The sequence below is a fragment of the Moraxella catarrhalis genome, from assembly GCF_001632285.1.
Taxonomy (GTDB): Bacteria; Pseudomonadota; Gammaproteobacteria; order Pseudomonadales; family Moraxellaceae; genus Moraxella; species Moraxella catarrhalis.
This window is the reverse complement of sequence record NZ_LWAH01000013.1, coordinates 404,190-457,892: the sequence shown is the minus strand read 5'-3', so window position 1 is coordinate 457,892 and position 53,703 is coordinate 404,190. Positions and strand designations below refer to the sequence as shown.

Annotated in this window: 51 protein-coding genes; 26 read left to right on the top strand and 25 right to left on the bottom strand. The window is 42.8% G+C overall.

Annotated elements, in window-relative coordinates:
• The 3 genes from A4U55_RS05245 to A4U55_RS05235 form a co-directional block, all read right to left on the bottom strand.
• A partial coding sequence (locus tag A4U55_RS05245; RefSeq protein ID WP_264753415.1) for an HAD-IIB family hydrolase occupies nt 1-696 on the bottom strand: 696 nt, incomplete at its 3' end.
• Nucleotides 629-823 (bottom strand): HAD family hydrolase, encoded by a 195-nt coding sequence (locus tag A4U55_RS09320; RefSeq protein ID WP_063454091.1) that lies wholly within the window; start codon nt 821-823, stop codon nt 629-631. The genes A4U55_RS05245 and A4U55_RS09320, both read right to left, overlap by 68 nt.
• Nucleotides 813-1,439, bottom strand: a complete 627-nt coding sequence (locus A4U55_RS05235; RefSeq protein ID WP_063454090.1) for a DedA family protein — start codon at nt 1,437-1,439, stop codon at nt 813-815. Before A4U55_RS05235 ends, A4U55_RS09320 begins: the two co-directional genes overlap by 11 nt.
• 366 nt (nt 1,440-1,805) lie before the next feature.
• On the opposite strand from A4U55_RS05235, the gene A4U55_RS05230 reads away from it, so the two are divergent.
• The 4 genes from A4U55_RS05230 to A4U55_RS05215 all read left to right on the top strand — a co-directional run bounded on the left by A4U55_RS05230 (nt 1,806) and on the right by A4U55_RS05215 (nt 6,208).
• Nucleotides 1,806-2,528 (top strand): cell division protein FtsQ/DivIB, encoded by a 723-nt coding sequence (locus A4U55_RS05230; protein WP_227513428.1) that lies wholly within the window; start codon nt 1,806-1,808, stop codon nt 2,526-2,528.
• A 68-nt stretch (nt 2,529-2,596) separates the two neighbouring features.
• Complete coding sequence (gene ftsA, locus A4U55_RS05225; RefSeq protein ID WP_063454088.1) at nt 2,597-3,895, top strand: cell division protein FtsA; 1,299 nt, start codon at nt 2,597-2,599, stop codon at nt 3,893-3,895.
• Nucleotides 3,896-4,096: 201 nt separating this feature from the next.
• A complete protein-coding gene (ftsZ, locus tag A4U55_RS05220) occupies nt 4,097-5,218 on the top strand; it encodes a cell division protein FtsZ (RefSeq protein ID WP_063454087.1) in 1,122 nt (373 codons plus the stop codon).
• A 45-nt stretch (nt 5,219-5,263) separates the two neighbouring features.
• Nucleotides 5,264-6,208 (top strand): PHP domain-containing protein, encoded by a 945-nt coding sequence (locus A4U55_RS05215; RefSeq protein WP_003658844.1) that lies wholly within the window; start codon nt 5,264-5,266, stop codon nt 6,206-6,208.
• A gap of 29 nt (nt 6,209-6,237) precedes the next feature.
• Here the strand turns inward: A4U55_RS05215 and A4U55_RS05210 are convergent, their stop codons facing one another.
• Entirely contained in the window at nt 6,238-7,134 is an 897-nt protein-coding gene (locus A4U55_RS05210; protein WP_003663592.1) for a regulatory protein RecX, read from the bottom strand.
• Nucleotides 7,135-7,179: 45 nt separating this feature from the next.
• Nucleotides 7,180-8,229, bottom strand: coding sequence for a recombinase RecA (recA, locus tag A4U55_RS05205; protein WP_003658848.1), 1,050 nt, complete (start codon nt 8,227-8,229; stop codon nt 7,180-7,182).
• A gap of 855 nt (nt 8,230-9,084) precedes the next feature.
• Between recA and A4U55_RS05195 the strand changes: the two genes are divergently transcribed.
• The 5 genes from A4U55_RS05195 to A4U55_RS05175 all read left to right on the top strand — a co-directional run bounded on the left by A4U55_RS05195 (nt 9,085) and on the right by A4U55_RS05175 (nt 13,889).
• Nucleotides 9,085-10,503 (top strand): FAD-binding oxidoreductase, encoded by a 1,419-nt coding sequence (locus A4U55_RS05195; protein WP_003658852.1) that lies wholly within the window; start codon nt 9,085-9,087, stop codon nt 10,501-10,503.
• A complete protein-coding gene (locus A4U55_RS05190; RefSeq protein ID WP_003657790.1) occupies nt 10,487-11,029 on the top strand; it encodes a pilus assembly FimT family protein in 543 nt (180 codons plus the stop codon). The genes A4U55_RS05195 and A4U55_RS05190 overlap by 17 nt, the downstream gene beginning before the upstream one ends.
• A gap of 81 nt (nt 11,030-11,110) precedes the next feature.
• On the top strand, nt 11,111-12,160 hold the full coding sequence (locus tag A4U55_RS05185; protein WP_003657791.1) for a 5'-nucleotidase: 1,050 nt from the start codon (nt 11,111-11,113) through the stop codon (nt 12,158-12,160).
• Between the two features lie 111 nt (nt 12,161-12,271).
• Nucleotides 12,272-13,111 (top strand): TatD family hydrolase, encoded by an 840-nt coding sequence (locus A4U55_RS05180; protein WP_003668334.1) that lies wholly within the window; start codon nt 12,272-12,274, stop codon nt 13,109-13,111.
• A complete protein-coding gene (locus tag A4U55_RS05175; RefSeq protein WP_003658855.1) occupies nt 13,104-13,889 on the top strand; it encodes a tRNA threonylcarbamoyladenosine dehydratase in 786 nt (261 codons plus the stop codon). Before A4U55_RS05180 ends, A4U55_RS05175 begins: the two co-directional genes overlap by 8 nt.
• Nucleotides 13,890-14,105: 216 nt before the next feature.
• Here A4U55_RS05175 and dapD read toward each other — a convergent pair whose 3' ends face one another.
• The 3 genes from dapD to lipA all read right to left on the bottom strand — a co-directional run bounded on the left by dapD (nt 14,106) and on the right by lipA (nt 17,220).
• Nucleotides 14,106-14,927, bottom strand: a complete 822-nt coding sequence (gene dapD / locus A4U55_RS05170) for a 2,3,4,5-tetrahydropyridine-2,6-dicarboxylate N-succinyltransferase (RefSeq protein WP_003657795.1) — start codon at nt 14,925-14,927, stop codon at nt 14,106-14,108.
• 131 nt (nt 14,928-15,058) lie between these two features.
• Nucleotides 15,059-15,997, bottom strand: a complete 939-nt coding sequence (locus tag A4U55_RS05165; RefSeq protein WP_003668336.1) for an alpha/beta fold hydrolase — start codon at nt 15,995-15,997, stop codon at nt 15,059-15,061.
• A gap of 158 nt (nt 15,998-16,155) precedes the next feature.
• The gene (lipA, locus tag A4U55_RS05160) at nt 16,156-17,220 is read right to left on the bottom strand and encodes a lipoyl synthase (RefSeq protein WP_003658860.1); all 1,065 of its coding nucleotides are present in this window, start codon (nt 17,218-17,220) and stop codon (nt 16,156-16,158) included.
• Between the two features lie 521 nt (nt 17,221-17,741).
• Here lipA and hemH point away from each other — a divergent pair.
• The 4 genes from hemH to A4U55_RS05140 all read left to right on the top strand — a co-directional run bounded on the left by hemH (nt 17,742) and on the right by A4U55_RS05140 (nt 20,549).
• Nucleotides 17,742-18,707: a ferrochelatase gene (gene hemH / locus A4U55_RS05155; protein ID WP_003671646.1), complete on the top strand. Its 966-nt coding sequence runs from the start codon at nt 17,742-17,744 to the stop codon at nt 18,705-18,707.
• A gap of 58 nt (nt 18,708-18,765) precedes the next feature.
• Complete coding sequence (locus A4U55_RS05150) at nt 18,766-18,966, top strand: hypothetical protein (protein ID WP_003671647.1); 201 nt, start codon at nt 18,766-18,768, stop codon at nt 18,964-18,966.
• Nucleotides 18,967-19,440: 474 nt separating this feature from the next.
• Nucleotides 19,441-19,746, top strand: coding sequence for a hypothetical protein (locus tag A4U55_RS09200; RefSeq protein WP_003672867.1), 306 nt, complete (start codon nt 19,441-19,443; stop codon nt 19,744-19,746).
• The gene (locus A4U55_RS05140; RefSeq protein WP_455906299.1) at nt 19,677-20,549 is read left to right on the top strand and encodes an AOC03_06830 family ribosome hibernation factor; all 873 of its coding nucleotides are present in this window, start codon (nt 19,677-19,679) and stop codon (nt 20,547-20,549) included. The genes A4U55_RS09200 and A4U55_RS05140 overlap by 70 nt, the downstream gene beginning before the upstream one ends.
• Nucleotides 20,550-20,796: 247 nt before the next feature.
• Here the strand turns inward: A4U55_RS05140 and A4U55_RS05135 are convergent, their stop codons facing one another.
• Complete coding sequence (locus tag A4U55_RS05135; protein WP_013107713.1) at nt 20,797-23,022, bottom strand: NADP-dependent isocitrate dehydrogenase; 2,226 nt, start codon at nt 23,020-23,022, stop codon at nt 20,797-20,799.
• A gap of 372 nt (nt 23,023-23,394) precedes the next feature.
• Here A4U55_RS05135 and tsaD point away from each other — a divergent pair, with 372 nt between their 5' ends.
• Together tsaD and A4U55_RS05125 are read left to right on the top strand one after the other, a co-directional pair.
• Complete coding sequence (tsaD, locus tag A4U55_RS05130) at nt 23,395-24,441, top strand: tRNA (adenosine(37)-N6)-threonylcarbamoyltransferase complex transferase subunit TsaD (protein WP_063454086.1); 1,047 nt, start codon at nt 23,395-23,397, stop codon at nt 24,439-24,441.
• Between the two features lie 353 nt (nt 24,442-24,794).
• Complete coding sequence (locus A4U55_RS05125; protein ID WP_063454085.1) at nt 24,795-26,687, top strand: YadA-like family protein; 1,893 nt, start codon at nt 24,795-24,797, stop codon at nt 26,685-26,687.
• A gap of 145 nt (nt 26,688-26,832) precedes the next feature.
• Here the strand turns inward: A4U55_RS05125 and A4U55_RS05120 are convergent, their stop codons facing one another.
• A complete protein-coding gene (locus tag A4U55_RS05120) occupies nt 26,833-27,720 on the bottom strand; it encodes a LysR family transcriptional regulator (RefSeq protein WP_063454084.1) in 888 nt (295 codons plus the stop codon).
• A gap of 257 nt (nt 27,721-27,977) precedes the next feature.
• Between A4U55_RS05120 and A4U55_RS05115 the strand changes: the two genes are divergently transcribed.
• Nucleotides 27,978-28,610 carry a DedA family protein gene (locus A4U55_RS05115; RefSeq protein WP_036335617.1) on the top strand — a complete coding sequence of 211 codons (633 nt, stop codon included), beginning with the start codon at nt 27,978-27,980 and terminating at the stop codon, nt 28,608-28,610.
• A gap of 63 nt (nt 28,611-28,673) precedes the next feature.
• On the opposite strand, the gene A4U55_RS05110 is transcribed toward A4U55_RS05115, so the two are convergent.
• Entirely contained in the window at nt 28,674-29,042 is a 369-nt protein-coding gene (locus tag A4U55_RS05110) for an outer membrane protein assembly factor BamE (RefSeq protein WP_063454083.1), read from the bottom strand.
• A 233-nt stretch (nt 29,043-29,275) separates the two neighbouring features.
• Here A4U55_RS05110 and fur point away from each other — a divergent pair, with 233 nt between their 5' ends.
• Nucleotides 29,276-29,716 carry a ferric iron uptake transcriptional regulator gene (fur, locus tag A4U55_RS05105; RefSeq protein ID WP_003657811.1) on the top strand — a complete coding sequence of 147 codons (441 nt, stop codon included), beginning with the start codon at nt 29,276-29,278 and terminating at the stop codon, nt 29,714-29,716.
• Nucleotides 29,717-29,895: 179 nt separating this feature from the next.
• On the opposite strand, the gene A4U55_RS05100 is transcribed toward fur, so the two are convergent.
• Nucleotides 29,896-30,945 carry a type IV pilus twitching motility protein PilT gene (locus A4U55_RS05100; protein ID WP_063454082.1) on the bottom strand — a complete coding sequence of 350 codons (1,050 nt, stop codon included), beginning with the start codon at nt 30,943-30,945 and terminating at the stop codon, nt 29,896-29,898.
• A gap of 287 nt (nt 30,946-31,232) precedes the next feature.
• On the opposite strand from A4U55_RS05100, the gene A4U55_RS05095 reads away from it, so the two are divergent.
• Nucleotides 31,233-31,943, top strand: coding sequence for a YggS family pyridoxal phosphate-dependent enzyme (locus A4U55_RS05095; protein WP_003658880.1), 711 nt, complete (start codon nt 31,233-31,235; stop codon nt 31,941-31,943).
• A 53-nt stretch (nt 31,944-31,996) separates the two neighbouring features.
• On the opposite strand, the gene A4U55_RS05090 is transcribed toward A4U55_RS05095, so the two are convergent.
• Nucleotides 31,997-33,688, bottom strand: a complete 1,692-nt coding sequence (locus A4U55_RS05090; protein WP_003663201.1) for an NAD+ synthase — start codon at nt 33,686-33,688, stop codon at nt 31,997-31,999.
• Nucleotides 33,689-33,936: 248 nt separating this feature from the next.
• Here A4U55_RS05090 and A4U55_RS05085 point away from each other — a divergent pair, with 248 nt between their 5' ends.
• On the top strand, nt 33,937-34,212 hold the full coding sequence (locus A4U55_RS05085) for a hypothetical protein (protein ID WP_049167078.1): 276 nt from the start codon (nt 33,937-33,939) through the stop codon (nt 34,210-34,212).
• 61 nt (nt 34,213-34,273) lie between these two features.
• Here A4U55_RS05085 and A4U55_RS05080 read toward each other — a convergent pair whose 3' ends face one another.
• Together A4U55_RS05080 and A4U55_RS05075 are read right to left on the bottom strand one after the other, a co-directional pair.
• Nucleotides 34,274-34,621, bottom strand: a complete 348-nt coding sequence (locus tag A4U55_RS05080) for a cell division protein ZapA (protein WP_003657819.1) — start codon at nt 34,619-34,621, stop codon at nt 34,274-34,276.
• A 35-nt stretch (nt 34,622-34,656) separates the two neighbouring features.
• Nucleotides 34,657-35,016, bottom strand: coding sequence for a hypothetical protein (locus A4U55_RS05075; protein ID WP_003657821.1), 360 nt, complete (start codon nt 35,014-35,016; stop codon nt 34,657-34,659).
• A gap of 293 nt (nt 35,017-35,309) precedes the next feature.
• Here A4U55_RS05075 and A4U55_RS05070 point away from each other — a divergent pair, with 293 nt between their 5' ends.
• Nucleotides 35,310-35,948 (top strand): UPF0149 family protein, encoded by a 639-nt coding sequence (locus A4U55_RS05070; RefSeq protein WP_003658887.1) that lies wholly within the window; start codon nt 35,310-35,312, stop codon nt 35,946-35,948.
• 14 nt (nt 35,949-35,962) lie between these two features.
• Nucleotides 35,963-36,934 (top strand): riboflavin biosynthesis protein RibF, encoded by a 972-nt coding sequence (gene ribF / locus A4U55_RS05065; protein ID WP_063454081.1) that lies wholly within the window; start codon nt 35,963-35,965, stop codon nt 36,932-36,934.
• A 113-nt stretch (nt 36,935-37,047) separates the two neighbouring features.
• On the opposite strand, the gene trmB is transcribed toward ribF, so the two are convergent.
• Nucleotides 37,048-37,878 carry a tRNA (guanosine(46)-N7)-methyltransferase TrmB gene (trmB, locus tag A4U55_RS05060; RefSeq protein WP_063454080.1) on the bottom strand — a complete coding sequence of 277 codons (831 nt, stop codon included), beginning with the start codon at nt 37,876-37,878 and terminating at the stop codon, nt 37,048-37,050.
• A 118-nt stretch (nt 37,879-37,996) separates the two neighbouring features.
• Here trmB and A4U55_RS05055 point away from each other — a divergent pair, with 118 nt between their 5' ends.
• Nucleotides 37,997-38,935: a DUF2628 domain-containing protein gene (locus A4U55_RS05055; RefSeq protein WP_063454079.1), complete on the top strand. Its 939-nt coding sequence runs from the start codon at nt 37,997-37,999 to the stop codon at nt 38,933-38,935.
• A gap of 49 nt (nt 38,936-38,984) precedes the next feature.
• Entirely contained in the window at nt 38,985-39,713 is a 729-nt protein-coding gene (locus A4U55_RS05050) for a TraX family protein (protein ID WP_063454095.1), read from the top strand.
• Nucleotides 39,714-39,731: 18 nt separating this feature from the next.
• Here A4U55_RS05050 and A4U55_RS05045 read toward each other — a convergent pair whose 3' ends face one another.
• The 7 genes from A4U55_RS05045 to gmk form a co-directional block, all read right to left on the bottom strand.
• Nucleotides 39,732-42,020: a primosomal protein N' gene (locus A4U55_RS05045; protein WP_063454078.1), complete on the bottom strand. Its 2,289-nt coding sequence runs from the start codon at nt 42,018-42,020 to the stop codon at nt 39,732-39,734.
• A gap of 10 nt (nt 42,021-42,030) precedes the next feature.
• Nucleotides 42,031-42,936 (bottom strand): Dyp-type peroxidase, encoded by a 906-nt coding sequence (locus tag A4U55_RS05040; protein WP_003657836.1) that lies wholly within the window; start codon nt 42,934-42,936, stop codon nt 42,031-42,033.
• 203 nt (nt 42,937-43,139) lie between these two features.
• Nucleotides 43,140-43,520: a RidA family protein gene (locus tag A4U55_RS05035; protein WP_003657838.1), complete on the bottom strand. Its 381-nt coding sequence runs from the start codon at nt 43,518-43,520 to the stop codon at nt 43,140-43,142.
• 28 nt (nt 43,521-43,548) lie between these two features.
• Nucleotides 43,549-43,728 (bottom strand): hypothetical protein, encoded by a 180-nt coding sequence (locus tag A4U55_RS05030; protein ID WP_003657840.1) that lies wholly within the window; start codon nt 43,726-43,728, stop codon nt 43,549-43,551.
• A gap of 95 nt (nt 43,729-43,823) precedes the next feature.
• Complete coding sequence (locus A4U55_RS05025; RefSeq protein ID WP_003662724.1) at nt 43,824-46,010, bottom strand: RelA/SpoT family protein; 2,187 nt, start codon at nt 46,008-46,010, stop codon at nt 43,824-43,826.
• A gap of 285 nt (nt 46,011-46,295) precedes the next feature.
• The gene (rpoZ, locus tag A4U55_RS05020; protein WP_003657843.1) at nt 46,296-46,568 is read right to left on the bottom strand and encodes a DNA-directed RNA polymerase subunit omega; all 273 of its coding nucleotides are present in this window, start codon (nt 46,566-46,568) and stop codon (nt 46,296-46,298) included.
• 87 nt (nt 46,569-46,655) lie between these two features.
• Complete coding sequence (gmk, locus tag A4U55_RS05015) at nt 46,656-47,285, bottom strand: guanylate kinase (RefSeq protein WP_003658903.1); 630 nt, start codon at nt 47,283-47,285, stop codon at nt 46,656-46,658.
• A 166-nt stretch (nt 47,286-47,451) separates the two neighbouring features.
• Here gmk and ispH point away from each other — a divergent pair, with 166 nt between their 5' ends.
• Together ispH and recJ are read left to right on the top strand one after the other, a co-directional pair.
• Nucleotides 47,452-48,393 (top strand): 4-hydroxy-3-methylbut-2-enyl diphosphate reductase, encoded by a 942-nt coding sequence (gene ispH, locus A4U55_RS05010; protein WP_063454077.1) that lies wholly within the window; start codon nt 47,452-47,454, stop codon nt 48,391-48,393.
• Nucleotides 48,393-50,162, top strand: a complete 1,770-nt coding sequence (gene recJ, locus A4U55_RS05005; protein ID WP_063454076.1) for a single-stranded-DNA-specific exonuclease RecJ — start codon at nt 48,393-48,395, stop codon at nt 50,160-50,162. The genes ispH and recJ overlap by 1 nt, the downstream gene beginning before the upstream one ends.
• A 38-nt stretch (nt 50,163-50,200) precedes the next feature.
• On the opposite strand, the gene A4U55_RS05000 is transcribed toward recJ, so the two are convergent.
• The gene (locus A4U55_RS05000) at nt 50,201-50,842 is read right to left on the bottom strand and encodes a trimeric intracellular cation channel family protein (protein WP_003658908.1); all 642 of its coding nucleotides are present in this window, start codon (nt 50,840-50,842) and stop codon (nt 50,201-50,203) included.
• 109 nt (nt 50,843-50,951) lie between these two features.
• Nucleotides 50,952-51,668: a 7-carboxy-7-deazaguanine synthase QueE gene (gene queE / locus A4U55_RS04995; protein ID WP_003662729.1), complete on the bottom strand. Its 717-nt coding sequence runs from the start codon at nt 51,666-51,668 to the stop codon at nt 50,952-50,954.
• Nucleotides 51,669-52,154: 486 nt separating this feature from the next.
• Between queE and A4U55_RS04990 the strand changes: the two genes are divergently transcribed.
• Complete coding sequence (locus A4U55_RS04990) at nt 52,155-53,531, top strand: diaminobutyrate--2-oxoglutarate transaminase (protein WP_003658912.1); 1,377 nt, start codon at nt 52,155-52,157, stop codon at nt 53,529-53,531.
• The last annotated feature ends 172 nt before the right edge of the window (nt 53,532-53,703 follow it).

Sequence of the window (53,703 nt, the reverse complement as noted above, 5' to 3'; positions counted from 1 at the left end):
GGGTTTTGTTTGGGGGTTGATTAAGTCCAGTTTAGCGCTTTTAAAATTTTTTTCAATGCCATCTTGATCATGGCGTGGGCAAATAATATGAGCATGTTGTTTTAACATGGGATGTGCGTTACCCATAGCGATGGCTGTTCCCACCAACTTAAACATTTCCATATCATTTAAGTCATCTCCAAAAGCTACCGCCCCTGATTTGGAGATATTTAGCTGATTTAATAGTCTTGCTATTGAGCGTGCTTTTGAACTTTGATAATCCAATACATCTACAGCGTACCGATGCCAACGAGTTGTTTTAATGTCAGGTGGTAGAATGATTTTCTCGGCTTCATGATCTTCATAAAATGCTAAGATTTGATAAATGGGTTGATAAAAATCAAAAGTTTCTTTATTAGCTGGTTGTGGTGTGATGTCCAATGCACCTAAAGCAGTTTTCAAATTGTGATTCTGATTGAAACAAAAGATTTCAGCCCTTGTCATAAATGCAGTGGCAATGTTATGATGCTCAAATACTTCTAATATCTTTTTAGCTTGCTGATATTGCAATGGAAAATCGAATAATTTTTTACCAGCGAATTCATTGTATTGACCATTCATGGTTAATAGGTAGTCAATACCAACCTCATCAATCAGCTTGCGTACTTCGATGGGTATAATCCCAAGTGCGACCTGTGGCAATTGCAAGCAGTACACCTTGATTTTTTAGAGCGAGTAAAGCAGGTTTGACACTCTGCAGGATGCGTTGTTCGTCTTTGATATGTAAAGTATCATCAATATCAAGGAAAATAATTTTAGGTAAAGAATAAGACTTACTTAGCATGAGTACCCCAAAATTTTTTGATGCGTTTATAACTGACAAATAAAATAATAAGCCCAGCACCTATGATGATATAATGGCTGATGGTACTGACATAGTTGGCTACTTTATGGTAGTTAGCTCCTAATACAAAGCCTGCGTATGCCAAAATCGCACTCCAAATTAAGGAACCCAATCCAGTTAATATCAAAAAAGGCAATAAGGGCATGTGTGCCATACCTGCTGGAATGGATATCAGTGAGCGTATCGCAGGGATCATTCGTCCAAAAAATATGACAGATTTACCGTGCCGATCGAACCATTTTTGGGCATTGCTTACATCATTGGCGGTAATCAAAAAATACTTACCATAGCGATTTGTCAAATGTATCAAACGCGCTTTGTCTAGCTTTGTACCGATATAATATAAAGGTAGGGCACCAATGATTGAGCCAATTGTGCCAGCAATGATGACGGCAAATAAATTTATCTGACCTGTGGCTGCAGCAAATCCAGCAGCGGGCATAATAAGCTCTGATGGGATGGGTGGAAATATATTTTCTAAAAACATCATTAAACTGACACCAACCAAATCTAGCTTGTCCATGATGACCAAAACCCACTCACTCACTTGTTCCATAGTACTCGTTCACAAATATTAAAATATTTAAATTTTAACATTTTTTCCATGATGATGTTGTTGGGTTGTGCAATAAAGGGTTGCTTGATTTGTGTGTATTCTTTGCTTATTTGCTTTTTTGTAAAAAATTGTAACTATATGTAATATCATGAGATTTTTAGGATATTTTTGAATTTATTACTTTCACTTATCGATAAAATGCGTTAACATACGCTAATTTATCTCAATATGACTCTATCAACGATCGTATATATTCAAAAGCATTATCGCCACCAAAAATCTGATCGTCATAATTGTCTATAAGGCATTAATAGAATATTCAAAAATTCATTGATGATAAAAATTTAATAATCAATGGCGTAATTTGTGACTAAAATCTCTATGAAGACAATGACTGTAAAGCCATGGCATTCTGCATTGATGATAATTGTATTGATTGCAATTTTTGGGTTGTTGACCAACTACTTATTAAATAATGAAACAGTTAAACCCATTGTTATAGAACTAAATCAGCTAACCAAATCACAGTTTGGTGCACTGCAGCAGGCTATTGAACCGATTGGTAAAGTACAATTTTTTGGGGCAGATTTGGTAAAAATCCACCAAACTATCAGCCAGCTGACTTGGGTGGAATCTGCTAATGTGCGGCGTGATTGGAATAATGGCGTGGTTGTTTCGGTCATTGCACGCAAACCTATTGCTAACTTTGGTAGTGATAGATTGCTTGATGCCGATGGCGTCGTGTATGAGCCTGCCGAAAGCAGTCAGCTGATGAATCCTAATTTGGTTAATTTGCATGGGCAAGATACCGAATCTCAGCAGATTATGCAAAAGCTTAAGCGGATCAATACTTGGTATGCGCCTTTAGATGTTCAGGTTCAGGATTTGATTTTGACGCCTCGTCAAACTTGGATTATACGATTTAATAATGGCATGCGTATCATGGTTGATCATGAAGATGCAGAGCAAAAATTGTACAATTTAGCCATACAGTTGCAAAGTGCTTTGGCAAATGATTTTGGACGCATTGACTCTGTGGATCTTAGATATAAGAATGGTTTTGCAATCGCTTGGCGTAACCAAGCTTAATATTTTATTGATAAATTGATGCTCATTGACCAATTTGGGCATTTTTTGAAGTGGTTTAAGGAAATCGTGTGACTCTTCAAGCGGTAATACATATTAGCTCTACGGCTGTCTGTACAGTGGTTGGGTATTTTGAAACCAAAGGTTTGGAAAAACACCTTAGGGTTTCGGCTGTCGGCTTGGCGCACACAGATGCTTTTTTTGGTGGTCGCGTTGATCATCGTGAATATCTTTTATCGGCAATTCATAAATCTGTTCGTGAGGCCAGCGATATGGCGGGTTTACAAATCATTTCACCCGTCTTGTGCATGGCATCTGCCATGATGAATATGCAGAATATGAGTAATGAGGTTAATATCGATACAGCTGATCGTATGGTAACCCCAGAGCATATTCGTCAAGCAACTCAAGCGATGTCTGATCAAATCATAAGCCAAGACCGTGCACCGTTTCAGATGAATCGCCAATTGATTTTTTTAGAAGATTATCATGTCCAAGATGCCAAAGGGTTGATGACGGATAAAATTTGTGTGGCAAGTCATGTAATTGATATGCCAACCAATCAGTTAAAACAGATGATCAGCTTGGTTGAACAAGATGATTTGCAGGTTGCATCATGTCTGTTTGATGGGATTGCTGGTGCTGAATACGCCTTATCTGAGGATGAAAAACAAGCGGGGGTTTGTTTTATTGATATTGGTGCGGGCATGACTAAGGTGTGTATCTATAAAGATGGTATTTTGATTTATAGCCATTGCTTGGATATGGGCGGTGTGACCGTGGATATGGACATTGCCAAAGAGTGCGGTATTTTACTTGCAGACGCGGACAGCTTTAAGAGACAAGAAGGAACATTGAATCGTCATAAATATTCGTCAGGTGCTGTGGTGACCTATAAACGACATACCAAACACGAAAAAACCATGCTCAGACGAGAGCTAAATCAGGTCATAGAGGCACGCTATCGCAAGCTATTTGATAAAGTCATTGATGAAATTGATGCATCTTTATTGGTTAGTTTGGATGCTGGAATTGTCTTGGCAGGCGGTGGTTCGTCTATGGATGGATTACTTGATTTTACAAGAAACCATATCGGCATGAAAGTACGGCTAATTACGAATAATCCAAGGGTGAAATTGGATCCTGAGCGTCTATCTGACGATAATATTAAGCTACTTAATAAGCACCTGTGCGATAATACGCTACATACTGCGATCGGTGCACTTTTATTTATGGGTAGCACTCAATATGCTCGTGATCAGCAGACCCAAGAAGCTGATGAACTGGATGATTCTTGGATGACTGAGCGTGTGAGTATGATCAGCCAGCTTTTTGGACAATTTACTGCGTGGATTAAGCGAGTTTTTTAAAGTTTTAGACCGATATGATCAATCAATTAATTGCAATATTGGTCTAAATTTAACACAAAAACCTCTAGGCTTTTTCTAGGCTTTTTTAGTGAAATTTACTAATACCAGCTTGCACAGCTTGCCAAAAGTACTGATTGTGCGTACAATGGTGCTATACTTTTATTGAAAACAATTTTTTGGAGTTAGGTTATGAAATACGGAATGGCTGATGAATTTCAACCAGAAGCCAATGGTCAAGCACGAATCATTGTCTTTGGTGTTGGCGGCGGTGGCGGTAATGCTGTTGAGCATATGGTTCGCCAAAATGTTTTGGGCATTACTTTTGTTTGTGCCAATACTGACTTACAAGCACTAAATAAATTATCAGCACCAAATAAAATCCAAATCGGTGCGGACGCAACTCGCGGCTTGGGTGCTGGCGCTAACCCTGAAGTTGGTCGTAATGCCGCTGAGAGCAATGAAGATGAAATCCGTGCCATGCTCGAGGGTTATAATATGGCATTCATCACCGCAGGTATGGGCGGTGGTACAGGTACAGGTGCAGCCCCTGTGGTTGCTCGCATTGCAAAAGAAATGGGCATTTTGACGGTTGCAGTTGTCACAACACCGTTTAGTTTTGAGGGCAAACGCCGAGCTGCTGCTGCTCGTAACGGCATTGATGCTTTGACCCAACATGTAGACTCAATCATTACCATTCCTAATGATAAGCTGACTCAAGCATATCGCAATTTGACGATGGTAGATGCTTTTAAAAAGGCGGATGATGTTTTATTACATGCGGTAAATGGTTTGACTGAAACCATCGTAAACCCAGGTATGATTAACATCGACTTTGAGGATGTGCGTACTGCAATGAGTGCCAAAGGTCATGCGATGATGGGTATCGGCCGTGCTAGCGGTACTAATCGTGCCTCTGAAGCGATGGAAAAAGCCATTCGCTCTCCTTTACTTGATGATCTCAATCTAAGAAATGCCCAAGGCTTGATTATTAATATCATCGGTTCTGGTGTGAGTATGGATGAGGTGATGTCTATCGTTGCCATTGGTGAGGGCATGATGGATGAAGATGCACATGTATTTTATGGTTTGGTAGAAGATCCTGATATGGAAGATGAGATTCATGTGACGGTCGTTGCGACAGGTCTGACGGTTAATGAGCGGGCAGTACCAGTCAAATTATCAGGAAATAAGCAAGAAACATTAAGAACGCATACAAGTGCATTGGCAGAAGAAAATCAGCAAGCCTCCATTCCACGCCAAGGTGTACCAAAGCCGATCAGTGTTGGTACTTTTTTGCAAAGAGAGCAACAAAAAAATAGTTGATTTATGATAGAACCAAAGTCCTGCCCATATGGCGGGGCTTTTTTAATGTTAATGATGCCAGTTGATGATGAATTGGGAATTTGGATTATGAAAAAAATAGACCTGCACATGCACAGTACTTGCTCTGATGGTACTAATACACCAACAGAATTGATTAAAAAAGTCGCTTTGGCAGGCATTCAGATGGCGGCATTAACCGATCATGATACAATCAAAGGATTGGATGAAGCCAAACAGACTGCTAAAATGGTCGGCGTGGAGCTGATTCGAGGGGTAGAAGTCAGTTGCACCCATACCTTATCTGGGGGCTATGGTAAGCATCAAGAAATTGATAAAATTATCCATGTTGTTGCACTGAATTTTTCGGATACACTCAAGATGAATGAAGCACTGCAATCACTACAAGACAGCCGACATCTGCGTGGACGACGAATGACCCAAAAACTTGCCAGTTTATTGATGAATCATCCTGATGAAGAGCCTGTACTTTTTGAGCATTTGTGGCAAAAGGTGCTAGTCAAAGCAGATGGTAATGCTCGTGCTGTTGGGCGTGCACACATTGGTCAAGTTTTGTATGAATTGGGCTATGTGTCTAGTGTGCAGGCTGCCTTTGATAAATATTTAGCAGACAATAAACCAGCTTATGTACCCATACAAACCATCAGCATGGCAGATACGATTGCACTTATTCATGAGTGTGACGGCTTGGCTGTGCTTGCTCATCCAACACGATATAAACTATCTGCAACACGCACGCAAAGGCTCATCAGTGATTTTGCTCAATATGGTGGCGATGGCTGTGAATTGCCAAATCATGAGCCATTAAGTTGTATTGAGATGGTTGGCCGTACAATTGCTAAACATGGTTTGGCAATATCACTTGGTAGCGATTTTCATGGCGACACGATGCCATGGCGAAAGCTTGGCTCAACGGCAGTGAAGAGCGATAACCAAATAGGCATCTGGGAGCGGTTTGGTGAAATATACTGATAGATTATGATGACCATCTATTATAGGCTTTAAGCTTCTTGAAAATCCGCTAAAGATAATTTCAGTGCCTCAAGGCAAACCCAAAACTCAAAACCTCGATACTGCAAGAATCTCAGCTGCTTGGCTTTATCCTTGGGTGTTGTTGGGATAGTATCTCCATATTTGCGTGTACGCACCTCAACAGCCAGCTTAAGCCAATTGACCGTCTCTGATTCATCACAAGTAAGAATAGTGCCATCGGTCAATGAGTCTGCTCCAGCTTGCTGGATCAGTTGGTCAATGCTATCAACACTCTCAGGCAAGTTGACTTTGGCAGACTTTAAAACTTGTAGAATGTGGTTTTTTCCACGACCTTTTCGGATACTTTCACGAACGAGCATCATAGCAAAGCGTTCATCTGATTGATAGCCTTTGTGAGCAAATTCTTGTAACAAATCCTCCACCGCTTGAGGTTCGCAGCCTTTGGCAAGCAGTTTTTTTTGTAATTCATGCTGTGACATTTCTCGCCGTGATAAATAATAAAACGCAAGCCAGCGTAAATAATTGGTTGCCTTGTCAGTTTGTATTAATGGTTCAATGGCAACATCACTAAGGCTGTCAGCAAGTTTTTTAGGCATGGCAATAGAATCTTGACCGCCTTGAGCATGTTTTAATAATTCGCCAATTTGGGATTTGGATAAAGATTTGGGTTTTTGGTTTTTTAGGGCTTTTGGTGGTTGTGTTTTATCTGTGGGCGTATGACTGATTGGGGCTGTGTCATGACTTGATGCGGTCACTAAAGATTTTGGTTGGCTTGGTTTTTTTAAGGTATTATTTTTTGGCAAACGGTTAAGCTTTGGCGGCTTGGTTGTGGTGAGTTGATAAAAATTGGTTTCATCAAGTACCTGGATTTGATGATTATCAGCAGAAACAGGCGATTCGCCCATTTCTGCTAGAACTTCGGATAAGGTCTTGATTGTCATGATGAGTGATTAGAAATTATCATCTTCTAAATGCTCTTCAGGCTCATCTGATTCTACGATGGGTGTGACTGTGGCTAATTTACTCTCACGAACTTTGGCTTCGATTTCGCTGGCAATGGCAGGATTTTCTTGCAGATATTTGACCGTATTGGCTTTACCTTGACCAATTTTACCATCACCATAACTGTACCAAGCACCTGACTTACCAACAGCACCAATATCAACACCCAAATCGATCACCTCGCCTAGGCGGTTAATGCCCTCACCGTACATAATTTGAAATTCGGTTTGGCGAAATGGCGGTGCCATCTTATTTTTGATGACTTTGACGCGTGTTTCTGAACCAATAATCTCATCGCCATCTTTGACAGAGCCAATGCGTCGAATATCAAGACGCACAGAGGCATAGAATTTTAGGGCATTACCACCTGTGGTCGTTTCTGGACTGCCAAACATGACGCCAATTTTCATACGGATTTGGTTAATAAAAATCACCATGCAATTTGAACGCTTGGCGTTGCCAGTAATTTTACGCAGTGCTTGGCTCATCAAGCGTGCTTGCAGACCCATGTGGCTGTCGCCCATTTCACCTTCAATTTCAGCTTTTGGAGTCAAAGCAGCCACCGAGTCTACGACAATCAGATCAATGGCACCTGAGCGTACGAGCATATCGGCAATCTCAAGTGCCTGTTCGCCATTGTCAGGCTGCGAGACAAGCAAATCATCAATATTGACGCCAAGCTTTTTGGCATAAATCGGATCAAGTGCATGTTCAGCATCAATAAAGGCACAAGTACCGCCTTGCTTTTGGCACTCGGCAATGGTTTGTAAGGTCAGTGTGGTTTTACCAGAGCTTTCAGGCCCAAAAATCTCAATAATTCGACCTTTTGGCAAGCCACCGATACCCAATGCAATATCAAGCCCAAGCGAACCTGTTGAGACCACATCCACATCAAGCTTGGCTGTTTCATCACCCAAATGCATGATGGTATTTTTACCAAACTGTTTTTCAATTTGAGCCAAGGCGGCTTTGAGTGCTTTTTCTTTATTTTCGTCCATAGATATTCCTAGAATTAATATGATTGCCCTGTTGCAATTTCGCTGAAAAAATTACGCTGACAAGCTTGACAATCATGTTACTAAATTTATCGCTAATTATAGCATAACTGCCTTTTTTATGGTGGTTTATCCTAAAAATATTTTGTGTGTCAGTTGTGTCATTTTAAATGAATTGTTTAACAATCATGGTTGTGAGCTTGGGGGTTTATTTTAATTAAACTTTCGATAAAAAAGCGACCGCAAAAATATTTTTTATCCAAAATTTGACCTGATAAAAAACCATCTGCCATCTTATCCATGAAATATGTCAAATCATTGTGAAACATCAAAGCCAGCACATCAATACAAACAATGTGCCTGATTTTTGTGATTGTGATTTTATCTATCATATCATGTGTATAAGCCATTGATTGATATTATAAAAATATCTAAAATTGGCATTGTTCAAATTTTAATCAATTCCTATAAAGGCATTGTAAATACATGCTTATCGCTGCAATCTATCAAGTATTTTTGAAAGTTATCCACAGCTTTTGTGGAAAAGTTTTTTGGGTTTATGAAGGTCAGATTTGGCAGACTTGGAAAATTTTTGGGGATTTGATAAACAACTTATCGTCATATTTATTAAGAAAATTTTTAGAATATTGTTTGACAAGTCGATAAGTTTCACAAGTTTTTATCAGTATTATTGGGCTGATTTTAAGGGATTAATGTGGTTCAATTTTATCCATTCAACCAAAAATTGAACCAAATGAACTGGTCTTATAAAATTAAAAATGTGGTACAATGATTGTAAATTTTTGATAACAATTAAGAGCATTTGATAAGACACGCTTGCAACATGGGATGGACTCGATGACGCAGATAAGATTTTCAGAAGCAATAAGCAAACTTCAATCACGATTTGGTGATCAGCTTTCAACCAATATGACCACCCGTGAGCAGCACGCACATACGACGACTTGGCTGCTTAATCAGCCTGCTGATGCGGTCTTGACTGCCAAGCATAAGTACGATGTGGCAGATGCGATCAAGATTTGTTATGAACACCATATGCCTGTTATCGCATTTGGTATCGGCTCATCATTGGAGGGTCAGCTAAATGCACCGTATGGCGGACTTTGTATTGATATGTCGCAGATGGATGAAATTGTTGCGATTAATGAAGAGGATCTGACGGCGACCGTGCAAGCAGGCATGACCAGAGAAGTACTCAATGACTATTTGCGTGCAACAGGGTTATTCTTTCCGCTTGACCCTGGAGCGAATGCAACCATTGGTGGTATGGTCGCTACTCGAGCATCAGGCACAAATGCTGTTCGCTATGGGACAATGAAAGAGGTGGTTTTGTCGCTGGAGGTGGTATTACCAACGGGTGAAATCATCAAAACAGGCACACGAGCCAAAAAGTCATCGGCTGGTTATGATTTGACGCGTTTGATTGTTGGTTCTGAAGGGACGCTTGGCATTGTCACAGAGGTGACGGTTAAGCTATTTGGGCAACCTGAAGTGATTGGGAGTGGTACTTGTCATTTTCCAAGCATTGATACGGCTTGTCAGGCGACCATTGCCACCATTCAGATGTGTTTGCCAATTGCTCGTATTGAGCTGCTTGACCCGATTCAGATTCGTGCATGTAATCAGTATTCAGGCTTATCATTGCCCGAAAAAGCCACCTTATTTGTAGAATTTCATGGTACTAAGCAGAGCGTGGCAGAGCAGGCGACTTTATTTGAGCAAATCATCGAAGACTTTGGCGGCAGTGATTTTGAGTGGGGCAGTGATGAAGCAGTACGCAAAAAACTGTGGAGTGCTCGCCATCATGCGTATTATGCTGCCTGTGCGCTTAGACCGACGGCGCGTGGACTGTCAACCGATGCATGTGTGCCAATTTCTCGACTGGCAGAATGTGTGACACAAACCCAAGCCGATATCCAAAAGTCAGGTATGCTTGCACCAATTGTCGGTCATGTGGGTGATGGTAATTTTCATGTGCTACTGCTTGTTGATACAAACAATGATGAAGAGCGACAAAAGGCTGAAGAAATCCTTGAGCGTTTGGCGGTGCGTGCAATTGAAATGGGCGGTACTTGCACAGGTGAGCATGGGATCGGACAAGGCAAGCGTAAATATATGCAAAAAGAACATGGTGCTGCCATCGGTGTCATGCAGGCGATTAAGCAAGCCATTGACCCTCGAGGCATCATGAATCCTGGTAAGATTTGGTTTGACCTTGGCGATAATACTATATCCACCAATGAATCAAAGGCCTAACACTCAGCAAGGTTTCACACTGATTGAGACATTGGTTGTTCTTAGTATCTTGGTAATCATTGGCATGATTGCTATACCAGCCTATGACTCGCTCATGCGTCGTTATGAGTCTCAAATGGTGGGTCGGTATGTTCAAGAAGCACTCCGACGAGCCAAGATTGAGTCGGCTTTGCACCAAAAAGATGTCATCATTTGCCCAATTAACACCTTGGGTGTGTGCGATAGATTTGGGCAGTCTGGTTTGATGGTGTTTATTGACAAAAATAAAAACAATCGCAAAGATGACAGTGATGCTTTGGTGTTAAAAGAATCATTTGAGCTAAAATATGGCATGTTATCAATGACTGTGGCACTACATCGGCATTATATTAAGTTCATGGGCGATAATGCAAAGCCTCGTGGATACATGGGTAATGTGCGTTATTGTTCGCTTAATGGCGATGCTGCATTGAGTCACCAAACAACGATTAATATGCATGGTTTGAGCAGAATCGAAAATGGTGATGTTACCAAGCTCGGCTGCTAGCTTAAGACATACAATCATTCATCAACTCCCAAACAAAGCTGTGCTAAAATGGCAGAGAAATAGTAACCAAGAAGGCAATTTATGGCGGTCGATTTTTCAAATACCCTAATTGTCGCAATTTCGGCGACAGCTTTGTTTGATTTGGCAAAAAATGAAGCCAAGCTGGCTGAATTGGTTGCCAAAGATAAAGATACCGCCGCGCGTAAATTTCAAGCATACCAGCAGGTGCGTGAAAATGAGATCTTAGATAAAGGCTCAGGCTATCCTTTGATTGAAGCACTGCTCAATCTTAATAAACATCAGCCACCGATGGAATATCACATTGAGTCGCCCTATGTTGAGGTGGTGATTGTCTCCAAATCATCACCTGATATTGGCATTCAAGTGCTTAATTCGATTCGTGCCTATGGTCTTGGGATTACTCGCTCGGCATTTATTTCAGGTGATTTGGTTGCAGATTATATCAAGGATTTTAATGTTGATTTGTTTTTGACGACCAATCATAAAGACGCTCAGCAAGTTGTAGATGCCAAAATTTGTGCGTGTGCGGTACTTGATGCAACACCGATCAGTATTGATAAGCTCGACAGTCATCAGCTTCGCATTGCTTTTGATGGCGATGCAGTATTGTTTGATGATTCAGGCGAGCTGGTTTTTAAGCAAGAAGGTTTGTATGCTTTTCATGCACGAGAAACCGAAATGGCAGATTTGCCGATTGAAAAAGGGCCGTATGCTGATTTTTTGATCAAATTATCCAAATTACAAGCCAAATTACCCAACCAATCGACCGATGCGCCACACAATCCAATTCGCATCGCACTGGTAACAGCACGCAATGCACCTGCTGATATGCGTGCCATCAAAACCCTAAGGCAGTGGGGTGTCACGGTGGATATGGCATTTTTTTTGGGTGGTCTTGATAAGACCAATGTGCTAAAAACATTTGCACCGCATATCTTTTTTGATGATTCGATCAAGCATATTGATGCTGCACGCTCAGTTGTACCATCAGCACTTGTGCCTTATCATTCTGAATCTCAGCTAAATATTCTAGCACCTCAAGCAATCCCTGATATGGAAGATCGGGCATTTACTCCCATTAAACCCAAAAAACCCAAGACATCGTCATGACACAGTCATATCAACATCTTTTAATTAAGCTTGCCATCATCGCTACGATGACTATGTTACTACGACAAAGTACTAAGCCTACTACTAATAAGACAATTTTACCAAAATATTATGATAAATCTGATTGATACACATACGCATTTTGATATCCCAGAATACGATGATAAGCGCGTGCAATTTACCCAAAACGCTGATAAAAATGGCGTACGGCATTTGCTATTAATTGGCTATTTGGCAAAATATTTTGAACGCATGGTTTTGGTCAATCAAGCCATTAATGCACTCAAACACGCACCAAGATCACATTTGGCTTTTGGACTGCATCCGTTGTATATCAATGAACAGCATGATGATGATTTGGGTATTTTAGAAGATTATCTTAATAATTATCCGACCATCGCTATGGGTGAAATTGGGTTGGATACTTATGCTAAGCCACTAAAACAACCCGACATTTTTCAAAAACAAAAACGATTTTTTGTTGAGCAAATTCAGCTTGCCAAAGCGTATGACTTGCCCATTTTGCTACACATCCGTAAAAATCATGCCGATGTTTTAAAAATTTTGGCTGAGCAAAATTATCATGCTCATGACAGGGGTGGCATTGCCCATAGTTTTAGCGGCGGAGAACAAGAGGCATTGGCTTTTGTAAAACACGGATTTAAGCTTGGTATTACAGGTCAGATTACCAATCCAAATGCCAAAAAGTTGCGTCGGTCTGTGAAAGCGGTTTTTGATAAGTATGGTATTGAGGCGTTTGTGATTGAGACGGATTGTCCTGATATGATGCCGTTGCCTTGCTCGCATTTGGGACAATTTAATGAACCTGCTCACTTGCATTGTGTGCTAGATGAGCTGTCTGAATTATTTAATTATGATAAACAATTATTAGCAAATCAGCTTTGGAAAAATAGCTGTGATGCACTGCGTATGGATTGGAGATATGACTGATACGATACAAATGGATTATGACCGCCGCTTTATGGGGGTAAGTACACTGTATGGGCAACAAAATCATGATAAATTTGCCAAAGCCATTGTTTATGTCATTGGTGTGGGCGGTGTGGGTTCGTGGGTGGCCGAGGGTTTGGCACGAACAGCAATTGGGCAAATTGTCTTGGTTGATATGGATGTCTTGGTCGAAAGTAATATCAATCGCCAATTGCCCGCACTAAGCCAAACACTGGGCGAAAATAAAATTGAAGTGATGGCAGAACGCCTGCGTGGCATTAACCCAAGGGTACAACTTGACTGTATTGATGAGTTTTTGACGGTCGATAATATCAAGACCATCTTACCCAATCGTGCTCGTGTGGCAGCATTAAAAGCTGAAGGTAGGGCGGTCATCGTGCTAGATTGTGTGGATGATATGTCTGCTAAGCTTGCCATTGCCTTACATTGTCGGTTTAATAAAATTAAATGCGTCATTGCAGGCGGTGCAGGTGCAAAAATTGACCCAACCAGAATTGGTGTGGCTGATTTAAGGGATACTACTCAAGATCCGCTATTGGCCAGATTACGCTCAAAATTGCGAGAAAAAGGCATCGGCACTAGCCATAAAGAAAAGTTTGGGTTACGCTGTGTATATTCTGATGAGCCACCAAAGCTAACCAATAACCTTTGCCAAACCCATCTAAATTGTGGGGGATTTGGCTCTGCTGTGGTAATCACTGCAACTGTGGGTATGCTGATGGTTGGTGAAGCACTAAAAATCATCAGTACTCACTAAACAATGCTAAAAAGATACTAAGTGTTATCATCAAAGCAGACGCTGATAATCAAATAAAATCAGCCAAGCGTTATTTTTAAGGTCAAATCCATGGCGTTGGCTGATATAGTATTGACCATAATCAGTCATAAATAATCAGCTATAATAAGTGTATCACGCCTAAGTTATGTTGGTTTTGATTAAAACCAACATAACAATCACTGGATAAAACCAAAGTTACTCGGTGCGTAATAAGTCATTTAGGCTGGTTTTGGCTCGTGTTTGGGCGTCCACCTTTTTGACGATGATGGCGGCATATAGACTATATTTTCCACAGGGGCTTGGCAAATTGCCTGGTACCACAACCGAACCTGCTGGCACACGGCCATAAAAAATCTCACCTGTTTCACGGTCATAAATGCGTGTGGATTGACCGATGTACACGCCCATGGAGATGACCGAACCTTCCTCAACGATGACCCCCTCAACAATCTCAGAGCGAGCACCGATAAAGCAGTTATCTTCGATGATGGTAGGGTTTGCTTGCAGTGGCTCTAACACACCGCCAATACCCACACCGCCTGATAGATGAACATTTTTGCCAATTTGGGCACATGAGCCAACGGTTGCCCAAGTGTCTACCATCGTCCCCTCATCCACATAAGCACCGATGTTGGTATAAGATGGCATGAGTATCACATCTTTGGCGATGAATGAACCTTTGCGAGCGACCGCAGGGGGAACGACACGCACGCCTGCATTTTTGAAATCTTCTTCTGTCCAGCCATTAAATTTGGTGTCCACTTTGTCATAAAAACCCAATTCACCTGCATTCATGGGTTTGTTGTCATTGATTTTAAAGGACAATAATACCGCTTTTTTGACCCATTGGTGAACAACCCACTCGCCATCAATTTTTTGGGCAACACGCAAAGAGCCATTATCCAACGCTTCAATCACCTCATCAACAGCCGCACGAATTTCTGGGCTGACGGTTTGGGCGGTGAAATTGGCACGGTCATCAAAAGCCGTTTCAATGATAGTTGCAAGTGTTGACATAATCACTCCTCAAAAATTCATCATAAATGGTTTGCTTATTTTAGCATATTTAAAGCACAAAAAACGCTTAAGCCGACATTTATGGGTTAAATTAGGGGTTAAAATCAGTCATTGAAATACATGATGACCGACTAAACTCTTAGATGACGCTCAATCCAAGCTAAGATGTCCACAAAGACTTTTTGTGCTTGTTTTTCATGCAGTGGCTCATGACGCATATTAGGATAAAGTTGAACACTGACCGAGCAGTTGGCATGTATCAGTTTTTCTTGTAGTGTTTGAATGTCTTGACCCATATTGCCTACGGGGTCATTATTGCCACTGATTAATAAAATTGGGTAATTGCTTGGCATATTGGTATACCAATCAGGACGCATGGCACGCTGCATCAAAGCAAATAAAGTCATCCAGCCATTATTGGTAAAGGCAAATCCTGTCAGCGGATCTGTTTCAAAGGCTCTGACGGCATCAATATTTTCACTAAGCCAAGCAAATGGTGAGGCACTGATGGGCGAGCGAAGCTGGGAGAGTAAAACATGATTCATCAGATGAGCAGCCTTTTGGTTCACCTGTTTGGCAAACAGCTGATTTAATAGCCCAAAGCTCACCAAACTCATGCGATTGAGCAGTCCAAAACTGTCTGCTGTCCCCATGAGTATCACGCCATCAAAGCGTGTACTGTGATGGGTCAGTACCGTTCGCACAATGAATGACCCCATCGAATGCCCCATGATATAATGGGAAACTGGGCGGGAGGTGAGCGTGCGTGCCTTGTCTTTTAATTTATCCGCCATGATGATGACATCTTTACACAGGGTTTGGACGGGGTGTTTTTCGTCAAAAAAACCAAGCTCGTATTTGTCCTTGACTGTCTGCCCATGCCCAAGCTGGTCATAAGTTGCCACAAGTACACCATTATCTGCCAAAAACCTTGCAAAATCAGCATAACGACCGCCATGCTCACTCATGCCATGCACGATAAGCAAAGTGGCTTTTATTTCACCTTGTGGCACAAAAAACGCATGATGCAGGCGGTGGATTTGGTTGGATGATAGGATAATTTGGGTCATGGTGATGTTGGCTATACTAAATTGGTGATTGATGAGTTTTTGGCTTTTGACTTATTTTGACTTATAACATGATTTGTTTGACAAAAATTGTAAAAAAGCTGCCATCTCATCTTTAAAGCATGGATAAAAATTGGCATTAAACCCCAATTTTATGACAATCAAAAACACCCAACTTTTTCGCCACGCTCTGCCTTTGCCAATTTCTCTTCGGCAAGGACTTTTGAGCTACGCACAGGCGGCGGGCAATCTTCACCATAATACTGACGGTCGGCAAAGTAGCTTGAACGCACCATCGGATTTGCCCAAATGTTAAAAAAGCCCAGCTTTTTGCCATATTCGGTATAACGGGCGAACTCATCAGGATGTACATATCTGTCCACAGGAGCGTGGTTTTTACTGGGGGCAAGGTATTGCCCAATGGTGATGATGTCCACATCATGGGCTTTTAGGTCGTCAAGCAAGGCATAAACCTCATCTTCGGTCTCGCCAAGCCCAACCATAAATCCACATTTGGTGGCGACATCAGGTCGGCGTGCTTTGTATTGTTTTAATAAGCTCAAAGAATGCTCATAGTCTGAGCCTGGGCGAAATGCCTTATAAAGGCGTGGCACGGTCTCAATATTATGATTAAAAACATCAGGGGCGGTTTGGGTTAATAAATCCAGTGCAACCTGTTCACGCCCACGAAAGTCAGGCACCAAAATCTCAATCAAGCAATTTGGACTAAGGGCTTTTGATTCGTTAATGACATCCACAAAATGCCCAGCACCGCCGTCTTTTAGGTCGTCTCTGTCCACGCTTGTGATGACGGCATATTTTAGCCCAAGCCCGAGTATCGTCTCGGCGGTGTGTTTTGGCTCATCTTTGTCCAGTGGGTTTGGGCGTCCGTGTGCCACTTCACAAAATGGGCAACGGCGTGTACAAATATCCCCCATAATCATAAAAGTGGCGGTACCGTCCCCAAAACACTGGGGCAGATTGGGGCAGGCAGCTTCTTCGCAGACGGTGTAGAGCTTTTGTTTGCGAAGCGTGCCTTTGATGCGTTCCACCTCGGCAGGACTGGATAATTTAACACGAATCCAGTCGGGCTTTTTGGGGGCTTCAACAGTGGGAATGACCTTGATGGGAATGCGAGCGACTTTGTCATAGCCACGCAATTTTTCGCCTTGTACGGCTTTTTTGGGGGTAGGTTTTGGGCTTGGGGTATAGGTTTGGACGGTCATGGTTTGCCTAATGATTAATGATATCTATTGTTATGGTTCGGTTGTTGGTGCGTATTTGGTGCTTTTATTGACCCAATTTTGATATCTATTTTGGGGATAATACTTGTATGATATGCCTATTATACGCCAAATTCAGGTACTTGTTAAGCGTAAAGTTAAATCGCACCCAGGCTCGTTAATGAGTCTGGTTGACCATAAATTCAAGCAGAGTCATTTTAAACCAGTATTTAAACCAGTATTTTAAAAAGATATCTTAAATAAATATGCCAAAACAGGTATTTCAACCAATATTTTAAACATCTGTGATATATTCATTCAATCACGGTTTTTAAAATGTATCAAGATTTTTTGTGTTAAAGGTGATAAAATCAAGCAGTATGATGACTTAAATTAGCATGTTTAATTATCAGAGTTTTCATTGGGCGGTTTTGATTGAGTGATTAAATGCTCAAAACACTCAAAACACTCAAAACGCTTGCTTTGAAGACTTATCCTTGATTGATGAATGGTATCTTTGATTTATGAAAAAAACCGCCATTATTTTAGTGAATCTGGGCACACCAGACGCCCCAACGCCCAAATCGGTACGCCGCTATTTAAAAGAATTTTTAAGCGACACTCGTGTGATTGAAATCCCCAAATTAATCTGGCAGGTGATTTTAACTGGTTTTGTGCTAACCACCAGACCTAAGCGTGTGGCACATGCTTATGCCAGCATTTGGATGGATGATGGCTCACCATTATTGGTCATACTCAAAAATCAAGCCAAAGATTTGCAGGATTTATTAAGCCAGCAAGGCATAAAAACCCCTGTTTATCCTGCAACCACTTATGGCAATCCTTCGATTAAATCGGTGATAGAGGATTTGCTGGCCGACGGGGTATCATCTTTGATTGTATTGCCACTGTTTCCGCAATATTCTGCCACATCAACCGCCGCTGCCTTTGATAAGATTGCCAAACTGTTATTGCACAAAAGACAGCTGCCTGAGCTTCATTTCATCACAGAATATCACAATCACCCGACATATATTGAGGCATTGGCACAGTCTGTTGAGCGTTATTGGGCGGTGCATGGGCGTGCCGATAAGCTTTTGATGAGCTTTCATGGCATTCCTAAGCCATATGCCGATAAGGGCGATCCGTACCCTGAACAATGTCGTACAACCGCCGTTCTTTTGGCAGATCGCTTGGGGCTGTCTATCAATGAGTGGGCGATGAGTTTTCAGTCTCGTTTTGGTGCCCAAGAGTGGCTAAAGCCATATACCGATGAGCTGCTTGGTGAATGGGGAGCGGCCAGACTTTCGGTACAAGTCATCAGCCCAGCATTTTCAGCCGATTGCCTTGAGACACTTGAGGAGCTTGCGGTTGAAAATAAAGGCAATTTTTTGCAAGCAGGTGGGTGGGCGTATGACTATATTCCAGCCCTAAACACCGATGAGCTGCATATTCAAATGATGGCGGAACTTGTCAAACAATATATATAAAGTATCTTATATATCAAGCATCTATCATACTAGGCTAAAGATTGGATTGGAGTATAAAATGAGCAAAAATAAAACCCCCGATTATGTATTGCGTGCAAACGCAAATTATCGAAAAAAGCACACAACAACTAAATCATTGCAACTTCATAATGAAAAAGATGCTGACATCATTCAAGCGTTGCAGAATGAAACTAAATCTTTTAACGCTTTTATTAAAGACATACTGCGTAATCATTATAATATTAATAAAAATCAATAACTTATAAACTTTTTGGATATTTTCATAATATAATGCTTGATTATGCCCTACAGTTAGGGCTTATTAAAAACATAAGCAAGGGTATTGGGCAATTGCAACAAACCAAAAAGGGTTTCAAAATATCTAATCAAATCTTAATATAAACAAGCGGTAGGTTCTACCGTGTTAGTCTATGGAGTTGATGTAAGTCCAAGTTTAAATGAATAAGGTAAACAACATTGAAGTAGAAATTAAACGCTAAATTTGCCTTTGGGTAGGTTTAGATAGGTTTTAAGGAACAGGATTAGATAACATAAAATAACGCACCGATGGTAAAAATCTCACAAAACCAAGCAGGCTTGACTTTGAATTGATTTTAAAAAGTTATTATACTAAAAATTATCTGATATTAAGATAGTTTATGGATATATTTGGTTTAATTTGTTTAGTTTAATTTGTTTAATCTAAGCTTTTATCAAATAGAAGAACATCATAATGAAAGCAACACTAAAACAGCTCAAACAAACCCAAGCCAATCCTGCGGTAAGTATTTTTGTCAAAACGCACCGCACTCACCCTGAAAATGAACAAGATGCCATTGCTCTAAAAAATCAGCTCAAAGTTGCCGAAGACCGTATTACCGAAGAGCATGATAAACGCACCGCTGATGCCATCTTGGTGAATATTACCGCTCAGACAGATGAGCTTGACCACAACGATAATCTAGTACGCTGGCAATTTTTGCAACTGAGTCAGAAGCGACCGTACTTCGTCTGCCTTTTGATGCCAAAGAGCGTGTGATTTTGGGGAATAAGTTCGCTACTCGTGATTTGATGCGTGATTTGTCAGAGGCGGTGAATTATTATGTGCTGGTTGTTACCAGCGAAAACGCTCGCCTATTGGTTGGCACGAACGGCACTTTGATTAAAGAAGTGGTGGGCGACAGTCCACGCCAAGAAGTCCATGATGAGTTGGCATTCCCCATCAAAAATACCACATTACCAACAGGCAGTAAATCAGACCGTACAGGCTCATCAGACGACCACAGCTATCTCAAAGAGTTTATGAATCGTGTGGATAAAAGCTTACAGCGTATCTACAACGCATCGCCATTACCTGTCATTTTGGTGGGTGATTCACGCACTTTGGGCTTTTATGAGCAAGTGTGCGATAATTCATCAATCATTTTGGGTAAGGTTGATAACCTGCCACATCTTAAAGATGGCAATGCCCAAGAGATCATCGATGGCGTTCAAAAGCTGGTTGAAAATCAGCGTAAAACTCGTTACGAAACTGCCCAAGGTGAACTTGAAAAAGCTCGTAACGAAAAAATGGTTCGCACAGACCTACAACAAATCTATCGTTCTGCCGTTGAGGGTAATGCGGTTACCTTACTTGTTCGCCAAGGTTATAGCGTACCTGCAACCATCGATGAACAAAACGCAACTTTATTGGTTGCCGAAGATGCAACCGATGATGGCGTAAATGATGATGCCGTTGCCGAAATCATCGAATTGGTTGATCATAATGGCGGTGAGGTCGTCTTTGTACCTCGTGAGCAAATGAACGAAAAAGAGCCTATTGCTTTGATGACTCGTTACTAATCGATGACCGATTGGCTAAGTTTGCCAAACTGCTTAAAAATCCCCATGTGAAAAATCCCCATGTGATATGGGGATTTTTTAATGCCATCATAATCTATTGAATCTATTGAATCTATTGAATCTATTGAATCTATTGAATCTATTGAATCTATTGAATCTATTTAATCTATTTAATCTATGACTATTAATCTAATAAACCCAAAAAAATATCCCAAAACTGGGATATTTTTTTGATGATGGCGAATGCTTAGTGAAGCTGTGCTAGGATTTGCTCAAGCGTTTGGCTTGGACGCATTGCCGCTGCAGTCTTGGCAAAATCAGGGGCATAATAGCCACCGATATCAACAGATTGCCCTTGAACTTGATTAAGCTCGGCGACGATGGTGTCTTCATTATCGCTTAGGGCTTTGGCGATGGGGGCAAATTTATCCGCCATGGCGGTATCGCTGTTTTGGGCTGCCAGCGCTTGTGACCAATACATGGCTAAATAAAAATGACTGCCACGATTGTCAAGCTCGCCGACTTTGCGTTTTGGTGATTTGTCATTGAGTAGCAGTTTTTCGGTTGCACGGTCAAGCGTTTCTGCTAGGACTTGTGCTTTGGCGTTGTTCGTGGTCTGTGCCAAATGCTCAAATGACACCGCCAACGCCAAAAATTCGCCCAAGCTGTCCCAACGCAAATGATTTTCTTCGTTAAACTGCTGTACATGCTTGGGTGCTGAGCCACCAGCACCCGTTTCAAACATACCGCCACCATTCATCAAAGGTACAATAGATAGCATCTTAGCAGAAGTACCAAGCTCTAGGATTGGGAATAGGTCGGTATTATAATCACGCAACACATTACCCGTTACCGAAATGGTGTCTAGACCTTGTTTCATACGCTCAAGACTTGCCAAGCACGCATCGGCAGGCGGTAGAATTTGGATATCTAAGCCATCGGTATCCAAATCGCCCAAATAGTGATGAACTTTTTTGATTAGCTCAGCATCGTGGGCACGGTTTTTATCCAGCCAAAAAATGGCAGGCGTGCCACTTAGGCGAGCACGATTCACCGCCAAGCTTACCCAATCTTTGACAGCGGCATCTTTGGTTTGGCAAGCACGCCAAATATCGCCTGCTTCTACGGTATGAGAGCTAAGCACCGTGCCATGATCATCAATCAGCTCAACTGTACCATCATGCTCAATCTCAAAAGTCTTATCATGCGAGCCGTATTCTTCTGCCTTTTGTGCCATCAGCCCCACATTAGGGACACTGCCCATCGTGGTTGGGTCAAACGCACCATGCTCACGACAAAAATCGATCACCGCTTGATATACATGGGCGTAGCTGCTATCAGGAATGACGGCCTTGGTGTCTTTGGCGTTGCCATTTTTATCCCACATACGACCTGAATTACGAATCATCGCAGGCATGGACGCATCGACGATCACATCGCTTGGTACATGTAAGTTGGTGATGCCTTTATCGCTGTCTACCATGGCGATATCTGGATTGGTTGCATAGGCTTGTGCGATGGCATCTGTGACACCTTTGCGTGTATCAGCGTCTAATTTATCAAGATTTGCCAAAAGATGGCCAAAGCCGTTATTTACATTAATGCCAGCTTCTGCCAGCTTATCGCCATATTGCTCAAACACAGGGGCAAAGAACACACGCACCGCATGACCAAAGATGATGGGGTCAGACACTTTCATCATCGTAGCTTTCATGTGTAGGGAAAATAGCACATCTTTTTGTTTGGCGTCTTGGACTTGCTCTTTTAAAAAGCTTAGCAAGGCTTTTTTGCTCATCATGGTCGCATCGATGATCTCACCTGCTTTTAGTGCCAGAGGCTTGCGAAGCTGGCTTTGGTTGCCTTGGGTGTCTGTAAATATAAAAGAAACTGTTGTGGCATCCGCCACAGTTTTGGATTGCTCGTTAGCAAAAAAATCACCGCCATTCATCGTTGCCACATGTGATTGGCTGTCTTTACTCCATTGCCCCATGCTGTGCGGATATTTTTTGGCGAAGTTTTTGACCGCTTTTGGGGCGCGTCTGTCAGAGTTGCCCTCACGCAAAACAGGATTGACCGCACTGCCTTTGATTTTATCGTAGCGTTTTTGAATGTCTTTTTCTTGGTCGGTTTGGGGGTTGGTTGGATAGTCTGGCAGCTGATAGCCTTTCGCCTGAAGCTCTTTGATGGCAGCCAGCAGCTGGGGCATGGATGCCGAAATATTGGGCAGTTTAATGATATTGGCCTTAGGCTGGGTGACCAGTTCGGCAAGTTGGGCTAGAGCATCAGGGGTTTGCTGCTCTTGGGTGAGATACTCTGGAAAAGCCGCCAAAATGCGACCTGCCAAAGAGATATCACTGGTCACAAAATCCACGCCAGCGGTTGCACCAAACGCACGAATGATGGGAAGTAGCGAATGCGTGGCAAGGGCTGGGGCTTCATCGGTATGGGTGTAGATAATGGTAGATTTATTCATATAAACTCCTTGAATGTCAACATAAGATTTGGTTACAATCGTCGGTATTATGCCATACTTTGCTTGTTTTGCCTACTTTACAAAAACAAAAGTGGCGTATTCATGATAAAAGATGATAATATTATCAGATAATTTTAATAGTTTGGATAAAAATACGGTTGTGTATCAAGTTTGTTTGAATAATTCACTTAAATGATAAAAATCATATGATAACTACACTATGTTAATGACAATAGTGTCATGACAATAGTGTCATGACAATGCTCACAGCCGTGTTTTTTGTGGCGTCTGCCGATAGGTGCGATAGCCGATATGTGCTATAATAGTAAGTCATATAAATAGTCAGTAAATAATGATCATTGAGAATGCGTCATGAAAGTATTGGGATTGGAGACATCTTGTGATGAAACAGGGCTTGCCATCTATGATAGTACGATGAATGGTGGCAGGGGCGGCGTGCTGTCTCAGGTTTTATATAGCCAAATTAATCTACATGCCACCTATGGCGGTGTCGTGCCTGAGCTTGCCAGTCGAGACCACATTCGTAAGCTTGTGCCGTTATTTAATGAGATGTTGGATCGGGCAAATATCACCAAATCCGACATTGATGCGGTGGCGTATACCAAAGGGCCCGGGCTGATTGGGGCATTGATGACAGGGGCATTATTTGGGCGGACGCTGGCGTATGGGCTGGGCGTGCCAGCGGTTGGGGTGCATCATATGGAGGGACATCTGTTAGCACCGCTATTAGCCAGTGATGACCCCCCAAGCTTTCCGTTTGTGTGCCTGCTGGTGTCGGGCGGTCATACCATGCTGGTGCGTGCCGATGGTGTGGGCGTGTATCAGATATTGGGCGAGTCCATCGATGATGCGGTGGGTGAATGCTTTGATAAAACGGCAAAAATGCTCAAACTGCCCTATCCTGGTGGCCCAAATATCGAAAAATTAGCCAAAAACGGCAACCCACACGCCTATGAACTGCCAAGACCGATGCAGCATAAAGGGCTGGATTTTTCGTTCAGTGGCATGAAAACCGCCATTCATAATCTCATCAAAGACACACCAAACGCCCAAAGCGACCCTGCCACACGAGCAGACATCGCCGCAAGCTTTGAGTATGCGGTGGTGGATACTTTGGTCAAAAAATGCACCAAGGCACTACAGATGACAGGCATTCGCCAGCTGGTGGTCGCAGGGGGCGTCTCTGCCAATCAGACACTACGCCGCACCCTGACCGAGACGCTCCGCCAAATCGATGCGTCGGTGTACTATGCCCCGACCGAGCTATGCACGGATAATGGTGCGATGATCGCCTATGCTGGCTTTTGTCGGCTAAGCTGTGGACAGTCGGATGACTTGGCGGTTCGCTGCATTCCCCGATGGGATATGACAACGCTTGGCGTATCGGCTCATAGATAGCCACATCAATCATACCAACCAAATCATACCAACGATATTGGTATATACCAAATTGATACATGCCAAAAATACCATATTGAAAGTAGGGTTTGGGTATTATTTATGTAACTTATATCTAATTTGGTGTTGATACTTTGATAAAGCCTTGCTATACTGTAACCTAAATGGATATGATAGAGATTTTTCCATTTATGCCAGCAAAAGAGATAGATAGATAGATAAAACTCTGTCTTTTATCTGTCCGCTGATGCTTTCTGCCTGCTACCGATGATATCATTTATCTGCTTTTTAGGCATCAGTTATTTCACCGTGATGACTGATGTGATGACTTAACCACCAAAAGAGAGTGCTAAATGAAAACCATGAAACTTCTCCCTCTAAAAATCGCTGTAACCAGTGCCATGATTATTGGCTTGGGTGCGGCATCTACTGCGAATGCGCAGGCTAAAAATGATATAACTTTAGAGGATTTACCATATTTAATAAAAAAGATTGACCAAAATGAATTGGAAGCAGATATCGGAGATATTACTGCTCTTGAAAAGTATCTAGCACTTAGCCAGTATGGCAATATTTTAGCTCTAGAAGAGCTCAACAAGGCTCTAGAAGAGCTCGACGAGGATGTTGGATGGAATCAGAATGATATTGCAAACTTGGAAGATGATGTTGAAACGCTCACCAAAAATCAAAATGCTTTGGCTGAACAAGGTGAGGCAATTAAAGAAGATCTTCAAGGGCTTGCAGATTTTGTAGAAGGGCAAGAGGGTAAAATTCTACAAAATGAAACTTCAATTAAAAAAAATACTCAGAGAAACCTTGTCAATGGGTTTGAGATTGAGAAAAATAAAGATGCTATTGCTAAAAACAATGAGTCTATCGAAGATCTTTATGATTTTGGTCATGAGGTTGCAGAAAGTATAGGCGAGATACATGCTCATAATGAAGCGCAAAATGAAACTCTTAAAGGCTTGATAACAAACAGTATTGAGAATACTAATAATATTACCAAAAACAAAGCTGACATCCAAGCACTTGAAAACAATGTCGTAGAAGAACTATTCAATCTAAGCGGTCGCCTAATTGATCAAAAAGCAGATATTGATAATAACATCAACAATATCTATGAGCTGGCACAACAGCAAGATCAGCATAGCTCTGATATCAAAACACTTAAAAAAAATGTCGAAGAAGGTTTGTTGGAGCTAAGCGGTCACCTAATTGATCAAAAAACAGATATTGCTCAAAACCAAGCTAACATCCAAGATCTGGCCACTTACAACGAGCTACAAGACCAGTATGCTCAAAAGCAAACCGAAGCGATTGACGCTCTAAATAAAGCAAGCTCTGAGAATACACAAAACATCGAAGATCTGGCCGCTTACAACGAGCTACAAGATGCCTATGCCAAACAGCAAACCGAAGCAATTGACGCTCTAAATAAAGCAAGCTCTGAGAATACACAAAACATCGAAGATCTGGCCGCTTACAACGAGCTACAAGATGCCTATGCCAAACAGCAAACCGAAGCCATTGACGCTCTAAATAAAGCAAGCTCTGAGAATACACAAAACATTGCTAAAAACCAAGCGGATATTGCTAATAACATCAACAATATCTATGAGCTGGCACAACAGCAAGATCAGCATAGCTCTGATATCAAAACCTTGGCAAAAGCAAGTGCTGCCAATACTGATCGTATTGCTAAAAACAAAGCCGATGCTGATGCAAGTTTTGAAACGCTCACCAAAAATCAAAATACTTTGATTGAAAAAGATAAAGAGCATGACAAATTAATTACTGCAAACAAAACTGCGATTGATGCCAATAAAGCATCTGCGGATACCAAGTTTGCAGCGACAGCAGACGCCATTACCAAAAATGGAAATGCTATCACTAAAAACGCAAAATCTATCACTGATTTGGGCACTAAAGTGGATGGTTTTGACAGTCGTGTAACTGCATTAGACACCAAAGTCAATGCCTTTGATGGTCGTATCACAGCTTTAGACAGTAAAGTTGAAAACGGTATGGCTGCCCAAGCTGCCCTAAGTGGTCTATTCCAGCCTTATAGCGTTGGTAAGTTTAATGCGACCGCTGCACTTGGTGGCTATGGCTCAAAATCTGCGGTTGCTATCGGTGCTGGCTATCGTGTGAATCCAAATCTGGCGTTTAAAGCTGGTGCGGCGATTAATACCAGTGGTAATAAAAAAGGCTCTTATAACATCGGTGTGAATTACGAGTTCTAATTGTCTATCATCACCAAAAAAAGCAGTCAGTTTACTGGCTGCTTTTTTATGGGTTTTTGTGGCTTTTGGTTGTGAGTGATGGATAAAAGCTCATCAAGCGATTGATGAATATCAATAAATGATTGGTAAATATCAATAAAGCGGTTTAGGGTTTTTGGATATCTTTTAATAAGTTTAAAAACCCCTGCATAAAATAAAGCTGGGCATCAGAGCTGCGAGTAGCGGCATACAGCTGGCAATGCACGCCTGTGCCTAGGGGGCGTGAGATCACCCAGCCTTTGCGTTCGTATTCTAGGACAACCCAATCAGGCAGAGCGGCAACGCCATGTTCGGAGGCGACCAGCTGAATGAGCATGGCGGTCAGCTCAGTTGTGCGGATGTTGGCAGGTGTTACCCCATTGGGCGTCAAAAATTGGGCAATGATGTCCAAATGGCTTTCTTCAACAGGATAGGCGATCAGCGTTTGGTCGCATAAATCTTGGGGGGTGATGACTGATTGGCTTGCCAAAGGGTGGGTTGGTGCGACCACCAATCGGCTTTCATAAGTAAATAGCGGTAAATAGTCAATGTCATCAATGGGCAAATCGCTTGAGGTGATGAGTAAATCAATCTCGCCATCTACCAGCATTTGGTGCGGCTCAGGGTCAAACCCTGTTGAAAAATCAAGCTCAACATCAGCATATTGCCCACGATAGGTGTTTAAAATCGGCATCAGCCAATCAAAACAGCTATGGCATTCGCTCGCCAAACGCAGCCTACCTGCTTGACCATGTGCGAGGCGTTTAATGTCGGATTGGGTGCGTGCCACCTGTGGTAAAATACGCTCTGCCAACTCAAGTACCATCAAGCCTGCTGGGGTGAAGCTGATGGGGCGAGTACGCCGATTGACCATCGTAATGTCATAATAGTTTTCAAGCTCTTTGAGCTGATGACTGATGGCTGAGGCCGTTAGGTTCATCTCATCGGCGGTGGTGGCAAGCGACCCATGGCGTTTTAGGGCGTGCATCATCTGTAGGTGGCGAATCTCTAGCATAATAAAGCCATTTGTTGGTATTGTTTACATTGACATGAAATTTGAAATTGTATATGAGCAACATTTTATCATAATATCAAACAACATTCATGCTGTCTTAATAACCAATATGATGGCTTTAGTTTTTGGGATATTGATCTGTATTTGTGTATCGAATATCTGAGCAATCCAAAATTTATTAAGAGTGTTTTTTTGATAACATAGGCATATTTTGAATAAAAAGTTTGAATAAAAAGTGGGGAATTATGGGCATGATGATGCAGCTGATGGACTTTATTTTGACCATTGATCAGCATTTGGCAATATTTTTACAAGATTATGGCATGTGGATTTATGGCATCTTATTTTTGATTATTTTTGTTGAAACTGGGCTTGTGGTGATGCCGTTTTTACCTGGAGATAGTCTGTTATTTGCTGCAGGTGCGTTGGCCGCTGTGACAGGTGCGATAAATCCGATCTTATTGATCATACTGCTGTCTTTGGCGGCGGTGTTGGGCGATACACTCAATTATCACATCGGTAAATATATCGGACCTAAAGTATTTGTCACAAATTCCCGCTGGATCAATCATCAGCACTTGGTTAATACACAAAAATTTTTTGCAACGCATGGCAAAAAGACGATTATTCTTGCACGCTTTATCCCGTTTGCTCGTACCTTTGCACCATTTGTGGCAGGCGCGGGCAGTATGCATTATCGCTATTTTTTAAGCTATAATATCATCGGTGGGTGTTTATGGATTATGTCATTTGTGCTACTGGGTTATTTTTTTGGGAATCAGCCTGCCATTAAAGATAATTTTACTTATGTGATTTTTGGTATTATTATTTTTAGCATCTTGCCAGTTATTTTTAGTTTTATTAAACAAAAACTTAATAAAGCCGCTTAGCGGATGTATAAGCGGCTTATGTATAGTTAATACGGCTGTATGGTTCATACGACCACACCAGTATTAATGGCGAGTATCAGGCAAGCTGTCACGACCGTCAATGCGTGTCACGATGCCTTGGTTATTAAAATGAATGCTCAAGTATTGCGATGCGTTTTTAATGTCGGATTTTTTTTGGCGTTTGCCATCCGTGCCTGCGGTATGGTCATAAATATAATCCCAGCGGTTTGGTGCTAGGGTGTCACGCAAGGCAGGCGAGCCAAGTAAATATAGCACTTGGTTGGCATTCATGCCCACTTGTATTTGATTGGCTTGGGCGGCAGATAGTGGCGTACCTTGAGGTAAGTCGATGGTATACACCCGAAAGGTACTGCAGCCAGTCAAAGCAAGCACCAAGCCTAAGCCGATAGCTTTGTAAGTCATCTTTTGCATTATGATTCCCATATGGTGATGAAATGTGATCATATTAAACCAAAGACTTATCATTATGCAAGTATCTTTTGCGATTTGGGCGGTTTTGATGATGATAAGTTTTGATGATTGGATAAATCAATCATAAGCTTTTGGCATATGGTGATGATTTTGGGGTGCAAGCAGGGCGATTTTATGATACATTATTAATTAATTTATATGATTGAATATCATCAAGTTAGGATGGATAATATATGGCTTTTACAAATAAAGATTTGCGTAAAGCTGGCTTAAAGGTTACTTTGCCTCGTATCAAAATATTAGAACTGCTTGAAAATGCTGAGCATCATCATATGAGTGCTGAAGATGTCTATCGTGCATTAGCAGCACAGGGCGAAGATGTGGGTTTGGCAACGGTGTATCGTGTTTTGACCCAGTTTGAGCAAGCAGGCATCGTTGAGCGACATAATTTTGAGAATAATTTATCGGTCTTTGAGATTGTCCAAGATGAACATCACGACCATCTGGTCTGTGATGTGTGCGGTAAGATTGTTGAATTTCATAATTCAGTCATCGAAGAAGAGCAGTTTAAGGTTGCCAAAGCGCATAATTTTAAGCTATCAGGGCATTCGCTGATACTATACGGCGTATGTGATAGCCCAGAGTGCCTAAAATCAAGCGATGAAACCCAATAAATCTGAGTGCAGCTCTGTTAAGTGCAATTCTGTTAAGTGCAGCTCTGTTAAGTGTAACTCTATTAACATCCGTTGCATGTCCATCAAATCCACCCAAAGGTCAAAAAATCCAAAAGCTCAGCAGTTGGGCGGCGTATCTTAAGCCATTGATTATCATAATTTGGGTGGCAGATTATGGGTTATCGCAGCATATTGATTTGTTCGTTGGCAGTGGCTGGCGTAATTTTGCCTGTTTCAGCCAAGCGTGATAAAGATTGCGTCAAATCAATCATACCTTGGGTCAAACTGGTCTGAATGACAGAAGGCAGCTGAGAAATTTTATTTTCACGAATCAAATGGGCAACCGCAGGCGTATGCGTGAGAATCTCAAACGCTGCCACACGACCACCGCCTTGGGCAGGCAATAGCCGTTGGGCGACCACTGCCTTTAGTGAGTCGGCAAGCATCGTGCGAATCATGTGTTTTTCGCCAGCATCAAACACCTCAATGATACGGTCAATGCTCTTTGGGGCGTTGACCGTGTGCAAGGTTGCCAGCACCAAATGCCCAGTTTCGGCAGCTGTCAGTGCCAAGCGAATGGTCTCAAGATCACGAAGTTCGCCAACTAAGATCACATCAGGATCTTCACGCAACGCTGAGCGTAGGGCATTTTGAAAGCTTCGGGTATCTTTACCGACTTGCCTTTGATTAATCAGCGAAAGCTTGGAGCTATGCTCATATTCAATAGGGTCTTCAATGGTGATAATGTGCTTTTTTTGGTGTTGGTTGATGTGGTCGATAAAACTGGCAAGTGTCGTTGATTTGCCTGAGCCTGTTGCTCCTGTGATGAGTACCAAGCCTGCCTGAAGCTTGGCTATTTTTAGCATACTATCATAAATATATTCATCATAGCTTAACTGTTGTAGGCTGGGAATGTGTGTTTTTATCACCCGAAAAACAGCCGCCGCACCGTGTGCCTGAAAAAATACATTCACCCGAAAGCGAGCGATACCATCAAGCGAAAGTACAAAATCATGTTCAAGATTGTGTTGCCATTGATGATAATCTGTGTCATCCATCACAGGGCGTAGCATCTGCATGATACCATCTGTATCAATGGGCGTGATGTCCATGGGCAAAAGATTGCCATCAATACGCAGCATAATGGGCTGTTGGGCGGATAAATGTAAATCTGAAGCGTTTTTTTGATGGGCAAATCTTAATAACTCTATCAAATCAGGCGTATTCATGGCATACTCCAAATGCAGCCACAATAAAGCGGCGACCGCAGTTAAGTGGTGGTTTAAACGGTGTTACTTCAAACTGTGTTACAATACCAGTTAGGCGATATTGAATGACTCATGTTAATAATGCATGACCAGCCAAGCGGTTAAGTGATGCCCAATGACCAAGCTATTGGGATAATCGCTTGGTTGTAATGATAAATGACTGGGTAACAGCCGCCTAGGTTTTATTAATTTTTTATTAATCCAAAATCAAACATTAGCCAATTTTAAACCCTAAAAGAAGGTGCGTAATGGACGCTATGATAACCATTGATGATAATCAGTTGCTGACCAATTACCGCTTGATTAAGCAGGCACTTAATACCGCCAATGATCAAGCTGTGCAGATGAATCCAACTCATCGTCCTGCCAAACTGATTGCAGTTTCTAAAACCAAGCCTGTTGCGATGATACAAACCTTATTTCATCAGGGTCAACAGGATTTTGGTGAAAATTATCTGCAAGAAGCACTGGGCAAAATCAGTCAATTATCACAATTACCCATCATTTGGCATTATATTGGTAGCATTCAGCGTAACAAAACCCGAGATATTGCCAAGCACTTTGATTGGGTGCATACCTTAGAGCGTGAAATCATTGCCCAGCGTCTCAATGAGCAGCGTGCAGGCATGCAGCCGCTTAATGTGTTGATACAAATCAATATTGATGATGAAAGCAGTAAATCAGGCTGTAAACCAACCGAACTGCCCACGCTCATAGAACAAATCATCAACTACAAAAACCTAAACTTGCGTGGCGTGATGGTCATTCCAAGTCAGCAAACCGTAGATGCGTTTGCCCGCACAAAAGTACTATTTGATGCGATGGCAAGGCGTTTTGACTTGCCAAACTGGGATACCATCAGCATGGGCATGAGTGGCGATATGACACAGGCGGTAGCACACGGTTCAACCATGGTGCGTGTGGGAACAGCGATTTTTGGTGAGCGAGACCATCGGTAGTTTGCCATCATAAATGATACAAAACGCTCACTGATGTAAGCGTTTTGTATCATTTAGCCTTTGATTGACCAGCCATTTACCAATGGGTAACGGCGTTCACGACCAAACGATTTTTTGGTAATTTTAGTGCCGATAGCACCTTGTCTGCGTTTGTACTCAGCACGATCCACCATGCCTAGGATTTTTTCGACAGTTTTTGGTTCAAATCCTGCCGCCACAATTGCCTTATAGCCCAAATCGTCATCAATATACATTTTTAGGATGCTATCAAGCGTCTCATAATCGCCTAGACTGTCTTGGTCTTTTTGGTTGGGACGCAGCTCAGCACTGGGCGGGCGAGTGATCACTCGTTCAGGGATAACAGGATTATCCTCCAAGCGATTGCGATAGTTCGCCAAGCGATAGACATCGGTTTTATACACATCTTTTAGGACATCAAATCCGCCCACCATATCACCATAAAGTGTTGAGTAGCCAACGGCATTTTCAGACTTATTGCCTGTTGAGATGACCATATGCCCAAATTTATTAGACAGTGCCATCAAGATCGTGCCACGAGCGCGCGCTTGTAAGTTTTCTTCGGTGACATCAGGCTCGCTATTGGCAAGCAGTGGTGCCAAGGCTGAGCGTAAGCCTGCCACAGCATCATGAATGGGGCAGACAGTATAAGACACATTTAAGCGTGCTGCTTGGGCTTCGGCATCTTCTAGGCTGATTTGAGCGGTGTATTCATACGGCATCATCACGGCATACACCCGATCACAACCCAACGCATCAACCGCAATACAAAGGGTGAGTGCACTGTCAATACCGCCTGATAGGCCAACAATCACCCCTTTAAAGCCTGAGCGATTGACATAATCTCTTAGGCCCACGACCAAAGCTTGATACATCTCAGACTCTTCAGACAGTACCAAAGGTGCTTTAGCTTGTGTATCAAAGGTTTTGTTTTGGGTGTCAAACCGTGCCATCAAAAGCTGATTTAAGAATCTCACGCCTTCGTGTGCCACACGGCCATCTGATTGTGTGATTAAAGAGCCACCATCAAAGACAATGTCATCTTGGGCGCCAACGGTATTGACATAAATGATGGGCAAATGATGGGTGGAGGAGTGTCGGGTTAACAGTGATTTGCGGGCGGTTTGTTTACCAATTTCAAAAGGTGACGCATTGATGACGATGACCAAATCAGCCCCTGCTTGTTTCAGTGCCTGAATGGGTTCATCATGCCAAATGTCCTCACAAATCAAAAGACCAATCGTTACGCCTTTATAATCAAACAAGACTTGATTAAGACCTTTTTGGAAATATCGCTGTTCATCAAAGATGCCGTAGTTTGGTAGGCATTGCTTATGATAAAATCCTTTTTGGCTACCATCTTGTAAGATGGCGGCCGAATTGAATGTGCCATGATGATCAATGTGCGGATAACCCAAAATCACGACGATGCCTTCGATTTCGGCAAGTTTTGCCATCGCTTCACGCACCCGTTCACCCAATGTTGGGCGTAATAGTAAATCTTCGGGCGGATAACCTACCAAAGCAAGCTCAGGAAAGATAACGATATCTGCACCACGAGCTTTGGCGTCTAGGGTTAAAGCGTGCATTTTTTTGACATTACCTGCGATGTCCCCCACCCAAAAATTGGTCTGAATGATCGCAAAAGTCATTTGACCTGTCGTGGTATCTGCGGTATGAAAACTGGTTTGTGTGCTATCGGTAGCATCGGTTTTGGCTTTTGGCATTTGTAATATCCTTGAAATTTGTGAGCATTGGGCATCATACCAAGTGCGTTTAAATTGATGTCATAAAAAATGCAATGACCTCACTGTCGTCGCAAATTTCATAAACAAATTTTGTAAAAGTGGCAAATACGCCAAACATTCTGGCTTATCAAAATCGTTGACAAACCTGCAAATAGTATAGCATAAACCCCCAAACTTTGTGGTATAGTAATCTTAGGTTTCTAAAAATTAGTGGTGAATTGGCGTTTATGTTTGCTTTTATTTTAAATATTATCATCATCAGTGTGGTCATGTGGCTGTTTTTGAAATTTATGTATCCTAAGCCACCCAAAGCGTTCTTCCCCAAAGAAGGCGATGATGCAAGCGTGCGGCATTGCCACTACTGTGGGCATGCGTTGGCAACCTATCGTGGTATTTTATTGAACGAAAATCAGCCTAATGAACGGTTTTTTTGTAATGCTGACCATCTCAAATCTTATGCCGATACTCATCCAAAAGAAAATTTACCAATGATTAACGATTGATAGCTTTTGGGTTAACATCAAAAACGGTAGTTTTTATGCTACCGTTTTTGATGCGTTTGACTCAAAGCATCGAGCGTGCTTGTTGATTGATTTTATCTATCATGGCGGCGACTTTGGCTTTTTCGTCATCGGTCTTGGTGATTTGAGTTTTTAGGGCTTGTACTTCATCATACAGCTCCAAACAAACCAGCACCAAAAACTCTTCATTGGTCGGTGTTTTGTGTTTGATTTCACGGCGTAGATCACGGATTTTGTGGTTGATGTATTCAGCCCCATGCTCTAGGTTTTTAATTTCGTCGACTGGGCAGACAATCCGATGCGGCGTACCTGCGATACTGATATCAATTGGGCGAAATTCTTCTTTGGCGATGATGGCCGATGATGGTGAATTTTGGGTGTCTTGACTCATAATGATTCCTTAACAAAACTGTTGAATGAACGCATCTAGTTGGAGCGATCGATTTTTGACAGCCAATCACGAATCACCTCAGCGCGTGAGATGGCCAAGGCGTTTTTGTCTTTTAAATCTTGATTTTGGGTGATTAACGCTCGATTGGCTTGATAAAGCTCATCAACTTGCTGTTCTAGGGCATTTTGGGTTTGTTGCAGGTCATCCACACGGTTATTATGATGATCAATATCAACCAATGCCTGATTAAGCTTGGCTTGTAGTGTTTCGATTTGTTTGGCACTATCGTCATTGGCGATGCGTTGTTTGAGATTGGCAAGTTCGGTTGCGGTAACCGCATATTGCTTTTTCATGGCGATGATCGTCTGCTCTAAGGCTTGTAATTGAGCTAACATAAGATATCCTAAGTTGATCAAACAAAATTTAGCTAAGCTTATCTTAGCATGGCTTTGGATTGTGTTGTCAAATTTTTTGTAAAAATTACATAAAAGTTGGTCATTATGATATTAAAAAGTTTTTAGATATCATCATGGTTTAATCAAAACACGCGCATAAACTGGCATGTCTGTGTTATAATACTCTGTTTTTTTGAGCGATTATTTAAAGGTAAATTTTAACAATTTTTGACAAAGGTTTGATGAGCCTTAAGGGTTAACTGATGTCAACAACACACGAATAAAGGCAAACTATGGCAACAGATTATTTATCAGGTTGGGATGATTGGGTGTCAGCATTTGGTGACTGGACAGACATATCGATCAGTGAGTTGCATGGTATTATGACTGGCATCATGACTGTGTGTCATGCACCCGATAACGATGGTTGGGTGCGTTTATTAGAAGAAATGAGCTTTGGGATACCTAGTGAATCGGCACTTGAGCTGTTGACTGACTATGCCGAAGATGTCAGCTTTGCACTCAAAGATAAAGATGACGCATATGGCTATGAACCCTTAGTACCTGATGATGAGCATGAGTTGTATGAGCGTGTTTTGGCACTCAAAGACTGGGCGGGCGGTTATATCACTGGCATCGGTGTGGCGGGTGTGACATTAAGTGCAGATGAAAACGAGCTGATTGGTACTTTGATGGAGATTGCCGCCATTCGCTTGGATGATGAAGAAAGTCTAGAGGGCGGTGAGGAGATGTGGCTACAGTTATTTGAGTTTGCTCGCATGGTGCCTGTCAGCTTGGCTGTTCGTCAGCGTCAAGATGTCAAAAACTTGGCATTATTAAAAGGTCTGCCGCCTGAAGCGAAGACAGCCAATGAGCTTGCATCAGAAAAGTTGGCGGTGCCAGTCATTGATGTGATGGCAAGCAAGCAATAGGCGATATATTTTTCATGCAAATCATTTTTTTAGACAGCCATCATTTACCGACACTGCCACCACTTGCCTTGACCATCGGTAATTATGACGGCGTTCATTTGGGTCATCAAGCGTTATTGTCAGTACTGGCTGATGATGCCAAAGCGATGGGTTTGTTACCTGCGGTGATGGTATTTGAGCCACAGCCTAGAGAATATTTTTCGCCTGATAATCCACCAGCTCGATTGACCAATTTGACCGAAAAAGCAGAGCAAATCACGCAATTGGGCGTTCAATATCTGATTGTGGCAAGTTTTGATGATGCGTTTCGTTCATTATCAGCGGCGGCGTTTGTTGATCTTTTGCACAGCTTAAATGTGAGCCATCTTGTGCTTGGTGATGATTTTCGTTTTGGTCAAGATCGTGTTGGCGACAAAGCATTTTTGCAAGCTGCAGGATTTAGCGTAGATAATTTGCCCAGCATCACCCAAAATGGCGTACGCATCAGCTCATCTTTGGTGCGTCAAGCTTTGGCGGTCGGTGATTTAAACGCTGCCAAATCTATGTTGGGTCGCTCTTATGGCATAACTGGCGTGGTCGAGCATGGCGATAAGATTGGGCGAACATTGGATTTTCCAACAGCAAATGTGTCTTTGGGGCGTCTAAAGCCTGCACTACATGGCATTTTTGCTGCCGATGTCATCGCCTATCAAAATGGCGTGCGTTTGGATTGGGCATCGCTGGGTCAAGGTGGTGTGATGGGTCTAAAACAGGGCAGTTTATTTGGTGCCGTTAGCATTGGATTACGCCCCAGTGTGGGCGGTAAACAGTGGCGACTTGAGGTGCATTTACCTGATTTTAACGGTGAGCTATATGGCGTGACGCTTTGGGTGGTGTTTACGCATTTTTTGCATGGTGAACGGCATTATGATGGTGTTGATGCTCTAAAGGCAGGCATTACCAACGATGTGGTGGCTTTGCTTGCGTGGCGAGATGATCAAGGGTAGCGTTCTTTATTGAATAAAACATATGCAATAACGCACCCAATACCACCACAGTCATCAGCATAAAGCAGCCAAAACTTAGCTGCTTGATTGATATCGTTTGATTGCCCCACTTTTTAGGTTTTTAGATAAATCAAATCCCAAACGCCATGACCATGGGTGATGCCACGCTTTTCAAATTTGGTCAAAGGGCGAAAGTCAGGGCGTGGCGTAAAGTTACCCTTTTCACAACTGTTGACAAATTCAGGCATACCATCTAGCACCTCAAGCATCCAAAACGCATAATGCTCCCAGTCGGTTGCCGCATGAAACTTACCCCCAGATTTTAGCACACGAGCGACTTTTGCCATGCGGTCATGCGTCACAAAGCGGCGTTTATAATGTCGTTTTTTTTGCCAAGGGTCAGGAAAATACAACTGAACGGTGTCCAAATGTTGCGGGGGTAGATTATCCAGTAACGCCACAGCATCACCATTGATGATTTTTAGGTTGTGAAGTTTTGCTTCATCTGCCAACGCCACCAAACGCCCAATACCAGGTTCATGAACTTCAACGCCAACAAAATTGGTTTCAGGGGCATTTTTAGCCATCTCAAACAAGCTATCGCCCATGCCAAAGCCAATTTCAAGCACCAAAGACGCATCACTGCCATTGGGCGTATCTGTAAATAAAACTCGTAAATCTCTGATTGCTGAGATATCGCCAAGCTTGCCAAGCTCATCGGTTGGATTGACATAAAGATACCGAAAATGAGTGTCTAATAAGGCCTGTTCATGATATTGGCTCATGTGTGAGCGACGCTTCATAAAGGTATTAATTTTACGAAACTGCTCAGGTGTTTGTGCCAATTTGGCAAGGCGGGTGCTGATTTCGTCTTTGTCAATGGCTTGTAGAGATTGAGCGTCTGCCAAGACATTTTGGGCATCTTGGGGTGTTGAATTTGTCATAAAAGGGCGTACAATAGCTAATATTAAAAACGGTCATTATAAAGAATAACTGACCCAACCACAAGCTAACAGCTTGGTTTTTTAGTCGCTGTTCATCGCATTTAACCAAAGAGTTGCCATGTTTCGCCTACCTTTTTTAGAAGATACAACGCCACCACCATTTTATCAAAGTCATTTGAGTGATGATGAACGCACCCGATTGGATCGATGGTTTATTGGTCATCGCTCCCAAGCGTACTATTTGAGACGATTTGCTGAGTTTGATCGAGTGGGTCGGTTACACGCAAAATGGCATTGGGCGGCATTTTTTATGACATTTGGCTGGCTGCTGTATCGTAAGCGTTACTTAGATTGCGTGGTGTATTGTGTGGCAGGCTGGTCATTTATTAAGGTTAATATTGTCATTATCTTGGCAGTGGCAGAATATGTATTGATTGGATTTTTGGCAGATGGCATGCAGTGGCCTGTGCGTATTTTGATTGGTCTTGCGGTTTGGGTATTTTGGTCGGGCATGGTCGCACGCTGGGCGGATGCGTATTATTATCGCACGGCTCGCCGAGAAATTGCAGATGCTCTAGAGCTATACCCTCGAGATGAAGCTGCACAAAAACAGCATCTTAGGCGTGAAGGTGGTGTAAGCTTGCTTGGTTTGTCGGTGGCATTTGCGATGTTTGGGCTAATTTTATCAATCATTGTTGGGCAGTTTGTACCGATGTATATCAAACAAGCTGAGCAAAAGCTTTTGTTTGATGTCTATAGCGAAGCCAATGCGGTGGTTAAGCGTGTGGATGTGATTATGGCGAACACAGGTCAATGCCCAGTCAATTTACCTGTCACCAGCACACATCATCGTGCTGATATCCAAGTGGTGACACAAGCAGATGGTATTAATACCAAATGTGCTGTCGTTGCGACCGTTTTAAAGGCATCTTATCCACTTAGCTATCTAAAAGGGCGAACTTTGACAATATACAGTACGCCTACCCAACATGGATTGGTATGGCGATGCCAAACCTCTTTATCAAAAAAACAAACCCCCAAACGGTGTATTGGCTAATCATTAACCTTGTATGACCAAGATCAAATCAGTGAACAATGAACCGAATATGGCAGATGATACCGCTACCAATCAGCTGCAGCTGACAACTTTTCACCTAAAACTCATCACGCTTATCGCCATGCTCATTGACCACATCGGTTGGGTGTTTGTGGCAACTTACAGCATGACCGCTGAGATCATGCACACGGTGGGGCGTTTGGTTGCACCGATGATAGCGTATTTTTTGGTGATGGGGCTATGTCATACGCAGAATCAATGGGCGTACTTGGGGCGTCTTTTGGCTTTTGCTGTTCTCTCGCAGCCGATTTTTATGGCGTTTCAATATGTCATTGGCAGTGTCGATATTGTCACACAAGTGCTTTGGGGTAATGTACTGTTTAGCTTAGCTGCCAGTTTGGCGGCATTAATGATCTGGCAGATGAGCGTACCTATGACGCTTCGGGTGCTTGGTGTGCTGGCGATGGCGATGATTGCAGAGATTGGGGAGTATGGGGCGGCGATGGTGATGTGGGTGATGGTGTTTGAAATTTTTAAACATGACAAACTCTTACAACTTACCGCTTATGCCCTAAGCGCCCCTTTGGCACATTATTTGATTTATGGGTGGGCGTTGACGGTCGGTCTTGGGTGGATGAATGTGGGTATGTTTTTTGCGTTACCACTGATTTATTATCACACAGGCCAGCAGGGGTGCAGGCTGGGTGGCCGATATTTTTTCTATCTTTTTTATCCCATACATTTATTGATGCTTGTTTGTTTGGCCCAGACTGTCTGATTGTACAAAATTTTGTAATCACCAGCCCATTGGGTCAATGTCGATACTCATGCGTACCGCTTTACTGCTTGGTAGTGACTGTACTGATGGCCACCATGTCTGCAAAAATTCATGCAAGGGCGGGCGAGTTTTTGCCAAGATGAGCATCTGTACCTGATAGCGGTTATTTTTTTTGGTCATGGGTGCATCGATGGGTGCATTGATGGCAAAAGGGTGATTGGCTGGTATCAATCCTTTGGCAGCGATGATGGCGTCTTTTGCTTGCTGATGGTGTAAACTTTCGGCACGAATGAGTACGGCATGGCTAAAAGGTGGTAATCCCAACTGCGATCGTTCGTGTAATAGTTCGTGGGCAAAGGCGTGATAACCTTGACGCACAAGCTGAGTGAGTAGGGCGTTATCAGGCTGCAAGGTTTGGATTAGGACTTTGCCTGGCTTTTTGGCACGACCTGCTCGACCTGCGACCTGTATGATACGCTGTGCGGTGTGCTCAGGCGAGCGAAAATCAGCCGATAAAAATCCCAAATCAGCATTGGCAATGACCACAAGCGTAACATTTTCAAAATGATGACCTTTGGCAATCATTTGTGTCCCCACCAAAATGGCAGGTCTGTTAGTATTGATATTTTTGGTCATCTGAGTCCATGCATCTTTTTTTTGCATGGTATCTTTATCGATCTGATAAATCGGATAGGTTGTGTGGCTGACTTGTGGATTGGCAAATAATGCGTGTAGTTGCTCAACTAGGCGGGTCGTGCCTGCACCAAAACTGTCCATATTAGGGCTGTGGCATTCAGGGCAGGTTGTCGGTATGGACGCACGATAGCCGCAGTGATGGCAGCGTAGTTCACCATGCATGGGCTGTACGCTTTTTTTGTGAACGGTCAAATGTGCATCGCAATTGGGGCAATTGGCTTGATGACCACAACTTCGGCAAATTAAAATCGGTGCATAACCTCGACGATTTAAGAAAACAAGCACCTGTTCACCTTTGGCCAAGCAATGACGCATCGCCTGAATTGTCTTGGGTACAAAAGCGGTATCGCTGATTGTCCCATCGAGATGCTGAGCATGAGAGCGACCCAATCGCATATCCACCAAATGCATACGAACCGCCTGAGCACCGCCTGCACGATTTTTTAGGGTGAGTGGTGTTAATTTGCCATCTTGGATGAGTTTGAGCTGCTCAAGACTTGGCGTGGCAGTTCCTAAAATGATTGGAATCTTGGCAAATAAAGCACGCATCATCGCCACATCGCAGGCATGATAGCGAAGATGATCTTGTTGCTTATATGACGCATCGTGCGCTTCATCAATAATGATCATGCCAAGATTTGCAAAAGGATATAAGATACCTGAGCGTGTACCGATGATGATTTGTGCGTGACCCAAACGACACGCCTGCCAACCTTGAAGGCGTTCGGTGTCATTCATCTTGGAGTGTAACACGCAGATATTGGCATGAAAGCGTGAGGCAAATCTGCCCTTGGTTTGGGGCGTTAGCCCAATTTCAGGTACGAGTATCAGCACCTGTTTGCCTTGGTCTAGCACATGGTGCATGGCTTGTAGATAAACTTCCGTTTTACCCGAACCTGTCACGCCATCCAACAAAAACCCTTGATACTGCCCCAAATCACTGGCGGTCTTAATGGCATCCAAGGCAATCTGTTGTTCGTCATTGGCATCAAGCTTAGGTTCTTTGAGTTGTACTGGTGGTGGCTGTTTGTTGGGCGGTATATGCTCATCAGTGATGACAAGACCTTTATTGATAAGACCATCAAGTGCAGAGCGTGTTGCACCGATTTGGCGAAGTTTGTCAGTCCCAAGACCTGCTGGATATGCCATCAGATGTGTTAAAATTTGTCGTTGTTTTTTGGCAGTTTTTGGCAACTGATCGATGGCCGTATCATCACAGATGGCCTTGTAATATCGCTGCTTGGCGTATATGGGCTTGCCTTGGTTGATGAGTGTCGGCAGCATCACACAATAGACATCGCCTAAGGGGTGATGATAATAAGAAGACAGCCAGCTCGCCAGTTTGAGCAATTCATCATCAATGATAGCGTCATCATCAATCAATTGTTTGATAGGTCTAAGCTTATGAGGTGCGATAAGACTGTCGGATGCGTCAATCAGTCCAATGACAACACCAATCAGCCGCCTAGCCCCAAAATAAACCAGCACTCTGGCACCGATTTTGGGCAAGGGCAGATGACTGGGGCATAAATAATCAAAAAAATCAGCCACAGGTACTGCCAGTGCCACTTGGGCAACTAATTTTGGCGTCTGCTGTGGGCTTGTGGTCATGGTCGGCAAGTTATAGATTTTCTAAGCGTTCAACCGAAGGTGCGTAATAATAAGCACCCGAAACCGCCGTACTGACATGCTTAAGCAGCAAATCAATCTTACCATCGGTCTCGCCAAACATACTAAGTAGCTGAGCTTCAATATTCCATAGCCGTGCTGCATAAGCGATATACATTAAGCCATGTTCGCCAGTCACTGTGCCAAAAGGCAGACTCCTGCGTACCACTTCCAAAGTCTTACCATCTTCCTTAAGATTGGTGCGACCCAAATGAGAATCTGATAAGCGTTTGGCTTTATCAAATTCAATATTATCAACTTTTGAGCGGCCAATAGAATTTTCTTGGTCGCACACAGGTAACTTATCCCATTTATTCAAGTCGTGGCGGTATTTTTGTAAAAGCACATAGCTACCGCCAGCATCATCACCATCAGCGATGGCAGCCACGCCACTCACGGCATCATCTTGGGGGTTTTCAGTGCCATCTACAAAGCCTTCTAAGCCACGGTTTTCTACCCAGCGAAAGCCATGCGTTTCTGATTGAATTTGGACGATATCCTTAAATATCGCTACCAATTCTTTTGCTAGGCTAAAATTAATATCATGACGCATTGACTGAATATGAAACATCACATCATGCTGCGTGGCAGGTGCCAGACCATTACCCAATGGGCGAAATGGTTTGATTTGACCGCCTTCTTTGGTATAGCCAAAGCGTTGCCAAGCTTGTGCACCAAAGCCAATAGTCAGACCTAAAGATTCGCCAGTAAATTTGGCTTGTAGCTCATTTAAAGTGTGCAAAGCTTGGCGGCAGGCATCTGCGATGGTTGCCGTGTTGTTGGTGATAAAATCACCCTCCATAAAGATGCCAGCACGGCAATGGTCGGGAATGATGGCAGATTGTGGCGTTTTAGACATAGATGACCTTATATGATATCAATGAATTTTTAAACAATTTCATTCATTTTTTAAGTCAATTAATTAACTATGAATGAATTAATACTGAATTAATAATGAATGTAAAATTTGGTGCTTATTTCAGATGGGGCGGCACTTTTGGGTGCTAAAACACAAAGCCCTTGGATGTCCAAAGGCTTGTTGACCAAAGACTAACATACCGCTTATGACAAATGTAAGATAGCTTCAATCTCAACCACGCCACCTTTAGGCAGTGCAGCAACCTGAACAGCAGCACGGGCAGGATATGGGGCATTTAAACAGGCATCAAAAACTTCATTAAGTGTCGCAAAATCCGACAAATCAGTCAGCGAGACATTGAATTTGACCACATCAGACAAGCTGCCACCTGCTGCCTTGGCAATGGCTTGTAAATTATCCATAGCCTGCTCGGCTTGTGCCTTAAAGCCTTCTTTGAGCGTCATGGTTTTTGGGTCAAGACCTAATTGTCCAGAGATATAGATGGTATCGCCAACCTTGACCGCTTGAGAATAGGTACCAACAGCGGCAGGTGCGTCGTCTGTATGAATGATTTGTTTGCTCATGATATTTAAAAATCCCAAAATAGATGCATTAGATGTGCTTGGTGCGAAAATAGGCAACAAGTTTATCAAATAGGCTCATCGCTTCGCCAGTATAGACGGTGTTCGAAGGTGCGACATTGTCCGCTGTTTTTGGCAATAGGGTTGGTTCAACTTTACCAAGAAAATGTGCAGCGTCTTTTTGGCTATTAAGGTCGATTTTACAGCACATAAGACATCCTTATTTTGACTGAAGTGACTATTATTATGCCTATTATAATAGACCATTTTACCATCAAAATTCAAGCGTTTTAGGTAGCTTAATCATCATTGATACAGTCGCATGATGTTTGGATAGCCAAGCAATGTGCGTAATTTTTCGATGCCCTCTGCCAAATGAGAGCGTGAGCGTACCACAATGTGCAGCGTTGTTGTGCCGACTTTACTGCTTTGGTCTGACTTGGTATCTGTTTTGATGTGTGTTTGCTCAACACCGATATTCAGCACACGCATTTCATAAATGACTTGGCTGATTTGCTCTTCGTTTAAACTGGCATAAATACGCAGCATGGCAGGGAATCGCAGCGCATCAGGTTGATTTTGTAAAGATTGATCAGATTTCCAATCTAAGTGAATGATTTGGTAAGGTGTATCGGTGCGTATTGCTTGTAAAGAATAGCACTTATGACGATGCACAACCAAACCTTGGCGAGACAAATGCCCAACAATGGTATCGCCATAAATCGGATTGCAGCAGCGTGCAAAATCCACCTCCACGCCTTTGATGCCTGCCAGCAGATGTTTAGAGCGAGTAATTTCATGGTCATCAGCCGTATCAATCTCTTCACTAAATAAACGAGAAACCACAAGCTGTGGCAATAGCATGCCTGTTGATAGTTGCATAAATAGCTCATCAGGCGTACTGATACCACGCCATTTTAGAATATCAGTCCAATCATCATCTGTTAAATCAGTGATACTTTTACCATAAGTGCTTAAGGCACGGTCTAGTGCTTGCTTGCCATAATGAATCTTTTGGTCTTCAGGCAGATGCTTTAGAAATTTTAAAATCTCATTTCGGGCTTTGTTGGTAGCGACAAAGCCGAGCCATTCGGCGCGTGGTGTGGCATTTTTATCCGTGTCAATGCTCACAATATCACCATCAGCCAGCACTAGCCCAAGCTTACCATGCTTATGATTAATGTCAGCACCCGTAGCAATGTTCCCGATGGCAGGTCCAACCGCATAGGCAAAATCCAACGCCGTTGAGCCACGAGGTAGCTCATAGGCACGACCCTTTGGGCTGTAACAGACAATTTTTCGCTCGTGCAGATAGCTAATTAACTCCTCAATGATGACAACATGGGCATCATCACCCTCTGCTTTACCAGCATTTGCCAAATCTTGCATATTCCGAAGACTGGCTTGGATGACTGACTGACTGACGCCAGCTCGGTCATTACTGATGATACCCAGCCGAGCAGCCTCTTGCATGCGGCGTGTCATCAATGTGATTTTAATGTGATTATAATCACGGTCATAAAATAAGGTTAAAGACTGATTGCCACCTGCCAAGGGTTTGCGAATGTTATCATGGATTTGGTGATTGCCAATTTGGTATTTTTGAATCAAATAAGTGGCCAGCGTGTCGCAAGCTTCAATATCTTTTAAGATAACCTCAAAATCATATTGGCGAATTAATTGGCTGATTTGACCACGATTTTTAAAAAACTGCCGATACATTGCAGTACGGTTATCAAGGACTTGTACATGACCGTCCAAATTCAGATGCGACAGCAGACTTTGTAGATAAGTGCTAATTTCGGTTTTTTGAAAATTACGCCCCAATCCATGCTGTAATAATTTATCTGTAAATTTGTTGTACATATCGGGGTTTAAATTGCGATAGCATAATAGCTCAATATAATCTGCAATGCTGTTAAGCCCCATCAGGCGTGCAAAAGGAATATAAAAATCCAGTGTTTCTTTGGCGGTGCGTTTTTGTTTTTCTTCGCTGACAGCATCGAGCGTGGACATATTATGCAAGCGGTCGGATAGCTTGATAATCAAAACCCGTGGGTCGGATAAGGTGGCTGTCAAGATTTTATGAAAAGTGGCGGCTTGGCTTTGTTGCTTGCTCATGCCTGAGGATTTAAGCTTAGTCACGCCATCAACAAGTTGAGCGACCATTTGGCCAAATTCTTGTGTGACCATCTCATCGGTCACCTCGGTATCTTCGATGGTGTCATGTAAAATGGCAGCAACGATGGTGTCACGATCTAAGCGAAAGCCTGCCAAAATCTCCGCCACAGCGATGGGGTGTGTGATATAAGGCTCGCCAGATTTTCGTTTGTCTTTGATGTGGGCGACATCCCCAAAATGGCAGGCACGCAAAACATCGGCACGCTCATCAGGCTTTAGATAGGCGACGGCACGCATCAGGCTGTCACGAGCTTCATCCACAAGCGGGTGGCTAAGATTGGTCGGTGTTGTAAGGTCTTGGCTGTCTGGCATAGATGGCTCGTACAAATTCACTTTGATCAATGGCTAAAAAATGACTTGGCTTATTTGGGTTAACCCCGTAACTTACGCTCTATAATAAAGCACTTTGTAGGGGTGTTGTCAATATCTTTACCATTGAATTGATTAATTTTAAGATTTTTATAAATGAATAAGTTGTTATGAATAAATATGGCGGGTATGATATCTCTAAAATCAGATGACAAATCAATATAAATCAATATGAACTAAAAAAAGCCATGAACAAATATGGCTCATGGCTTTGGGAACTTAAGCAGATTATAGGGTATTGCCTAGCTGCTCAGGTGTGATTTCGTAGGATTGATTTGACTTTGGGAATAAGTCCTCATCAGGCTCATCTAAGATCGCACGACTGACATGACCTGCTGAGATTTCACGCAATGCAAGTACAGTTGGCTTGTCGTTATCAACAGCGACCGTTGGCTCAACTTTACCATTGGCAAGTTGGCGGGCGCGCTTGCTTGCCACCAAAATCAACTCAAAACGATTATCGACATTTTCTAGACAGTCTTCGATGGTTACTCGTGCCATGGATATTCTCTTAAACTAAATGGTGAATTTTGTATTATATCAAGTTTTTTTGGGTTTTTTAAGTGCCTTTTGATGATTTTTATCAATTCATGGATAGGTTGGCGTATCATCAAATAATGCAGCAATCAAAGCAGCATGGCGAGCCTGCTGTGCATGTAGCGTCAGGCGGTGGCTCTTAATAATCGTTTGTAAATCATCTAACGCCATCTCAAAGCGATCATTAATCACCACATAATCAAATTGATCGTATTGGCGTATTTCATCCAGTGAGCCTGCCAAGCGTTTTTTGATGACCTCTTGGCTGTCTTGACCACGGTTTGATAATCGCTCTGCCAACGCTTGGCGAGTGGGCGGTAGGATAAAAATCATCACCGCTTGGTCAAATTGTGCTTTGACCTGTAATGCACCTTGCCAATCAATTTCCAAGATGACATCAATCCCTTGGGCTAATAAATCTATGACGGCTTGTTTTGATGTGCCATAATAATGGTCAAATACTTGGGCATATTCTAAAAACTCAGATGCTTGAATTAATGACTGAAAGCTTGCGGTGTCAATAAAATGATAGTGTGTACCGTTAATTTCGCCTGGGCGAGGTTGGCGTGTGGTATGCGAGATGCTCACACATAAGCCCTTGGTACATTTGAGCAGTTCTTTGACCAGTGAGGTTTTGCCTGTGCCTGATGCGGCGGTGATGATAAAAAGCGTGCCTGCCATGATATGACCTTATCAGTGATAAATTACCCTATTTTAGCATATTTTTGGGATAAAATAATCGCTTTGATGGGCAGCTTATCAGCGAATGTATTTGGGGTAACGGCTAGGTTTATTGGCTAAAATTTGCTAAAATGGGCGGATATTTTGGGAAATACCGAGTAACACGATGAAAATATTATTAGCCAATCCTCGTGGATTTTGTGCAGGTGTGGACAGAGCGATTGCGATTGTCAATGAAGCGTTACGCCGTTTTAATCCGCCCATTTATGTCCGTCATGAAGTTGTTCATAATAAATTTGTGGTTGAGGATTTGGCACGCCGAGGTGCGGTGTTCGTTGAAGAGCTCGATGAAGTGCCTGATGGGGCGATTGTCATTTTTTCGGCACATGGGGTTTCAAAGGCGGTTGAAGATGAAGCAAAACGCCGTGATTTGACGGTATTTGACGCAACTTGTCCACTGGTTACCAAAGTGCATATTGAGGTGGGTAAATTTGCCAAAGGGGGCATGGACGCCATTCTTATCGGGCATGCAGGACACCCCGAGGTAGAAGGGACGATGGGGCGTTTTGATACCAGTTTTGGTGGACGCATTCATTTGGTTGAAGATGTTGAGGATGTGGCTAAGCTTGACTTTGAGCGTGATAAGTCATTGGCATTTGTCACACAAACAACGCTATCAATGGATGATACTGCCAATGTCATTGATGCACTCAAAGACCGATTTCCTGCCATCAATGCCCCCAGAAAAGATGACATTTGTTATGCCACCCAAAACCGCCAAGATGCGGTTAAATTGCTTTCTCATCATTGTGAGGTTGTGTTGGTTGTGGGCAGTCCAAACTCATCAAATTCCAATCGCCTGCGTGAGCTTGCCGAGCGAATGGGCAGGCGGGCGTATTTGATTGATAATGCTGGTCAGATGAGCCAAGCATGGTTTGAGGGCGTGACATATGTTGGTGTAACAGCAGGGGCATCAGCACCTGAGATACTCATTCAAGAAGTGCTTGATACACTGCAATTATGGGGGGCTGATGTGCCTACTGAGCTATCAGGCATCGAAGAAAATGTTACTTTTAGTTTGCCAAAATCACTGACTAAGGCAGTTTGATGGTGCGTCAAGATTCCCAAAAAACACTCACACTTAGCCCAAGATTGACCGAGCCACTCAATCAGGCACTGCGTGATCAGCTGGACTCATCAACACTTGCACGAGTTTTACAGGCTAGGGGTGTACACGATATCAGCCAAATAGATACGCACATCTGCCAGCTGCTTGCGGCAGCAGATTTGATGGGTATTGATACAGCGGTTACGCTCATTGATACCGCCATTGACCAAGGTGAGCGTATTTTAATTGTCGGTGATTTTGATTGTGATGGGGCAACCAGTACGGCATTGATGGTGCGTGTCCTGCGACAAATGGGCGCTTTGGTGGATTTTTTGGTGCCTGACCGATTTAAGTTCGGCTATGGACTGACACCGCAAATTGTTGAGCATGGTGCTGCATTGTATCGCCCAAACTTAATCATCACGGTGGATAATGGCATCTCAAGCCATGATGGTGTGGCCACTGCCCATCAGATGGGGATCAAGGTGGTGATTACCGACCATCATTTGACCACCAAACCATCACCGCCTGCCGATGCTGTGGTCAATCCCAATCAGTTGGGTTGTCATTTTGGTAGTCGCTATCTTGTTGGTGTGGGTGTGGCGTTTTATGTGATGGGCAGGCTTGCCAAGCATCGCCGCCAACTGGGCAAATCCAGTGCCAGCGTGGCTAAGTATTTAGATTTGGTTGCTCTAGGCACAGTCGCAGACCTTGGTGTGCTGGATAAAAATAACCGCATTTTGGTCACGCATGGGCTGCAGCTGATCCGTCAAGGTCGATGCGTCGTGGGCATTTTAGCCATCTTAGAGCAGGCAGGTAGGCAATATCAGACCATCACCAGTGATGATTTTGGATTTGCCATCGCACCTAGGATTAATGCCGCTGGACGGATGGATAATATGCGTATTGGTGTGGAGTGTCTACTTACTGATGATTGGGGAGAGGCACACCGATTGGCAATTAAGCTTAATCAGCTTAATCAATCTCGCCGCCATGTTGAGATGAGCATGAAAGATGATGCCATTGCCATTGTCCAAAGTTTATCTGAGTTTGATGAGACACCGCCTAAAGGCATTGTGCTTTATCAAGATGACTGGCATCAAGGGGTTATCGGTATTGTTGCAGGTCGCCTAAAAGAAAAATTGTACCGTCCAAGCATCGTTTTTGCACCAGCAGATACCGCATTGGTTGGCAAGTCAGATGATATCAAAGGCTCAGCTCGTTCTATTGCAGGCATACATATTCGTGATGTCATTGAAAGCGTGGCACTGGCTCATCCTGATTTGATCAAGCATTTTGGCGGTCATGCAATGGCAGCAGGCTTGACCATTCAAAAGGCTGATTTTGAACGATTTAATCAAGCACTCCAAGAGGTGCTGTTGGGTTTTGATGATGATGTGTTTTATGAACAAAAATTCACCGATGGAGCGTTATTGCCTGACGAGTTTAGCCTAAGTTTTGTGGATAGATTAAAAAACATCAGCGTTTGGGGCAATGGTTTTGTACCGCCTGTTTTTGATGGCAAGTTTGAGGTGATTAACCATCGTATCTTAAAAGATAAACATCTAAAACTTAGCCTAAAAATGGCAGGGGTGCAATATCCGATTGATGCGATTTGGTTTAATTATCAAGCGGACAGTTGGGATTATCGAGCGTTTGGCGTGCATATTTTGTATACTTTGGATATTAATGAATGGCAAGGCAGCCAAAGTCTGCAGCTGGTGATTAAGGACTTGGCGGTGATGAGTGTGGCGGCATTGTCTGTTTAGCATAAAATGGATATCTTTGGGATAAAGGGCAAATCTTATCAAGATTTTTTAAGCTCAATTGAAGGTAAGTGCCAATCAAATTTTAGTGCCAACATGCGTATCCCAAAGATACTGACTAATGCCAGACCTTGTTTTATCCAGTCAGCAAATCCCCAAATTTCTAAAACTAAATACAAAGCAGAACCGATAATGCTGGCACTGATATAAATTTCTTTTTGTAAAACCAAAGGAATTTCGTTACAAATCATATCACGCATGATACCACCTGCGATGCTTGTCATCACCGCCATCATCACGGCAATCAGTGGATGGGCATCAAACGATAACGCCACCGTTAAGCCAATCACACTAAACACAGCAAGACCAATGGCATCAAAAAATTTTAAAGCACGGTCAATGTGTCCAAGGCGATGAAAAAACAGTTGGCAGATAATGGATGTTGTTGTAATGAGTATGACATAAGTTAAATCAGTCATCCAAAACAGCGGATGACGGTCTAGTATGATATCACGCAGGCTACCGCCACCAATGGCATTGACCATTGAAACTAAGATACAGCCAAATAAATCAAACCGCTTATACATTGCCAAAGTTGTCGCAGCGATGGCACAGGCACTGATACCAATCATATCAAGTGAGTAAATGAGCAGTTGGGTGGGAAAGTTGGTTAAGATATCCATAGTTTGTCAGAGGGTGTATTTGGTGCTAGGTTAATTAATGGGGCGTGCGTGCGTTACAGATTGGCAGATGGCAAGGTGATTAACGGTATCATACAGCTCATATTACCGTTTATTTGCCCTTAGCATCTGCCCAAATGATTTTATGTAGCTGTAAGCCAAACCGAACGGGCAGAGCGTCTTTTAAAATCCATTCTGCCAAATCGGTTGCCAGTTTCGGTGCGTGGCTTGTGTTTTCTTGGATGTTAAACATGGGTGATAGCCAAATCGTGCCAACTTTATCATCTAAAGCGTGTTTGGTAATGATATTTTTTGCCCATTCATAATCTGTGCGGTTGGCAATGACGATTTTAATTTGGTCGTGCAAGGTAAGATGGGCTAAATTTTCCCATAAGTTTTTATCAGCCTCGCCTGATGATGGTGATTTTAGATCCATGACTTTTGAGACCAATGGCGGTACATTAGCAACCGATAAAGCACCTGCTGTCTCAAGGCTAACCTCATAACCCGACTGTATCAGTTTATGCATTAATGCAATGGCATTTGGCTGAGCCAAAGGCTCGCCGCCTGTTACGCAGACACGCCAGCAAGGATATTGGGCAATATGCGTCATGATATCATCAAGCCCCCAACGCTCACCGCCTGAAAAAGAATAGGTCGTATCACAATAATGACAACGCAAAGGACAGCCTGTTAGGCGAATAAAAATCGTTGGTAGCCCAGCCGTCAACGCTTCACCTTGTAGAGAATAAAAAATCTCTGTCAGCTTCAGACCTGCTTGCGGATCGGTGGTTGGGATTTTGGTATTTCTAAGGGTGTCTTTGGTCACGATGTTTGGCTTTTTAAGTGTCAAGTGGTGATAAAATGCGATATTGTACCAAACCTCTACATAAATGGCGAATGGATTATCAATGATGCATGCTGCTTAAATGGTAAAAACTGGCTTGATAGAAAAGTTATCATCTGCATTTTAAAAAATTATCATTGTCTTGCTATTTAATTTAAACAAGCATTGTTATGACAAATATCAAAGCCAGCCACGCCCAAATGATCGCCATTAAAAACAAAAGGCTTTACATTTTTTTATAAGCGTGTATCATATTTAGCAAAATAACCGTACCAAGTGATAGTTATTTGGTGGTTATTTTGTGTTTAGGGCTTATTTGAATTGCCAAGTTATTAAAATATTAAAATAAGTACCTAAGCCGTGTTATCAACCAAAACCCATATATCAAAACCTATACAAAAAGTATGGGTTTTTTCGTCAAGCAATTATGCTTGTTCTTTCAACCCTTATCTGAGATGGTAATCCGATATGAGCGTTCACTCTATAAATCATGCCCCCACAGCCCCCAAAGATGGTGCAACCAATGACTACTACTTGACCCGTCAAAATCAGATGGAGTCTAATGTCAGAAGCTACCCCAGAAAACTCCCCCTAGCCATCGCCAAAGCCCAAGGCTGTTGGGTGACCGATGTGGAGGGTAATGAGTATCTTGACTGTTTGGCAGGTGCTGGCACATTGGCATTAGGTCATAATCATCCTGCTACCATAAACGCTATCAAAGATGTGTTAGACAGCGGTTTGCCATTACACACCCTTGATATCACCACGCCAATTAAAGATGCGTTTACCGAAAAACTGTTGTCATTTTTCCCCAAGGATTTTGTGCTGCAATTTTGTGGCCCGACAGGGGCGGATGGTACAGAAGCTGCCATTAAACTTGCCAAAACTTATACAGGGCGTGATAATGTCATCGCATTTAGCGGCGGTTATCATGGCATGACACATGGCGCTCTTGCCATGACAGGTAACTTATCCGCCAAACAAAAGGTTGGCAATCTCATGGCAGGCGTACAGTTTTTGCCTTATCCGCATGAGTATCGTTGTCCGTTGGGGCTGGGCGGTGAGGCTGGTGTGGATGCCTTGACTTATTATTTTGAAAACTTCATTGAAGATGTTGAAAGTGGCGTGGTTAAGCCTGCCGCTGTCATCTTAGAGGCCATCCAAGGCGAGGGCGGTGTCGTCCCTGCTCCCAAAAAATGGCTGCAAAAGGTGCGTGAAGTTACCGCCCGCCACGACATTGTGCTTATCCTAGATGAGGTACAAGCAGGATTTGCCCGCTCTGGTAAAATGTTCGCCTTTGAGCATGCTGAGATTGTCCCTGATGTGGTCGTCATGTCTAAGGCGGTGGGCGGCGGCCTGCCCCTTGCTGTGCTTGCCATTAACAAAAAATTTGACGCATGGTCGCCAGCAGGACACACAGGCACATTCCGTGGCAATCAGCTTGCCATGGCAGCAGGCTATAATGTATTAACCCAAATCAGCCAAAACAATTTGGCAGACAATGCACGCATTCAAGGTGAGTTTTTGCGCACAGAACTCCAAAAAATCGCGAGCCAGTACCCTTGTATCGGTCATGTGCGTGGGTGTGGTCTGATGATGGGCATTGAGATTGTGGATGAACGCCAAGAAGCTGACCATATGGGTTCATATCCTGCCGACGGTGAGCTTGCCGCCGCCATCCAAAAAGCCTGTTTTGATAATAAACTGCTGTTGGAGCGTGGTGGTCGTGGCGGTACGGTCGTGCGTCTTTTGTGTCCGATTACCATCACTACCGACGAGTGTGAACAGGTCATCACTCGCTTTAAAAAGGCGGTGGGCGAAGCGGTGAAAGCAGTGCGTGGCTAATCGTTGATTATCATAAAAATAAAGGCGTGCCAATAGCACGTCTTTTTTTTATAAGACAAACCGGCTTTATGTTTATCAAACTTTATGTTTATCAAAAAATTTGTTAAAATAAAAATTTTACTTGACACTCTGAATGGAATTTTGCAAAATGGACCAACCAACCAACCAACCA

Bases quoted from the DNA above. Each gene is read 5' to 3' on its own strand.
- A4U55_RS09320 (WP_063454091.1), bottom strand. From the start codon at position 823: ATGCTAAGTAAGTCTTATTCTTTACCTAAAATTATTTTCCTTGATATT.
- A4U55_RS05235 (WP_063454090.1), bottom strand. From the start codon at position 1,439: ATGGAACAAGTGAGTGAGTGGGTTTTGGTCATCATGGACAAGCTAGAT.
- ftsZ (WP_063454087.1), top strand. From the start codon at position 4,097: ATGGCTGATGAATTTCAACCAGAAGCCAATGGTCAAGCACGAATCATT.
- A4U55_RS05215 (WP_003658844.1), top strand. From the start codon at position 5,264: ATGTTAATGATGCCAGTTGATGATGAATTGGGAATTTGGATTATGAAA.
- A4U55_RS05210 (WP_003663592.1), bottom strand. From the start codon at position 7,134: ATGGGCGAATCGCCTGTTTCTGCTGATAATCATCAAATCCAGGTACTT.
- recA (WP_003658848.1), bottom strand. From the start codon at position 8,229: ATGGACGAAAATAAAGAAAAAGCACTCAAAGCCGCCTTGGCTCAAATT.
- A4U55_RS05195 (WP_003658852.1), top strand. From the start codon at position 9,085: ATGACGCAGATAAGATTTTCAGAAGCAATAAGCAAACTTCAATCACGA.
- A4U55_RS05190 (WP_003657790.1), top strand. From the start codon at position 10,487: ATGAATCAAAGGCCTAACACTCAGCAAGGTTTCACACTGATTGAGACA.
- A4U55_RS05185 (WP_003657791.1), top strand. From the start codon at position 11,111: ATGGCGGTCGATTTTTCAAATACCCTAATTGTCGCAATTTCGGCGACA.
- A4U55_RS05180 (WP_003668334.1), top strand. From the start codon at position 12,272: ATGATAAATCTGATTGATACACATACGCATTTTGATATCCCAGAATAC.
- A4U55_RS05175 (WP_003658855.1), top strand. From the start codon at position 13,104: ATGACTGATACGATACAAATGGATTATGACCGCCGCTTTATGGGGGTA.
- dapD (WP_003657795.1), bottom strand. From the start codon at position 14,927: ATGTCAACACTTGCAACTATCATTGAAACGGCTTTTGATGACCGTGCC.
- A4U55_RS05165 (WP_003668336.1), bottom strand. From the start codon at position 15,997: ATGACCCAAATTATCCTATCATCCAACCAAATCCACCGCCTGCATCAT.
- lipA (WP_003658860.1), bottom strand. From the start codon at position 17,220: ATGACCGTCCAAACCTATACCCCAAGCCCAAAACCTACCCCCAAAAAA.
- hemH (WP_003671646.1), top strand. From the start codon at position 17,742: ATGAAAAAAACCGCCATTATTTTAGTGAATCTGGGCACACCAGACGCC.
- A4U55_RS05150 (WP_003671647.1), top strand. From the start codon at position 18,766: ATGAGCAAAAATAAAACCCCCGATTATGTATTGCGTGCAAACGCAAAT.
- A4U55_RS09200 (WP_003672867.1), top strand. From the start codon at position 19,441: ATGAAAGCAACACTAAAACAGCTCAAACAAACCCAAGCCAATCCTGCG.
- A4U55_RS05135 (WP_013107713.1), bottom strand. From the start codon at position 23,022: ATGAATAAATCTACCATTATCTACACCCATACCGATGAAGCCCCAGCC.
- tsaD (WP_063454086.1), top strand. From the start codon at position 23,395: ATGAAAGTATTGGGATTGGAGACATCTTGTGATGAAACAGGGCTTGCC.
- A4U55_RS05125 (WP_063454085.1), top strand. From the start codon at position 24,795: ATGAAAACCATGAAACTTCTCCCTCTAAAAATCGCTGTAACCAGTGCC.
- A4U55_RS05120 (WP_063454084.1), bottom strand. From the start codon at position 27,720: ATGCTAGAGATTCGCCACCTACAGATGATGCACGCCCTAAAACGCCAT.
- A4U55_RS05115 (WP_036335617.1), top strand. From the start codon at position 27,978: ATGCAGCTGATGGACTTTATTTTGACCATTGATCAGCATTTGGCAATA.
- A4U55_RS05110 (WP_063454083.1), bottom strand. From the start codon at position 29,042: ATGCAAAAGATGACTTACAAAGCTATCGGCTTAGGCTTGGTGCTTGCT.
- fur (WP_003657811.1), top strand. From the start codon at position 29,276: ATGGCTTTTACAAATAAAGATTTGCGTAAAGCTGGCTTAAAGGTTACT.
- A4U55_RS05100 (WP_063454082.1), bottom strand. From the start codon at position 30,945: ATGAATACGCCTGATTTGATAGAGTTATTAAGATTTGCCCATCAAAAA.
- A4U55_RS05095 (WP_003658880.1), top strand. From the start codon at position 31,233: ATGGACGCTATGATAACCATTGATGATAATCAGTTGCTGACCAATTAC.
- A4U55_RS05090 (WP_003663201.1), bottom strand. From the start codon at position 33,688: ATGCCAAAAGCCAAAACCGATGCTACCGATAGCACACAAACCAGTTTT.
- A4U55_RS05085 (WP_049167078.1), top strand. From the start codon at position 33,937: ATGTTTGCTTTTATTTTAAATATTATCATCATCAGTGTGGTCATGTGG.
- A4U55_RS05080 (WP_003657819.1), bottom strand. From the start codon at position 34,621: ATGAGTCAAGACACCCAAAATTCACCATCATCGGCCATCATCGCCAAA.
- A4U55_RS05075 (WP_003657821.1), bottom strand. From the start codon at position 35,016: ATGTTAGCTCAATTACAAGCCTTAGAGCAGACGATCATCGCCATGAAA.
- A4U55_RS05070 (WP_003658887.1), top strand. From the start codon at position 35,310: ATGGCAACAGATTATTTATCAGGTTGGGATGATTGGGTGTCAGCATTT.
- ribF (WP_063454081.1), top strand. From the start codon at position 35,963: ATGCAAATCATTTTTTTAGACAGCCATCATTTACCGACACTGCCACCA.
- trmB (WP_063454080.1), bottom strand. From the start codon at position 37,878: ATGACAAATTCAACACCCCAAGATGCCCAAAATGTCTTGGCAGACGCT.
- A4U55_RS05055 (WP_063454079.1), top strand. From the start codon at position 37,997: ATGTTTCGCCTACCTTTTTTAGAAGATACAACGCCACCACCATTTTAT.
- A4U55_RS05050 (WP_063454095.1), top strand. From the start codon at position 38,985: ATGGCAGATGATACCGCTACCAATCAGCTGCAGCTGACAACTTTTCAC.
- A4U55_RS05045 (WP_063454078.1), bottom strand. From the start codon at position 42,020: ATGACCACAAGCCCACAGCAGACGCCAAAATTAGTTGCCCAAGTGGCA.
- A4U55_RS05040 (WP_003657836.1), bottom strand. From the start codon at position 42,936: ATGTCTAAAACGCCACAATCTGCCATCATTCCCGACCATTGCCGTGCT.
- A4U55_RS05035 (WP_003657838.1), bottom strand. From the start codon at position 43,520: ATGAGCAAACAAATCATTCATACAGACGACGCACCTGCCGCTGTTGGT.
- A4U55_RS05030 (WP_003657840.1), bottom strand. From the start codon at position 43,728: ATGTGCTGTAAAATCGACCTTAATAGCCAAAAAGACGCTGCACATTTT.
- A4U55_RS05025 (WP_003662724.1), bottom strand. From the start codon at position 46,010: ATGCCAGACAGCCAAGACCTTACAACACCGACCAATCTTAGCCACCCG.
- rpoZ (WP_003657843.1), bottom strand. From the start codon at position 46,568: ATGGCACGAGTAACCATCGAAGACTGTCTAGAAAATGTCGATAATCGT.
- gmk (WP_003658903.1), bottom strand. From the start codon at position 47,285: ATGGCAGGCACGCTTTTTATCATCACCGCCGCATCAGGCACAGGCAAA.
- ispH (WP_063454077.1), top strand. From the start codon at position 47,452: ATGAAAATATTATTAGCCAATCCTCGTGGATTTTGTGCAGGTGTGGAC.
- recJ (WP_063454076.1), top strand. From the start codon at position 48,393: ATGGTGCGTCAAGATTCCCAAAAAACACTCACACTTAGCCCAAGATTG.
- A4U55_RS05000 (WP_003658908.1), bottom strand. From the start codon at position 50,842: ATGGATATCTTAACCAACTTTCCCACCCAACTGCTCATTTACTCACTT.
- A4U55_RS04990 (WP_003658912.1), top strand. From the start codon at position 52,155: ATGAGCGTTCACTCTATAAATCATGCCCCCACAGCCCCCAAAGATGGT.